Source organism: Paraburkholderia sp. CNPSo 3274, from assembly GCF_024206475.1.
Taxonomy (GTDB): domain Bacteria; phylum Pseudomonadota; class Gammaproteobacteria; order Burkholderiales; family Burkholderiaceae; genus Paraburkholderia.
Map to the genome: position 1 here is coordinate 1 of NZ_JAMBPR010000002.1, position 56,044 is coordinate 56,044.

55 protein-coding genes and 3 pseudogenes are annotated in these 56,044 nt (G+C 61.2%); 27 read left to right on the forward strand and 31 right to left on the reverse strand.

Annotation, left to right across the window (positions count from 1 at the left end; genetic code table 11):
* Nucleotides 1-199: 199 nt before the first annotated feature.
* Nucleotides 200-430 carry a hypothetical protein gene (locus tag M3I54_RS01110; protein ID WP_254332334.1) on the reverse strand — a complete coding sequence of 77 codons (231 nt, stop codon included), beginning with the start codon at nt 428-430 and terminating at the stop codon, nt 200-202.
* 323 nt (nt 431-753) lie between these two features.
* Between M3I54_RS01110 and M3I54_RS01115 the strand changes: the two genes are divergently transcribed.
* The 3 genes from M3I54_RS01115 to M3I54_RS44745 all read left to right on the forward strand — a co-directional run bounded on the left by M3I54_RS01115 (nt 754) and on the right by M3I54_RS44745 (nt 3,990).
* Nucleotides 754-2,700: a bifunctional diguanylate cyclase/phosphodiesterase gene (locus tag M3I54_RS01115; RefSeq protein ID WP_254332335.1), complete on the forward strand. Its 1,947-nt coding sequence runs from the start codon at nt 754-756 to the stop codon at nt 2,698-2,700.
* 87 nt (nt 2,701-2,787) lie between these two features.
* Nucleotides 2,788-3,102, forward strand: a complete 315-nt coding sequence (locus M3I54_RS01120; protein ID WP_254332336.1) for a hypothetical protein — start codon at nt 2,788-2,790, stop codon at nt 3,100-3,102.
* A 765-nt stretch (nt 3,103-3,867) separates the two neighbouring features.
* Entirely contained in the window at nt 3,868-3,990 is a 123-nt protein-coding gene (locus M3I54_RS44745) for a hypothetical protein (RefSeq protein WP_302058791.1), read from the forward strand.
* Nucleotides 3,991-3,998: 8 nt separating this feature from the next.
* Here the strand turns inward: M3I54_RS44745 and M3I54_RS45080 are convergent, their stop codons facing one another.
* Entirely contained in the window at nt 3,999-4,373 is a 375-nt protein-coding gene (locus tag M3I54_RS45080) for a DUF2158 domain-containing protein (protein ID WP_309249583.1), read from the reverse strand.
* Nucleotides 4,374-4,379: 6 nt separating this feature from the next.
* Nucleotides 4,380-5,129: a hypothetical protein gene (locus tag M3I54_RS01130; protein WP_254332338.1), complete on the reverse strand. Its 750-nt coding sequence runs from the start codon at nt 5,127-5,129 to the stop codon at nt 4,380-4,382.
* Between M3I54_RS01130 and M3I54_RS01135 the strand changes: the two genes are divergently transcribed.
* Genes M3I54_RS01135 through M3I54_RS01145 form a run of 3 tightly spaced genes read left to right on the forward strand, consistent with a single transcriptional unit; the run spans nt 5,106 to nt 6,735 of the window.
* Complete coding sequence (locus M3I54_RS01135) at nt 5,106-5,462, forward strand: hypothetical protein (protein ID WP_254332341.1); 357 nt, start codon at nt 5,106-5,108, stop codon at nt 5,460-5,462. The two genes, M3I54_RS01130 and M3I54_RS01135, sit on opposite strands and share 24 nt — an antisense overlap.
* Nucleotides 5,417-6,352 (forward strand): metallophosphoesterase, encoded by a 936-nt coding sequence (locus M3I54_RS01140; RefSeq protein ID WP_254332343.1) that lies wholly within the window; start codon nt 5,417-5,419, stop codon nt 6,350-6,352. The genes M3I54_RS01135 and M3I54_RS01140 overlap by 46 nt, the downstream gene beginning before the upstream one ends.
* Nucleotides 6,353-6,387: 35 nt before the next feature.
* Entirely contained in the window at nt 6,388-6,735 is a 348-nt protein-coding gene (locus tag M3I54_RS01145) for a cupredoxin family copper-binding protein (protein WP_375542079.1), read from the forward strand.
* Nucleotides 6,736-6,845: 110 nt separating this feature from the next.
* Here the strand turns inward: M3I54_RS01145 and M3I54_RS01150 are convergent, their stop codons facing one another.
* The 3 genes from M3I54_RS01150 to M3I54_RS01160 all read right to left on the reverse strand — a co-directional run bounded on the left by M3I54_RS01150 (nt 6,846) and on the right by M3I54_RS01160 (nt 11,064).
* Nucleotides 6,846-10,166 (reverse strand): hypothetical protein, encoded by a 3,321-nt coding sequence (locus M3I54_RS01150; RefSeq protein ID WP_254332345.1) that lies wholly within the window; start codon nt 10,164-10,166, stop codon nt 6,846-6,848.
* Between the two features lie 187 nt (nt 10,167-10,353).
* A complete protein-coding gene (locus M3I54_RS01155) occupies nt 10,354-10,545 on the reverse strand; it encodes a hypothetical protein (RefSeq protein ID WP_254332347.1) in 192 nt (63 codons plus the stop codon).
* Nucleotides 10,546-10,758: 213 nt separating this feature from the next.
* On the reverse strand, nt 10,759-11,064 hold the full coding sequence (locus M3I54_RS01160) for a hypothetical protein (RefSeq protein ID WP_254332349.1): 306 nt from the start codon (nt 11,062-11,064) through the stop codon (nt 10,759-10,761).
* A gap of 299 nt (nt 11,065-11,363) precedes the next feature.
* Between M3I54_RS01160 and M3I54_RS01165 the strand changes: the two genes are divergently transcribed.
* Together M3I54_RS01165 and M3I54_RS01170 are read left to right on the forward strand one after the other, a co-directional pair.
* Nucleotides 11,364-12,824, forward strand: coding sequence for an amino acid permease (locus M3I54_RS01165; protein WP_254332351.1), 1,461 nt, complete (start codon nt 11,364-11,366; stop codon nt 12,822-12,824).
* Nucleotides 12,825-12,843: 19 nt separating this feature from the next.
* The gene (locus M3I54_RS01170; RefSeq protein ID WP_254332353.1) at nt 12,844-13,596 is read left to right on the forward strand and encodes a hypothetical protein; all 753 of its coding nucleotides are present in this window, start codon (nt 12,844-12,846) and stop codon (nt 13,594-13,596) included.
* Nucleotides 13,597-13,690: 94 nt separating this feature from the next.
* Here M3I54_RS01170 and M3I54_RS01175 read toward each other — a convergent pair whose 3' ends face one another.
* The 3 genes from M3I54_RS01175 to ligD form a co-directional block, all read right to left on the reverse strand.
* Nucleotides 13,691-14,497 carry a tetratricopeptide repeat protein gene (locus M3I54_RS01175; protein WP_302058797.1) on the reverse strand — a complete coding sequence of 269 codons (807 nt, stop codon included), beginning with the start codon at nt 14,495-14,497 and terminating at the stop codon, nt 13,691-13,693.
* Between the two features lie 29 nt (nt 14,498-14,526).
* The gene (locus tag M3I54_RS01180) at nt 14,527-15,453 is read right to left on the reverse strand and encodes a Ku protein (protein ID WP_254332357.1); all 927 of its coding nucleotides are present in this window, start codon (nt 15,451-15,453) and stop codon (nt 14,527-14,529) included.
* A gap of 76 nt (nt 15,454-15,529) precedes the next feature.
* Nucleotides 15,530-18,046, reverse strand: coding sequence for a DNA ligase D (ligD, locus tag M3I54_RS01185; protein ID WP_254332359.1), 2,517 nt, complete (start codon nt 18,044-18,046; stop codon nt 15,530-15,532).
* A 457-nt stretch (nt 18,047-18,503) separates the two neighbouring features.
* Here ligD and M3I54_RS01190 point away from each other — a divergent pair, with 457 nt between their 5' ends.
* The gene (locus tag M3I54_RS01190; RefSeq protein WP_309249584.1) at nt 18,504-19,043 is read left to right on the forward strand and encodes an MFS transporter; all 540 of its coding nucleotides are present in this window, start codon (nt 18,504-18,506) and stop codon (nt 19,041-19,043) included.
* Nucleotides 19,044-19,425: 382 nt separating this feature from the next.
* On the opposite strand, the gene M3I54_RS45300 is transcribed toward M3I54_RS01190, so the two are convergent.
* From M3I54_RS45300 to M3I54_RS01230, 10 genes and pseudogenes are all read right to left on the reverse strand, one after another.
* Complete coding sequence (locus tag M3I54_RS45300) at nt 19,426-19,872, reverse strand: aconitase family protein (protein WP_375542080.1); 447 nt, start codon at nt 19,870-19,872, stop codon at nt 19,426-19,428.
* 49 nt (nt 19,873-19,921) lie between these two features.
* Nucleotides 19,922-20,131 (reverse strand): hypothetical protein, encoded by a 210-nt coding sequence (locus tag M3I54_RS01195; RefSeq protein WP_254332363.1) that lies wholly within the window; start codon nt 20,129-20,131, stop codon nt 19,922-19,924.
* A gap of 238 nt (nt 20,132-20,369) precedes the next feature.
* The gene (locus tag M3I54_RS01200; protein WP_254332366.1) at nt 20,370-21,356 is read right to left on the reverse strand and encodes a class I SAM-dependent methyltransferase; all 987 of its coding nucleotides are present in this window, start codon (nt 21,354-21,356) and stop codon (nt 20,370-20,372) included.
* Between the two features lie 104 nt (nt 21,357-21,460).
* Complete coding sequence (locus M3I54_RS01205) at nt 21,461-22,294, reverse strand: alpha/beta fold hydrolase (RefSeq protein WP_254332368.1); 834 nt, start codon at nt 22,292-22,294, stop codon at nt 21,461-21,463.
* A 2-nt stretch (nt 22,295-22,296) separates the two neighbouring features.
* Nucleotides 22,297-23,901: a class I adenylate-forming enzyme family protein gene (locus M3I54_RS01210; RefSeq protein WP_254332370.1), complete on the reverse strand. Its 1,605-nt coding sequence runs from the start codon at nt 23,899-23,901 to the stop codon at nt 22,297-22,299.
* 252 nt (nt 23,902-24,153) lie between these two features.
* Nucleotides 24,154-24,276, reverse strand: a complete 123-nt coding sequence (locus M3I54_RS45305) for a BBE domain-containing protein (RefSeq protein ID WP_375542082.1) — start codon at nt 24,274-24,276, stop codon at nt 24,154-24,156.
* Nucleotides 24,269-24,739 (reverse strand): annotated as a pseudogene (locus M3I54_RS01215) (FAD-dependent oxidoreductase); the annotation flags it as partial. The pseudogene M3I54_RS01215 and the gene M3I54_RS45305, both read right to left, overlap by 8 nt.
* A 197-nt stretch (nt 24,740-24,936) precedes the next feature.
* On the reverse strand, nt 24,937-25,683 hold the full coding sequence (locus M3I54_RS01220) for an SDR family NAD(P)-dependent oxidoreductase (RefSeq protein WP_254332374.1): 747 nt from the start codon (nt 25,681-25,683) through the stop codon (nt 24,937-24,939).
* 295 nt (nt 25,684-25,978) lie between these two features.
* Nucleotides 25,979-26,719, reverse strand: a complete 741-nt coding sequence (locus M3I54_RS01225) for an SDR family NAD(P)-dependent oxidoreductase (protein ID WP_254332377.1) — start codon at nt 26,717-26,719, stop codon at nt 25,979-25,981.
* A gap of 229 nt (nt 26,720-26,948) precedes the next feature.
* Nucleotides 26,949-27,170, reverse strand: coding sequence for a hypothetical protein (locus tag M3I54_RS01230; protein ID WP_254332379.1), 222 nt, complete (start codon nt 27,168-27,170; stop codon nt 26,949-26,951).
* Between the two features lie 74 nt (nt 27,171-27,244).
* Here M3I54_RS01230 and M3I54_RS01235 point away from each other — a divergent pair.
* A pseudogene (locus M3I54_RS01235) lies at nt 27,245-27,319 on the forward strand (integrase); the annotation flags it as partial.
* A gap of 28 nt (nt 27,320-27,347) precedes the next feature.
* Here the strand turns inward: M3I54_RS01235 and M3I54_RS01240 are convergent.
* Nucleotides 27,348-28,265 carry a LysR family transcriptional regulator gene (locus M3I54_RS01240; protein WP_254332381.1) on the reverse strand — a complete coding sequence of 306 codons (918 nt, stop codon included), beginning with the start codon at nt 28,263-28,265 and terminating at the stop codon, nt 27,348-27,350.
* A gap of 114 nt (nt 28,266-28,379) precedes the next feature.
* Between M3I54_RS01240 and M3I54_RS01245 the strand changes: the two genes are divergently transcribed.
* The 5 genes and pseudogenes from M3I54_RS01245 (at nt 28,380) to M3I54_RS01270 (ending at nt 33,021) form a co-directional block, all read left to right on the forward strand.
* The gene (locus tag M3I54_RS01245) at nt 28,380-29,399 is read left to right on the forward strand and encodes a zinc-binding dehydrogenase (RefSeq protein ID WP_254332383.1); all 1,020 of its coding nucleotides are present in this window, start codon (nt 28,380-28,382) and stop codon (nt 29,397-29,399) included.
* 150 nt (nt 29,400-29,549) lie between these two features.
* On the forward strand, nt 29,550-30,125 hold the full coding sequence (locus tag M3I54_RS01250) for a TetR/AcrR family transcriptional regulator (RefSeq protein ID WP_254332384.1): 576 nt from the start codon (nt 29,550-29,552) through the stop codon (nt 30,123-30,125).
* A 6-nt stretch (nt 30,126-30,131) separates the two neighbouring features.
* On the forward strand, nt 30,132-31,115 hold the full coding sequence (locus tag M3I54_RS01255; protein WP_254332385.1) for an NAD(P)-dependent oxidoreductase: 984 nt from the start codon (nt 30,132-30,134) through the stop codon (nt 31,113-31,115).
* A 594-nt stretch (nt 31,116-31,709) separates the two neighbouring features.
* Nucleotides 31,710-31,856 (forward strand): annotated as a pseudogene (locus M3I54_RS01260) (SDR family NAD(P)-dependent oxidoreductase); the annotation flags it as partial.
* Between the two features lie 217 nt (nt 31,857-32,073).
* On the forward strand, nt 32,074-33,021 hold the full coding sequence (locus M3I54_RS01270; RefSeq protein ID WP_254332386.1) for a pseudouridine-5'-phosphate glycosidase: 948 nt from the start codon (nt 32,074-32,076) through the stop codon (nt 33,019-33,021).
* A 257-nt stretch (nt 33,022-33,278) separates the two neighbouring features.
* Here the strand turns inward: M3I54_RS01270 and M3I54_RS01275 are convergent, their stop codons facing one another.
* Nucleotides 33,279-33,872, reverse strand: coding sequence for a hypothetical protein (locus M3I54_RS01275; RefSeq protein ID WP_254332387.1), 594 nt, complete (start codon nt 33,870-33,872; stop codon nt 33,279-33,281).
* A 552-nt stretch (nt 33,873-34,424) separates the two neighbouring features.
* Here M3I54_RS01275 and M3I54_RS01280 point away from each other — a divergent pair.
* Nucleotides 34,425-35,174 (forward strand): creatininase family protein, encoded by a 750-nt coding sequence (locus tag M3I54_RS01280; protein WP_254332388.1) that lies wholly within the window; start codon nt 34,425-34,427, stop codon nt 35,172-35,174.
* Nucleotides 35,175-35,302: 128 nt separating this feature from the next.
* Nucleotides 35,303-35,767, forward strand: coding sequence for a RidA family protein (locus M3I54_RS01285; RefSeq protein WP_254332390.1), 465 nt, complete (start codon nt 35,303-35,305; stop codon nt 35,765-35,767).
* Nucleotides 35,768-36,409: 642 nt separating this feature from the next.
* Here M3I54_RS01285 and M3I54_RS01290 read toward each other — a convergent pair.
* Nucleotides 36,410-37,351, reverse strand: coding sequence for a LysR family transcriptional regulator (locus tag M3I54_RS01290; protein ID WP_254332392.1), 942 nt, complete (start codon nt 37,349-37,351; stop codon nt 36,410-36,412).
* Between the two features lie 124 nt (nt 37,352-37,475).
* On the opposite strand from M3I54_RS01290, the gene M3I54_RS01295 reads away from it, so the two are divergent.
* The 9 genes from M3I54_RS01295 (at nt 37,476) to M3I54_RS01335 (ending at nt 46,649) form a co-directional block, all read left to right on the forward strand.
* On the forward strand, nt 37,476-38,678 hold the full coding sequence (locus tag M3I54_RS01295; RefSeq protein ID WP_254332394.1) for an FAD-dependent monooxygenase: 1,203 nt from the start codon (nt 37,476-37,478) through the stop codon (nt 38,676-38,678).
* Nucleotides 38,679-38,721: 43 nt separating this feature from the next.
* The gene (locus M3I54_RS01300; RefSeq protein WP_254332396.1) at nt 38,722-39,792 is read left to right on the forward strand and encodes a cupin domain-containing protein; all 1,071 of its coding nucleotides are present in this window, start codon (nt 38,722-38,724) and stop codon (nt 39,790-39,792) included.
* 26 nt (nt 39,793-39,818) lie between these two features.
* Nucleotides 39,819-40,676, forward strand: coding sequence for a fumarylacetoacetate hydrolase family protein (locus M3I54_RS01305; RefSeq protein ID WP_254332398.1), 858 nt, complete (start codon nt 39,819-39,821; stop codon nt 40,674-40,676).
* Nucleotides 40,677-40,792: 116 nt separating this feature from the next.
* A complete protein-coding gene (locus tag M3I54_RS01310; RefSeq protein ID WP_254332400.1) occupies nt 40,793-41,455 on the forward strand; it encodes a hypothetical protein in 663 nt (220 codons plus the stop codon).
* Nucleotides 41,455-42,861, forward strand: coding sequence for a 3-isopropylmalate dehydratase large subunit (gene leuC / locus M3I54_RS01315; protein WP_254332402.1), 1,407 nt, complete (start codon nt 41,455-41,457; stop codon nt 42,859-42,861). The genes M3I54_RS01310 and leuC overlap by 1 nt, the downstream gene beginning before the upstream one ends.
* Nucleotides 42,861-43,505 carry a 3-isopropylmalate dehydratase small subunit gene (leuD, locus tag M3I54_RS01320; protein ID WP_254332404.1) on the forward strand — a complete coding sequence of 215 codons (645 nt, stop codon included), beginning with the start codon at nt 42,861-42,863 and terminating at the stop codon, nt 43,503-43,505. The genes leuC and leuD overlap by 1 nt, the downstream gene beginning before the upstream one ends.
* A gap of 235 nt (nt 43,506-43,740) precedes the next feature.
* Nucleotides 43,741-45,102, forward strand: a complete 1,362-nt coding sequence (locus tag M3I54_RS01325) for an MFS transporter (RefSeq protein WP_254332406.1) — start codon at nt 43,741-43,743, stop codon at nt 45,100-45,102.
* A gap of 44 nt (nt 45,103-45,146) precedes the next feature.
* Nucleotides 45,147-46,283, forward strand: a complete 1,137-nt coding sequence (locus tag M3I54_RS01330; protein WP_254332408.1) for a porin — start codon at nt 45,147-45,149, stop codon at nt 46,281-46,283.
* Nucleotides 46,284-46,415: 132 nt separating this feature from the next.
* Nucleotides 46,416-46,649: a nuclear transport factor 2 family protein gene (locus M3I54_RS01335; RefSeq protein ID WP_254332410.1), complete on the forward strand. Its 234-nt coding sequence runs from the start codon at nt 46,416-46,418 to the stop codon at nt 46,647-46,649.
* A gap of 437 nt (nt 46,650-47,086) precedes the next feature.
* Here M3I54_RS01335 and M3I54_RS01340 read toward each other — a convergent pair whose 3' ends face one another.
* The 8 genes from M3I54_RS01340 to M3I54_RS01375 all read right to left on the reverse strand — a co-directional run bounded on the left by M3I54_RS01340 (nt 47,087) and on the right by M3I54_RS01375 (nt 53,720).
* Nucleotides 47,087-48,334, reverse strand: coding sequence for an MFS transporter (locus M3I54_RS01340; protein WP_254332412.1), 1,248 nt, complete (start codon nt 48,332-48,334; stop codon nt 47,087-47,089).
* A 16-nt stretch (nt 48,335-48,350) separates the two neighbouring features.
* Entirely contained in the window at nt 48,351-49,100 is a 750-nt protein-coding gene (locus M3I54_RS01345; protein WP_254332414.1) for an SDR family oxidoreductase, read from the reverse strand.
* Between the two features lie 53 nt (nt 49,101-49,153).
* Nucleotides 49,154-49,999, reverse strand: a complete 846-nt coding sequence (locus M3I54_RS01350; RefSeq protein ID WP_254332415.1) for an alpha/beta fold hydrolase — start codon at nt 49,997-49,999, stop codon at nt 49,154-49,156.
* Between the two features lie 222 nt (nt 50,000-50,221).
* The gene (locus M3I54_RS01355) at nt 50,222-50,623 is read right to left on the reverse strand and encodes a nuclear transport factor 2 family protein (protein ID WP_254332417.1); all 402 of its coding nucleotides are present in this window, start codon (nt 50,621-50,623) and stop codon (nt 50,222-50,224) included.
* An 18-nt stretch (nt 50,624-50,641) separates the two neighbouring features.
* A complete protein-coding gene (locus tag M3I54_RS01360; RefSeq protein ID WP_254332419.1) occupies nt 50,642-50,818 on the reverse strand; it encodes a DUF3237 family protein in 177 nt (58 codons plus the stop codon).
* A gap of 243 nt (nt 50,819-51,061) precedes the next feature.
* Complete coding sequence (locus M3I54_RS01365) at nt 51,062-51,646, reverse strand: SDR family NAD(P)-dependent oxidoreductase (RefSeq protein WP_254332421.1); 585 nt, start codon at nt 51,644-51,646, stop codon at nt 51,062-51,064.
* 64 nt (nt 51,647-51,710) lie between these two features.
* Nucleotides 51,711-52,910 (reverse strand): MFS transporter, encoded by a 1,200-nt coding sequence (locus M3I54_RS01370; RefSeq protein ID WP_254332422.1) that lies wholly within the window; start codon nt 52,908-52,910, stop codon nt 51,711-51,713.
* Between the two features lie 63 nt (nt 52,911-52,973).
* Complete coding sequence (locus tag M3I54_RS01375; protein WP_254332423.1) at nt 52,974-53,720, reverse strand: SDR family NAD(P)-dependent oxidoreductase; 747 nt, start codon at nt 53,718-53,720, stop codon at nt 52,974-52,976.
* Nucleotides 53,721-53,876: 156 nt separating this feature from the next.
* On the opposite strand from M3I54_RS01375, the gene M3I54_RS01380 reads away from it, so the two are divergent.
* On the forward strand, nt 53,877-54,758 hold the full coding sequence (locus M3I54_RS01380) for a LysR family transcriptional regulator (protein ID WP_254332424.1): 882 nt from the start codon (nt 53,877-53,879) through the stop codon (nt 54,756-54,758).
* Nucleotides 54,759-55,432: 674 nt separating this feature from the next.
* On the opposite strand, the gene M3I54_RS01385 is transcribed toward M3I54_RS01380, so the two are convergent.
* Entirely contained in the window at nt 55,433-55,573 is a 141-nt protein-coding gene (locus M3I54_RS01385; protein WP_169739126.1) for a hypothetical protein, read from the reverse strand.
* Nucleotides 55,574-56,044: the final 471 nt, after the last annotated feature.

The following is a 56,044-nucleotide window of genomic DNA, read 5'->3' on the forward strand; positions in this document are numbered from 1 at the left end:
GGGGGTGGGTTCGGCGCCATGTGCTGGCTGGGTCGTGAGCAACGCCACGCCGAGACATGACGACAACGCGAGCGTAAGTGTCGTTTTCACACGCAACCTCGTGAACTCGTCAACGGTTGTTCCGAGGCGCGCATACCGCGTTCCCGCATGTGGAGGCTACGAACGGCCGCCCGGCGCCGGCCAACGGGTATGGCGAGCCTTAAAAGCCGCCGGAGTCCTTGCCGAGCATATCGATATCGATCTCGAGGGCGCGGCAGACGTCGCGCACGAACGCATCCATGGCAGCCGTGCACTCGGGGCTCCCCGCCGGGAAGTCCTCCGGGTTCTTCTTGCCTTGCGCACGGCGGATGGCGCGAATGCTCGCCTCGAGCGCGCGCGCCTCTGCCCAGATGGGAGGTTTGTCGGGATAGTCAGAATGTTTGCGCGCCATGGCCGGTATTTCGGCAACGGCTACGCGAACTTTAGGCCGGCGCAATGAGCAGGCAGGACGCAAATGCAACCACTGGATAGACACGAATCCCCATCACCGAGATTTCGCCCCTCTAACTGAGGACGCCAAACGTTTGCGCGTTGAAGAAGCGAAAGACGCGAACGCAGGCAGGCACGTTGAAAGCCTGATGAAAAACTGGGGACCGCGATGACGACGATGAAAAGCACGCGCGTTTCCTCCAGAAATAATGCGAGCGGTCGTAAACGGAGGAATTACATTTCGTTCCCGGCAGTCGCAACGGGACGGCATCGACTCGCAAGACAATGTTCAACGTTCTGGCCCAGTATTGGGGAACGATTCGGCGCACTTTCATGGCCGGAAACAGCGCGGCACTGAAGCTGGCCCAGCTGCGCGTGATGATCTATCAGCTTCCCATGATGTATGGGCTGCTGGTCGTCAACACGTGGGGCATGGTGCTCCCCCACGAGAACGAGATTCCCGCCTGGCAGGGAATCATCTGTCCGCTCCTGCTCACGGGATTTTGCATCGTTCGCGTCCTCTCCTGGTTGCGGCTCTCCAGGATCCGTGTCAGTGCGGAAGATGCGGTGACGATCCTGCGCAATTCCGGCAGGCTCGCCTGGGTCTTCTCCATCTCGTTCACGGTATGGTCGCTGTCCCTGTTGTCTCATGGCGGCGCGGCATTCAAGCTTCATGTCGCCTTTTACATGGCCATCACGGTCATCGGCGTCATCTGCTGCCTGATGAACGTCGTCAAGGCAGCTTTCACCGTCACCGCCATTGTCAACGGCGCACTCGTCGTTACGTTCCTGAGTTCGGGAAATGGTGTATTCCAGGCGATCGCAATCGATACATCACTGGTTTCGCTGGCGATGCTGGTCGTTGCATTCACGCAATTCAAGAACTTCTCGGATCTCGTGGCAACGCAAGGCGAAAACAAACGCCTCGCGAATATCGACAGTCTCACGAATCTCCCCAACCGGCGAGCCTTTTTCGCTTCGCTCGACAAGCATTTCGATGCCGCCATGGCATCGGGCGGCCGGCTCGCAGTGGGCCTCGTCGATCTCGACGGTTTCAAGTCCGTCAACGACATTCACGGCCACTCCCTGGGCGACCACGTGCTCGCCGAAGTCGCGTCGCGCTTCGCCAGCGCGGCGCGCGGCACGATCACCCTTGCAAGGCTGGGCGGTGACGAATTCGGCGTCATTGTCACGGACGACTGCACGGACGCCGGCCTCTCGCAACTCGGCCGCACTATCTGCGATGTTTTTCATTGCCCCGTACTTGTCGGCGAGATTTCCGTTCGGCTCGGGGCGACGATCGGCTTCTCCACCTATCCGCACATTTCACGAAACAAGGCGGATTTGTTCGAAACAGCGGACTATGCGCTTTACGAAGGCAAGCGCCGCTCGCGCGGCTCGGTGACCATCTTTTCGGAGACGCACCGCAACGCAATCATTCGCGAGTCGCAGATTGCCCAGGCGCTACGCGCCCCCGATCTCGCGAGCGAGCTTTACCTCGCCTTCCAGCCGATCTACTCGCTCGACCGCCAGCGCACCGTCGGTTTCGAAGCCCTGGCGCGCTGGCGAAGCGCGTTGCTTGGCACAGTCCCGCCCGGTGAATTCATTCCTGCGGCGGAGCGCAACGGGGTCATCAACGGCTTGACCCTCGCGCTGTTTACCAAGGCCCTCGCCTGCGCGAAGCAATGGCCAGCGCATATCGGCTTGTCCTTCAACCTCTCCGCACATGATTTCGCCAGTGAGTCCGCGGTGAAAGAGTTGGCGCAGTGCATTCTCGGCAGCGGCATCGACCCGGCCCGGCTTGACTTCGAGATCACCGAAACCGCGATGGCCAAGGACTTCGACCAGGTCCAGAAAGCGGCCAAAGTGCTCCGCGCGCTGGGCTGCGGTTTGTCGGTCGACGATTTCGGCACTGGCTATTCGAGCCTCTCTTACCTGTGCAAACTTCCGCTCACGCGTCTGAAAATCGACAGGATGTTCGTGAGCGGTCTCAAGGCGCGCACGACGGCCTTCACCGTGGTTCGCACGCTGCTCAATCTCAGTCGGCAGATGTCGCTCGACTGCATAGTCGAAGGTGTGGAAACGGCGGCCGAACTCCAAACGGTCACGGCGCTCGGGGCAACGCTCATTCAGGGCTACTACTGTTCCCGCCCGATGGAGGCGTCGGCGGTGGCGGCTTTTCTGGAGCGGGAAAGCGAGGGTGAAGCGGTGTCACACAGAGCGAAGGAATGACGAGTAGTCCGCATACCAGAATGGCCGCTGAACTGGTTGTGCCGCTGCGCCCGGCTTACGATGTGCCGAACAGTCACGGAGCCCATCATGAAGCGCTTTCATATCGCACTGGCCGTTTCGAACCTCGACGCCTCGATCGCGGACTATAGCCAGCGGCTCGGACAGCCACCGTCAGCCGTCGTGCCGGGCCAGTACGCGATGTGGCGCACCGACCTCCTTAACTTTTCGATCAACGAAAAGCCGGCGCAAGCGGGAATGTTGCGCCATGTCGGATTCGAAGACGACGCGGTAACAGGCTATTCGAGCAGTGTCGATGTGAACGGTCTCGAATGGGAGTTGTTTTCGGCTGCCGAGCAGGACGCGCGCATCGTCAGCGCTTATGGGGTTCCAGTAAAGTCATGACGCGTGCGCATCTCTCAGCCCGTTAAAGCGCCCAGACAACGGCCACACGAACGCGCCTGGCCCAGTCGCAAGCGCCCGGCACTCACGGTCGCCTCATTGCCGCAATCGCACCGGCAAACCCACATGCCATCGCCGGCATAGCGATCCGTCGTGAGCTGGCCGAAGACCTCGCCGCCCTTCAGCGCAGGCGAGCCCGGCCGGGACCGCCACACGCGACGCTGCTCACGGCAGCCGCAATCCCGCGTCTGGCCGCCCTCCACCGCATCCAGCGCGGCCGTGACGTGGGCGCCGCACCGGCACCGCCAGAGCCACACGCCAGCGCCGCGATATTGAAGCGCGACGAGATCGCCGAAGGCGCGGCCAGAAACGTCGCGATGCGGCGGAAAGGGCCATTCAGGCGGCAAGGGGGGACGAATACGCGGGTTCACGACTGGTAAATGGGATTCAGCGTTCTACTCTCAAGGGTATCCGGCCGTCTTCGATATGCGGGTGCGTGGCCCGGCAAAGAGGGGCGGATCATTCCGCGCGGTCGGTGGGTCACCGCCTCGTTACGGGTTATGCGAGTATTTTGGCATCTCACGCCACGAATGATAAATCGTGAACGTAATGGCCGCTGGCGGTGGACGCCGTTGTGCCCGGTCAGGCCCCGGCTATGGGCCTCCTCGGGGTAACGCAGGCAGACAGATAGGCGGTCTGATCTGATCAGCCCGGAGCAACATGATACTTACCTTACCAATCTTTCCAATCGCTTTCTTCGCGATCATCGTGGCCATGCACCGCGGCGTGACCCGCAAGGCAGACGCGAAGCTCCGCGAGCAATTCGATGCGCAAGGCGCGGGCGATGAGGTGTCGCGCCAATTGATGCGCAATGCGGATTACAGCGTCTGAGTTTCCGGCTACGCTGAAGCGAACTGAACCGCATCGGTACTGAACACGGCCCGCACCAGCTTCGTCGACTCGGGCGACTCGAACCATGCGCAGGACAGCTGCGGACCGAACGCCGTAGGCACGACCTGGTTCACTGTCATTAACGGCCCGCCTGAACACAGGCGCACCGTCCTGCCTTTAAATCGCGCAGCGACCGAACTCAACGTCTCGGAATGCAAATCCCTGTGGATTGCACAAACTGCGGTCATGTCTCCTCCCGGATGCTCGCGACTCGCTGGCGAAACGTCCCCCGCTTTCGACAACGTCTGGAACTCGTATATTCGCCCTTGTCCGCGTGCGCTGAATATAAAGATTTCGACTTCATATCGGAACAAACTCGCCATCGAAAGTCATTCCTGGACATCCTGCTCGCGCGACGGACTGCGGGCCGGCAAACGGGCGCTCACCGAATATCTCCGCTGCCTCCGGCGCTCCAGCGCGTTGCGCAACTGGCCGAGGATCAGCGTGCTGGCAATCAGGGCGAGGTAGAGCGTGACGAGACTGTGACGAGCGCCGTTGAGGGCGGATTGATGGACGACGAGCGCGGCATCGACAGGCGGAAGCAGGTGACTCGCCCCCTCGACGGCTCGCGTCATGCGGATGAAGCCCGCTGCGGAAAGCAGCGGCAACTGGACGACAAGGATCAGCAGCGCCAGCCGCATCCGACGCGCCCACGCATAGTGGCGCAACCGGAACCACAGCCCGAGGCATCCGTGTATCCAGCCAGGCGCTAGCAGCGCGAGTTGCAGTCCCTGCGTGCCGCTCGTGAGCAGCACGACAATGACCCGCTCGTAGTTGGGTTCGAAGCCATAGAGCGAGGACGCAAGCCGGGTCGTCACGGCATGGCGGATCAGCAGGAGCGGCAGGCTGAGCCCTGCCCACAGGCGGATCCATTCCGCGGGCGGGAGCGCCCAGTGGCGCCGCCCGTATATCGTGCGCAACGCCAACACGAAATGCACCGATGCGGCGCCATACAGCGCGATCGTTCCAGGCGTGCTGCGCCAAAGCCGCAGCGCGAGCACGAGACCGCGTCCGGCGAGCTCGAGCGACCAGATCCCGAGCGCGTGATTGACCAGATGCAGAAAGAGATACGTCAGCATCACGAGGCCCGACGTGAGTTGAAGCCGGCGCAAAAAGAATTGAACGTTGTTTCTCGCTTCGCTGGCGCGGCGACGGGTTATGCCGACGATGTTCATTTTTTGTTTCCGCCATTTCGTGTGCCACGCCTGCAATACCGCGAACCCACGCCGGTTATTCCCGCGCCCGGCTACCGGGAAAAAATCGGGAATAAAACGGCGGCTCTCGCGGTATTGCACCTGAAGCCCGCCCTGGAGGCGCTCCATATTGCACCGGCGGTCGACTTCCTGAACCCAGTCGAGAGGACATCATGTCGTCAGATCTTCCTTCCCAACCGTCACGCCGCAGCGCCCTGAAATGCCTCGCCTTCGGTGGCGCGGGCACCGTGTTCGTTCTGGCCGGAGGCGTCCTCACGCCCGTGGAGCTGGCGCTGGCAGCGAGCACCAAAGAAAACGCCGGCATTCCGCTCTTTCTGCAGATCAGCGACTCGCATATCGGCTTCAACAAGGAAGCCAATCCCGATGTCGCGGGCACGCTCAAACAGACCATTGACTATGTCAACGCGATGCCAGTCAAACCCGCCCTGGCGATCCACACGGGCGATATCACCCATCTCTCCAAACCTGAAGAATTCGATCTGGCGGCGCAATTGCTGTCAGGTCTCGACATTACGGAGTTGCACACCACGCCCGGCGAACACGATGTGACAGATGGACCACAAGGCGAATACTTCAAGCGTTTCGGCAAGGCATCGGACAATCGGGGCTATTACAGCTTCGACCACAATGGCGTGCATTTCATCGCGCTCGTCAACGTCATGCATTTCAAGCCAAACGGGCTGGGAAACCTGGGCGAGGACCAACTCGCCTGGCTGGAAAACGATCTGAAGGGCCGCACGTCGAGCACGCCGATCGTCGTGTTTACGCACATGCCGATGTGGACGATTTACGAACCATGGGGCTGGGGTACCGGCGATGCGGGCCAGGCAATGGATTATCTAAGGCGCTTCGGCTCGGTGACCGTGCTCAATGGCCATATTCATCAAATCGTTTCCAAGGTGGAGGGCAATATCACGTTCCACACGGCACGCTCGACCGCCTATCCGCAACCGACGGCCGGCGATGGCCCCGGACCTGGACCGCTCAAGGTGGCAAGCGATCAGCTACCGAAGATGCTTGGCGTAACCAGTATCCGAATCACGCGCCATCCCCTCGCGGCGACGCTTTCCGACACGTCCCTCGCCTGACCTTGCGTCTCGCTCATTCAACAAGGATCCGAGCCATGCTCTTCATGCACTATCGTCGCGCGTTCAGCCTCTTCTACGGGATCGGGATGCTCATGGCAGGGGCGTCCATTGGTTTGCCTGCCGCGCAGGCACAGGAGCCCAATCAGATCATCATCAAGAATTTCATGTTTTCGCCGATGTCTCTCACGGTGAAGGCGGGCACCACGGTGACCTGGAAAAATATGGACGGCGAACCGCATACCGTCGTCAACGATGCGGGTATATTCCATTCCGCCGCGCTCGACCAGGACGACACGTACCAGTTCAAGTTCGACAAGCCGGGGGTTTACAAGGTGTTCTGCGGCATCCACCCGTATATGAAGGCCACCATCACGGTGCAGTAGAAATCGGCGCTCATGCCGCGCCCGCGCTCACCACGTGGCTCGCCACCTCGCGCCGCTCCCCGCGCGCACGTGTCAAGACGTTATTGAGGGATGAGCGCCGGCATCGACGGCTACTTGTGCTCTTTGCCCCGCGGGAAAATGTTCACGATGACGACTTCGCGCGCCGATTCGTCGTGGCATTCATGTCCGCCGCCGTGGAGCACGGGAATATTGCCATCGGGCGTGGGCGGCACGGTATAGGGATTGCCGCCGAGCGCCCAGACCTTTTCAATCAGGAGTGCGAGATAGTAAATCATGGTGGGATACCAGGGACTGTTCGGATCGAGATGCTCGACACGCCAGCTCATGATCGACAATAGCTGCAGCTGGTAGAGCAGCATATCCTCCTGCGTCGAAACGGGAATGCCGATCTGAAACGCGCCAATGGGCTCCCGCCACTGCCCCGCCTCCTCGCGCGCCGCCGCCACCTGCTTCGGGTCCGGCTGCGTAAGGACAATGGCGTGGTCGCCCGCCGAATCGAACACGGAAAGGTCGGTCACCAGCGTTCGGCCATCTTCGAGGCTGAAAACGCCACGCGGCACGCTCTCAGCCGCGTGGCCTTTCTTCGTGCCTTTTGATGCCTTGGAGTCCTTACCCGCGAGCAGTCGCTGCGCCTCTTCCAGTGTGATCTTTTCGCCCCGCGGCGCGGGCACCTCCGTCTCGCGCTCACGGTTGGTGATCTGCTGAACCGACAGGTCGAACCGCTGCCCCTTGCGTATCCCGAGCGGCAGTTGGACCGAAAGGACGCCGGTCTGGCGACTCAGGCTCTTCGGGATCGGCACATAGCGATCGCCGCCGGCGGGTATCCGGATGGTATGCGCATCGATCGCACGGATTTCGTGTCGCGCGTAGAAGCGATCCGCCAGATCGATCACATCCTGAGCATTCCAGCTCGGTATATGGAGGTTGAGCAAGGTGCCGTCCGGGATCGTCCGCGACCACGCGAGGAGCAACTCATCGGGCGGGAAAGCGGACGATATCGCGTTCGGCGTCGCCTCGATTTCGAACGTATGCATGGCGACACGAGAGGCGGAAAGCCCCGGATTCGCGACGGTGCTGATCGCCAGATTGCGTTGCGAAATCTTGTCCGACTTCGAGGGCGTGGCGCCATTCACAATCGGTGCGCCGGCGTAGATGACCTCGGTGACGACACATTGATGCTCGCCCATCACGAGCGACGGCAAGGGCTCCAGCGGACCCGTCGATCCCGGTGTCGCGCTGAGGTAGGGATCGGTCAGATTGTTATCGATCAGCGCTCCGTAATATTGGTAGCCGACACTGGCCTGAATCCCCTTTGAATTGTCGGGGTCGGTCTGGCTGGCAGGTGGTTCTACGCGTAGTGCCGAAAAGTACGGGAACGACAGCCATTGCGTGCCGCCGTCCTGCGTGCCCGGAAGATCAATGGGCGTTGCCCCCGAGGTCTGGAGGTATCCCCCGGTCGGGTTGCCGCTGGCGTCGAGCTGATAGGTCAGCGCAGCCGTGGTTTGAGAAACGAACGTCCTGAAGAATATTTGAACCGGATTGGCATCGGCGCCCGCGCTGCTCAGCCGCACGCGCGCGAGCGCGAAGTTGTAGACAGGTTTCGGCGGACTGCTCGTGGTCACCGCCGCTACGCTGAGTACGGAGCCTGCCTCGGTAGAAGGCAGCGCCGAGAACTGGGAGGTGTTGATGTTGGCCACGACGCTTCGCAGGAACGTCAGCGCATCTGAACGGCTGGCGTTGACGGGCAAGGACGCATTCAGGAAGCTTTCTCCGGCAACGACGTGAAACACTTTGATATCCGAACTAAGCCAGTACGTGGCGTTGCCGTCCGCGAGATCGAGCATGAAAGGATTCGCGCCTTTGACAAGCTCGAGCCACCCTGAGTCGGTAAGCGGCGCGCTCGCCGCACTCGTCGTCAACGAGGCGCCGACCGGCACGGTCTCGACCGTGCCGGCAAAGCCAAACGCGTTGCCAGTGAAGTTCACCGCGTATGTAAACGTGAAGCGCTGCAGACGGTCGGCCAGGGTGGGATCGTCGCTTGCAACGGCGGTCGCGACGATGCCGATCGGTGCGCCGCCCGTGACGGTCACCGCCGGCGCCCACTGCGCGAGCTGCGAAGCCGTAGGCGTTAGAGTCGTGATGCCGCCGACGGGAAACTGATTGGGTTTCAGGCCATCGACTGTCACAAAAATGGCCGCCGGGAAGCTCGGCGTCGCGCCAACCTCGTCCTGGCTGAAGGTGCTGCGCTCGAGGATGAGACCAATAGCCGGTGTCGGGCGCGCAAGCCAATTGGTAATGTTGACGTAAACGGCCTGGATATCGGAGAACGCCGCAGCATTGGTTTGCAGGCCCTCGCCCTTTGCGGCTTCGCCACCGACCATTTGATCGAGCTGCGGCGTATTGATGCTGCTAGCCCCGGTTAGATTGATGTCGAGATAATGATGAAAGGTCGAGCCGGTAACGATCCGTCCGACTCCGACCTCTCGCCCGTCGTATGCGCTGAGCGTGTTGACCGTCGCATTGACGGCTAATGTCTTATCGAGCGGAACGGGAACGCCGCTGCCGACGTCGTAACTGGCTTGCGCAGTCGAGTTGCCGGTCGCAATGACCGTCGGCATCTCAGGCGGGGCGGAGCCGATCTGGCGAAACTCCCGCGCAGAGGTATCGCCGTAAGGAGACAACTGCGTATAGTCGAAACCGGTCACTGCGCCCAGAGCGTTACCCTCGTGCATATGATCCGGATAGGACGTGACAACCTGTCCGTTGTTCATCAGGATCGGATGAGCCGGTGACGACGTCGCTGTTATGATTTGTGGCTTCGCGTCCGATTGATTCTCAAAGTAGGCGTAGGGATCGACAGTCGCATTGCCCATGGAGTCCGTCTGGGGATAGCTTGCGTTCGGATTCCTGACGGTCGTATCTGCGCGTCCGCCGATGGCCGGGTAATTAAAGGGCGCGTTTGCCGGTACCGCGGGGTTGCTCGGGTCGTTCTTGCCGTACCAGGAACGCATGATCCGAACGCGTGGAATCTGGCCACACATATCCGAACCCAGGCTGTAGTGATCGCCGACCGCAAAGACGCCACCGCCCTGCTCCATGAACGCGGCAATTGCGTTCAGTTCTGCCACGGAGATAGGGCCTTTCGAGCCTTCTGGCACGAGTGGATCGTCGTTATACCCCCCGTCTCCGATCATCCAGATGACGTCGAAGTCGAGAAGGTCGATGCCGGGATCGCTGAAAACGAAATTTTGATGGTCGGCATTGGGGTCGGCTTCGCGGTTCGCCTTTGTGACCAGGAAGCCAGCGCCCTGAAGCGTGCTCACCAGCGTTGCGAACGTGAAATCAGGCGCGACCGTATTGCTTTGATACTGAAATTCGCCGTCGATAACGATCAAGACATTGATGGCCATCTCACACCCCCTTCCAGCCCCGTGCTGCTTCGACGGACAAAGAAGTCGCGACGTCCTGCTGCGTCGACAGCACGACGTTCCATTACGTTTGAGATTGGAAAAATGACCTTTGCGAATTCGTCTGGGTTTTCGCTTTGTTATAGACACGGCACCGACGCAAGTCAATACGCGTCAATGATCCACGCAGTCAGTCGCCGGGAGCCGCCGTGGACATCGACAATGCGGCGATGATACGCAGCGTCGTCGCGCGTGTTGCACGCTTGCTTGCGCCACGCGCTTGTTTGACGAGTGCATTCGCCGCCGCAACCGCCGCCTGATAGCGTAAGCGCATTCCACTCGCACCTAAAATCAGTAGCATTCCTATAGTTTTATTCTTCATCGCAGAATCTCCTAACCTTGGCGAACATGGCAGAAGCGGAGTCTCGCGCTGTGTCCTTTGAAGAACGGCGGCCCCGAGAGATGCAAGGCTTGCACGCGGATTGGCCAGCATTGCGTACGCACGCTGGACCAACACGCGGAAGTAGGTAGGCGTGGCTGAAGTCGAATGTTTACAGTTGACGTACGCTGGACGTGCTAGCGCGGGCATCACAGGTCAGCGTTTCGCGATATCGTCGCCGGGCGAGTCCTTGTGAATGACCTCGACGTCGACGGTCCGGCCGTCGTCGCCGAACTCGCGCGCCTGCCGCCGCAGCGCGCGGATCCTCCACCAGAGATAACCGACAACAATCGCGCCCACCGCGAACAGCACGGCAAGCAGTACCACCGACAGCATCGCTGCCACCACCAGCACGATTGTGCTCACGACGACGGCCGACAACCGGCCGAACCATCCATACTCGCCGATCCGGATCCCTTTCTCGTATGTCGCGCGCCGCGGCGACGGTTTGTCGTTGCCCATCCCTCTTCTCCCTGCCGCCGTCCGGCTGAACTGCTCGCGCGAGCATGGACTTTGCCTGTGGACGGCGGACCATCAATGACGCCGACGAATCCCGCTACATGCGTGGCGCATTTGCATGATCACACATCCTGGCGATGAACGTGAAGCGTTCCGAAACATCTCTGCCCACGCAAGCCTGTCGTCGTCGTTCGGTTAGCTGAAAACTTACCCTTCGCCAAATCGCGCCTGTGTCTATTCTAAAGAAGTAAGGCAAGCCGAATCGAGTCGTTTCCAGTCACAGTCGAATGGGACAACCTATCATGGCTGACACGAGCTACACGGCGCGCAAGTCCGTCGCCGACATAGTAGGAAGCGCCGATGCCGAAGGCGGTCGCGCTCTGTCGAAGACCCTGGGGGCGCCCAGCATCACGGCGATGGGAATCGGCGCCATTATCGGCGCGGGTATTTTCGTCCTCACTGGCACGGCGGCGGCACAATTTGCCGGACCGGGCATCATCCTGTCCTTCGTGCTGGGCGGAATTGCGTGTGCGTTTGTCGGCCTTTGCTACTCGGAACTGGCCGCCATGCTCCCCGTTTGCGGCAGCACTTACACGTACACCTATGCGACGCTTGGCGAAGTGTTTGCATGGATCATCGGCTGGGACCTGATTCTCGAGTACGCCATGGGTGCCGCGACGGTTGCAGTCGGTTGGTCAGGGTATATCATGAGCCTGTTGCGTAACGTCGGAATCAACATCCCGCCTACGCTCGCTGCCGCACCTGGCACAACGGTTCAGCTGGCTGACGGCACAACCGCCACCGGCACCATCAATCTCCCCGCCGTGCTGATCATCGCGATCCTCACGATGATGCTGGTGCTCGGTACGCGGGAGTCGGCACGCATCAACAACGTGATGGTCGCAATCAAGCTGACGGTCGTGGTGGCCTTCATCGCCATCGGCGCGTTCTTCGTGCATCCCGCCAACTGGCATCCATTCGTCCCTCCCAACACCGGTGCGTTCGGCAGCTTCGGGGCGAGCGGCATTCTGCGTGGCTCCGCTGTCGTGTTCTTTGCCTTCATCGGCTTTGATGCGGTATCGACCGCCGCTCAGGAAGCGAAACGGCCACAACGCGACATGCCCATCGGGATACTCGGCTCGCTGGTCATCTGCACCTTGCTCTATATTCTGGTGGCCGCCGTTCTCACCGGACTCGTTCCATACGCAGAACTGAACGTACCCGACCCGATCGCCAAGGGCGTCGACGCCATCGGTTTCACCTGGTTCTCCGTGCTGATCAAGATCGGCGCGCTAACCGGGCTGACCACCGTGATACTCGTGCTGCTTTATGGGCAGAGCCGTATCTTCTTCACGATGTCGGAGGATAGGCTGCTTCCCCATCTGTTCTCCACCGTCCATCCGCGCCTGCACACCCCGCATCGAAGCCAGATCATGATCGGCACGGTCGTCGCCATCGTGGCGGCCCTCACGCCGATCGGCGTACTAGGCGAGATGGTCAGCATCGGAACACTGTTCGCGTTCGTGCTCGTGTGTGGCGCAGTCATGTACCTGCGGCGCAGCGACTCCGACGCGAGCCGCCCATTCCGCGCGCCCGGCGTGCCGGTGGTCCCCATTCTCGGAATCGCGTTTTGCGTGTTGCTGATGGCGGGACTGCCGCTCATTACCTGGGTACGGCTGATCGTCTGGCTGCTGATCGGCATGCTGATCTACATGTCTTATGGCAGGCATCATTCGCGACTGCGTCATCCGGAGCGTGAATGACGGAAACGGCGGGCCAACCATGAACCCTCACCACGCGTGTTTCGTTCGCCCGGCGCGGGCTGCAATTTGCGTGGCGACCGTCGCGACGCTTGCGGCTTGCGGCGGAAACTCATGCATCGGCCTCGGCGGTTGCGGCGGCACAACCGTGACACCAAACGTCACCATCTCCGGCACGGCCGCCACCGGCACGGCGATCGCCAGCGCGACGGTCGGCCTCAGTTGCGCTCAGGGATCGGGGTCCACCCTGTCCGACGGCGGTGGGCACTACACGATCACGGTCAATGTCACGCTTCCCTGCATCCTCACCGTAAGCTCCGGTGGCGTGAGCCTGCATTCTCTGGCCTTTGCCGAGGGCACCTTCAATACGACTCCAGAGACCGAGCTGATGCTTGTCTACCTCGCGTCACAACTCGCCACGAGCGAGAATGGTTTGATAGCGGGCTTCCCGACCAACTCGCAGTACCAGCAGGTACTGGGAAACCCGGCTGACGTGCAGGCTGCACAATCCGCAGTCGTCTCGAATCTACAGCAGCACTATGCGGTCACGCTGACGGTACCGGCATTTCTAACGACATCCTTTACGGTTGGCCAGGCAGGTGTCGATAGCGATCTAGGCACGCTGGCGGCAGCAGGAGCGATTGACGCCAATGGCATGCCCGATCCGGCCGCCGTTTCGCTACTGTCCGCGGCGGGCACCGCCCATCCGCTCACCGGGACGTCCACCCCTTCCTCCGGCACTGGCGGTACTGGCAGCGGCAGCGGAACCATGTGACGTGGACTTTCAAATGTCGGACCGGTGTCGTACCTCTGCGCCCAAAGGAAGTTTAGAACCGCGTGCGAATGCCCACCGTTGCGACAACCTGATTTTAGGTAGTCAGCCTGCGATACGCGCTCAAATGCCGAACCAGGCCCTGCGGGTCGCCACGTCTTTCGAGCAGCATTGCCAGATTGTGGTGGGCATCCGCGTACGACGGGTCGAGTTCGAGGCAGCGTCTATAACTTCGCTCAGCGTCTTCGAAGCGGCCTAGCTCTTCGAACGCAATCGCGCGATTGAAGTGCAACACGGCATCGTCGGGGAAGTGAGTCAAAGCCTCGTCGAACAGTTGAAGCGCGTCTTCGCAACGCGCTTCGAGTTCACACAGCAGAGCGCCGAGGTCCACGTAGGCAGCATAAAATGGCTGCGGCGATAGCTCTATGGCCTTCTTGTATGCCCGTTCAGCACCGTTCACATCGGATGCTCTCAGCTGCTCGCCGAGGTCGTACCACTCCTCCGCCTGGTGCGCCAGATTCTTCTGCGCGGGAGCCGAATCGAGAAAGACGACATCCCCCTTGATTTCCGCGACTTCGAAATCCAGGAGGAACTGGCCTGTAGCGGCATCCCATTGCGAAGGGCCGGTTCGCACCGCCACATCGTTGCCGACCGCCGATACGCGAATCCCCGTAAGCGGCAACTCGCCGGGCAACTCGTCTCTCAGCCGTGAGAGGGCCATGATGATTTTGCGCGGTGGAATGCGTGCGTCGCGCAACTGCAACGCCGTACGCAGCAGCACGACATCCTGAAACGTGAACCGGTATGCGTTTCTGGGTCCCCGTGACGGCTTCACGAATCCTGCAGCAATGAGGCCTGATACCACCCTCCGGGAAACGCCCAGTATGGCCTGCAATTCGCGCATCGAAATCTCGCGCGCGGCGACTTGTGGCGTCACTTGCGTGCCCGGACCTTTGCAGGAGCTTCAGCGGGTGCCTTGGCGGCACGCGCCGGCGGCTTGCGCGTTTTGGGCGCTACAGGAAGCTCGGTAACGGGCTCCGCGCTCTTGCTACGTTTCGGCGCAGGAGCAGCTTTCGCTTTTGCGCTTCCCTTCAAACTCGCGCGCAACGCATCCATCAGGTCGATAACCTGTCCGCCGCCGGCCAGTTCTTCGTCAGGCTCGTGAACGACGACCTGCTTGCCTGCAATCTTTTCGTCGATGGCTGCAAGGATGCGCTTCTTCTCTTCGTCTTCGTACGCCGTTGGATCGTAATTGTCTTCAGCACCCTGCTCGATAATCTGCAGCGCGAGTTTCATCTCGGTATCGGATACGTCGACACGTTCGACATGGAGGTCAGCCAGCGAGCGAACCTCGTCGGCGTAGAGCAATTGCTGAAAGACGAGCCCATCTTCTTCGGGGCGCACCTGCACGATTCGCGTCCGTCCTTTTGACGCCCATTTCGCCAGGGCGCAGCGGCCGCTCTGTGCGAGCGCCTGCTGCAACAAGCTGTACGGCTTCCCGCCTCGCTTGTCGGGCGCAATGTAATAGGCCTTGTCGTAGAAAACCGGGTTAATCGCCTCTTCCGGGATAAAGGCCATGATTTCGACGACATGGCTGGCAGCGTCTTCCAGCGCTTTTAGCTCGTCGCCGGTGAAGACCACGAAGCGGTCCTTTTCGAATTCGTAGCCCTTGTTCATGCTCGAGCGCTCGACAACATCGCCCGTCTTCTCAGAGACGTATTGCTGCTTCACGCGCGAGCCGTCGGGCGCAAGCATGTGAAATCGAACGTCAGACGAACTCTCGGTCGCGGTATACAGCTTCACCGGTATCGAAACGAGCCCGAAGGACAGCGTCAGGGAAGCGATTGAGCGGGCTGGCATGGACTTCTCCTCGCGGATTTGCACGTTCAGCACGTCGCTTACGCAAAGCTCGTGCCGCCGCCGACCAGCGGTGGTTTCATTTTAGGAGCTTTATCGCCGATGCCAACGACTGCGCCGCCGACCAGTAATCTGCCCACGGGTCCTGCTGGTGGAAGCTGAGGTACTCGCGGGCCGTTTGTACTGTCCACTGCGCCCCGCTCTTGAGGTCATTCAACTGTTCCCAGGAGACCGGCATCGAGACACCCATCCCGGGTCGCGCCCGCGCGGAAAATGCTGCAGCGGTGGTCTGCGCCTTTCCGTTGCGCAGGTAGTCGACATAGACCTTTCCGACCCGGTTTGAAGCCCCGGAAGTTGCCGAAAAGCGCTCGGGAAGCGTCTTCGCCAGATGCCGCACGAATGCCTGAGAGAACGACTTGACCGGATCGTAGCCCAGCCGCGGAGCAAGCGGCACGACGACGTGCAAGCCCTTTCCGCCGCTCGTCTTCAGCCAGGCTTCCAGACCCAGTTCCGACAACAGCGTTTGAACAAGGAGCGCCGCTTCCTGAACGCGTCCCCATTTCACGCCCTCGCCTGGGTCCAGGTCGAATATGACCCTGTCAGGCTTGTCGAGTCGTCGAACGGTCGAATTCCAGGTGTGAAACTCGACGGTGTTCATTTGTGCCGCCGACAGCAGCGCGTCGACGGAGTCAACTGTGAGCAGAGGCGGATGATTTGGCCACAGACTTCGGTCATGCGCCGTCAGCCCCGGCATGCCCGTTCTCTCAGCGTGCTTCTGAAAGAACTGCTCTCCGGCGATGCCGGCTGGCGCGCGGACCATCGCGACTGGCCGGGCCTTCAGGTGAGGCAGTATCCGCTCCGCGATGCTCGCGTAATAGCGAACCAGGTCCGCCTTCGTAATACCGGTCGATGTGTCGACGACGCGCTCCGGATGCGTGATTTTCAGCTTTGGCTGAGGGTCTGGCGCCTGTGTTTTCCCACCCTCCCGGACAACGCCGGTTGGCGGTTTGTCGACTCGCAGGCCTATGAACGAGGCCTGCCGGATGACGCCATCGCCAGTCCAGTCCGCGAAAGCGACCTCTGCGACTAGCTCAGGGCGAACCCACCGCTCGCTGCCGGCCGAACGCCGCGACCACCGGCGCGGCCTCGCGACGTCGACATCAAATGGCGCCGCATCCACTTCAAGAGGCGCCAGCCGCGCCCACAGGTCCCGCGCGGTCCTGGCGTCCCAGCCGGTACCGACGCTTCCGGCGTCATGGAGCTTCCCGTCCACGTAGTAGCCAAGCAGCAGGCTGCCGACTTCCCCGTCTTTGCCGCCTCGGCCTGTGAAGCCGCAGATGACCAGTTCCTGCCGGAGTCGGGACTTCGCCTTGAGCCACGTCTGGGTCCGCCCCGATTCATAGGGCGCATCGCGGCGCTTGAGCATGAGGCCTTCAAGGCCGAGGCCCGAGGCGGCCTCGAACAGCTGGGCAGGCGACGCCTCGAAGTCCTGACTAAATCGAATGTGCTCGCCGGCATTTTCAACAAGCTGCGCGAGAAGCGCGCGCCTCGCCCACAGGGGCACCTTCCTGAGGTCTTTTCCGTTGAGGTACATCAGGTCAAACAGGAAATAGACGATGTCCAGATTCGCCTTGCCGTCTATTGCATCTTGCAGCGCAGCGAAATTGGGAAGGCCATTTTTGAGGACAGTGATTTCACCATCCAGCCACGCACTGATGAGCGGAAGCTCTTCGACCTCCGAGGTAAGCGCGGGGAACCTGGCTGTCCAGTCACGGCCGCTTCGTGTGATAAGTCGCACTTTTCCTTTTGCGACACGCGACAGCATGCGATAGCCGTCGAGCTTGGCCTCGCTTATCCAGTCGCCGCTTGCAGGAAGTGAAGCCGCAAGGGTCGCGAGTTGCGGCTCGAGTCTGGCGGGCAACGGAGCGGACACCGCCACAGAAAGGTCTATTTCAGACAACGCACTCCGCGCCGGCCTCGCCCCCCTCGGCTCACGCTCTTCAATGAGCCCGAGCGGCTTTGCCGTGACGCTATCGGGAAGCGCCTTGATGACATCGTATTGCGCGAGCGACTGCGCCCACGCATCGCGCTTTTTGAACAACATCCACTGGTCTTGCTTGTCGCCGGGCTTCGATATGCGCACCAGTTCCCAGAGTCCGGCAAGCTTTTCACCGTGGAGCCGGAATACCAGCTTCCCGGCCTTCATTCCCTCTTGCGGATCGCCGACAGGTTCCCACGTGCCGCGGTCCCACACGATCACTGTGCCGGCGCCGTATTGTCTGGGTGGAATCGTGCCCTCGAAGCCTCCGTATTCGACAGGATGGTCTTCCACGTGGATGGCGATCCGTTTCTCCTTCGGGTCGTAGCACGGGCCTTTTGGTACGGCCCAGGACAGAAGCACGCCGTCGAACTCGAGCCGGAAGTCGTAGTGCAGTCGGCTTGCCCAGTGCTTCTGCACGACAAAGCTCAAATGTCCGTGGTCAGCGAACTGGCTGGCAGCCGACGGCGCCGGCTCAGGCGTGACGCGGAAATCCCGCCTTTTACGATAGGGGGAAAGGGGCGGAGATGGCGGATCGCGGTCACGGGTTGAGGCCATGACGATAGTCTAGGAAGAACTATCGCCTGGTGCGTCGCAGCCGCCCGGCCGGTCGCCATTCACCAGACCGCGCGCCGCGAACTTCAGTCGAGCCCGCCCTGGCACAAATACTTGATGCTGAGGTGATCTCGGCGACGGCGTCGCCCCCGATCTGTCGGCGGTAATCGACTGGCATTTCGGATCGCCTTGATCCGCGACCTTCCACTGCCAGTACACCCGGCTAGTGTCATTGGCGATGCCGTTGCCCTCACCCCGCCTGGCGCACCGCGTCGCGCCCTGCCTGCGCCTTTCGCGCCGCGGCATTGCGTGCTTCGAGGGGCGGGTAGTCGCTCCCCCTATGTTGGGGGGGACGTGACACGCAATCGCCTGCAATTTACGGATTCGGCCGACAGGTGCTCACGCGTGCAGACGGCATTGCGCGCAAGCCCTGACGGCAGCGACGACCTCATGGCACCTGGTGACGAACGAAACGCGGGGGTGTTCCAGCCGCATAGGCAGCGTCAAACTCAAATCAGGAGACTTCCATGTACCCAACTTCACGCACGATCGATGTCGTGCGGTTTATCGACGACCAGCGCATCGGCCGGTATCAGGCCGATTCGAGAAAAACACCGTGGTCGCGACCTCGGTTGCATTGGGCGCAGCGACGCTCTGGCTCCTCGGTCAGCACAAGGGCAGTCTTGAGATCCTCACGCCATGCGTGTTCTTTGCGGGTGCGTGTCTGAACGGCGCCACCGTCTCGATGGCCGCGCTCGGGGCATCCACGTATCCGACGAGCGGTCGCACGACCGGCATTTCGTGGATGAATGGCGTAGGCCGCTTCGGCGGAATGCTTGGACCGCTGATTGGCGGATTGATACTCAGGCATGATCTCGCGGTCGGCACGATGTTCGCGCTGCTCGCCGTTCCAGCCCTGATCCAGGCTGCGGCGCTGTGGCTCAAACGTTCGGTCCAGGCCCGATTCACCCGGCTCGAATACCCCGGCAGCACTATCTGAGCCACGCCGGCTCTCGCGAGTCGCGCTACCCATGCCGCAAAACGCGGATGAGACAAATGCCGCCCGACGGCGGCTCATTTGTCGAGCAGGTACAGCGCTCGCATCCTGCGCCCTGCCTTCCAAAACGAGCGAGGCAGGCGTCCGGCCAGGCATCGGCATGGGTGCCGAGTCGTGTCATTGATACTCATGCATGCATCCTTAAAGGGAGGGAAATCAGGTTGCGGATTGCGTTCAGCCGGTCACATGTTCGGATAGTTCGGGCCGCCACCGCCTTCGGGCGTGACCCCAACGATGTTCTACGTGGGGTCCTTTGCGCCAGAGGGACACATCGTTTCCACCCGGACGTAACGCCAATCGTTCTGCCGGCAATGGCCGAAGCGCGTTATGCGCGGGAGCCCCCCGGCGCGCCGCCGAGCCACTTGTCCACGAGCCGCCGCAACGACTTCTCCGCAGTCTTCATGACACCCTCCCTACGTGCATCGCAATGCCCTATCTCATCGTGAAGAATCCTGTCCGGCGACCCCGCTGGATTGGCGCATGGATACCGGACTTTGCAAGTGACAAAGGTATCGCCACACGCACGATCACCCCCCGCCGCTGAAGTCGATACGAACCGTACGCGGCACGCGAAGCGCAATACGCTCGGAGAATACGCTTCGAGCATGTTCTGATGAATGCCGAGCGCAAGCGTACCGAAGGTGCCCAACTGGCTGATATGCGGGTCGAAGTGCACGACTAGCGCGCCGGGAACGGCATAACCCACTTCGGCGGCAACCTGGTGTCCAATGCCTTTTTTTCGAAAAGCGCAACGTGGTTTTCGGATGTCCACTCACGAGTCTGGCGATGGAAGACCTCCTCTTCCGCCGAGATGGCGGGAATCATGTGATCGATAAAGACTCCGAACCTTTCTGGTTCGGCGACTGATCGATTCCAAGGTCTCGTTTGATCTGCCTGAAGTACACGTTCGTGTAACCAGGGAAATCGTACACGAGCAAGAAGTCGGGTTTGGCCATAAACTCGTCGCTCGCCGCAATCGAATTCAGACCTGCTGCGCGGGCCAGGATTTTTTCGGTGATGGTGAAGCCCATTGTCTTTCCTCTGGTTGGCTGGATTCGCTCGATTCGCGAATGTCGGTACATGGATTATGTGGACCGATCACCAGAGGTTGAAGCGCAAAGTACGAATAGTAGCTAGCAGCGTGACGGCTAGATCACGCAAGGTCCCCGCTGGTGCGGAGCCGACGACGATATGACAATGCAGCTGGCAATCGCCATCGAGAATCCACTATCAGAGGCTTTTCGGTCAAAGCGCTAACAAGGCGCGGAATTAGCGCTTGATCGCGCGCGTCATTAGATAGTGCTGCCGCACCATGTTGTCTTCCAGATGGCTGGCGATGCAGCCATCCAGTTCGGCGCGGAAGGCCGCCAGCCTGGTCGCGTCATCCTGCAAGGTCTGCACCAGTTTTACCATAGGCACAAATGTCTCTTCCGCACCGCTTCGGTAGTGCTGCGGGCTTAACGCCGGGAAGCATAATACGCCGCGGTCGAACACGATGTCAGCGACTGTTTCGCCCAGCCGCTGGCGGACGATACTCGGCTCGCCCCATTGCAACGGGGACGCAACGCCCGGGGGCGGCGGCTGGTATTTACCAACCAGTGCAGCCATTTGGCCGACAAAGTGTTCCGGTGGCCAGGTTGAAAACGCGATGGTGCCGCCCGGTTTTAGTACGCGCAGCATTTCCGCAATCGCCACTTCTGGCCGTGGCGCGAACATATGGCCGAATTGGCTTAGCACTACGTCGAAGCTTGCATTGTCATAGGGCATTGCCTCGACATCGCCTTCCCGGAAATCGATCTCGACGTCGGCCAGTGCGGCATTCTTCTTCGCACGCTCAATCAGTGCCCGCGCCAGATCCAGGCCACAAGCCCGGGCGCCGAGACGCGCCGCAGTCAGCGCGATCACACCGGTGCCGCAACCGACGTCGAGTACCGACTGCTGTGGACGCACGAGCGCATGGCGGATCAATTCAGCCGCCGGCATCGTCGAAATCGCTTCCAACGGCGCAAACAGTGCCCAGGCTTCGCGCTGTACCGCCTTCAGTTCGGCAAAGGGATCGTCCGGCACGGGAACCTCCATAGGGAAACGGTGAACACTATCGGGGAGAAGATCGTTGGTATTTTTCCCTTCAAGGTAGTTCGTGGCGGAGAAGACTGCAAATCGCCTGAACCAAGGTGGCGACGTGTGGTAATTCGACTGGAACAAGCCGACCGGCCCCGCACCGATCACTGGGCTCTCGCGGGCGTAGCGAATCATTTCGCGTAATTGCCGTGAGAACCTCGCGTTGCCCGTCCGCTTTAATCGGCTCAACGGTCGGTCCAACGTCGCCGGCGATTTCATACGGCCTTCTATAGGACTGCTCAGTCCGGGCGATGCAGCATGCCCGTTTGCTGCGTCAGCCATCGCAACAGCGTGTCGGTGACGAATGCCGGATTTTCCAGATTCGAAATGTGACCGGCTTCAGGTATGAGCACATGCTGGCAACCAATGATCTCGGCCATACGCACGGTTTCGGCCGGCGTGCGGGCAACGTCGTGTGCTCCGCACAGCAACAGGGTACGGCCGCCATCAAGTGCCGCAAGATCGGAGACCGAGTCAGGCCGCTCAAAGATCATTCGCCCCAGCGGAACTATCGATTCTCGCAATTGCGACGCTGAGAAGTTTTCCAGCGCGCGCCTGAATGACATCGGTAGTTCGGCGTCAGGATCGGCGCCGCTCCGGAAAAATAGCTGGACGATCGCATCAAGCATCGGCGACGGAATGCTGCCAAGCGCCTCGATCGTGTCAAGCATCTGGAAATACTGCGTGCGGTTTGCGTGCGGCTCGGCCCCGAGGTCGGTATCCATCATGATCAGCGTATGGACTCGCGACGGATCGCGCAACGCAAGCTCCGCGCCCCACATGCCGCCGATAGACAGGCCAACGACGGCGCATTGCTGGATGGCAAGCGCATCCAGCAGGCGACTCGCGTGCCTGGCGAGATCACCCAGGGCACGCGTGCCTTCAGGAAGACTGGCGGATCGGCCATGGCCCCAGAGATCGGGGGCGATCACCTGAAACGAGCGCGATAGTACCTCGATTTGCGGCTCCCACATGGACGAGTCCCACAAGTAGCTGTGCCCGAGCAGAACCGGGAAACCCGTACCCCGGATCTGGTAGTGCAGGGTTCGGCCTTCGATTTCGATAAATGGCATGACTATTCTCCAACTGGAAGAAATCGGACGATGTTGCTGCCGACGCCGTTGCGCGGCTCACGCGAATGCTGCTCGCCGATTGCTTTCAGCCTGGCCCGATCCACTTTGCCTAACGAATTGCGCGGCAACTTGTCGACGACGATGAGCCGCTCCGGCATCTTGTAGCTCGCCACCCTGGTGGACAGGTCGAGCAATACTTCCTCGACCTGCGTCGCGGCTTCGGTCAGTTCAACAAAGCCGATTACGCGCTGACCGAGGACGGCATCCGGCACACCGACTATCGCTGCCTCGCGCACGCCGCGATGAACAAGAAATGCGTCCTCAACTTCGACCGGCGAGATATTCGACCCGCCACGGACGATCAGGTTTTTCTTTCTGGCGACGTACCAGAAATCGCCGGCTTCGTCCTGTCTCAGCACATCGCCCGTGGCCCACCAGCCATCCTTGCGTGCGTCGTCGATGTGTCCGGGCCCATGCCAGTAGCCGACGAACATGTTCGGACCGCGCAGCAATAGCTCGCCCGCTTCGCCGCGCTTGACGGTGTTGCCTTCTGGGTCGACGAGGCGGACCCGGTTCATGTCGACCGCACGGCACACCGGCCCGATATCGAATCCGTAGGTGAACGTGCCCACGCTTTCGCTCATCCCAAGCACGTTGCGCACCCTGACGCCGAACACCCGCAAGAACTCCTCCTGCAGACTTCGCGGTGTCGTGTCGCCTATGACGAGGCAGGTGCCCAGTGACGTGACGTTGCGTGGCTGCGCAATCTGCTCGGCGATCGCCCCCGAATACATGAACGGCAACCATATCAGCATGGTGCAACGGTGCCGCTCTATCAGGTCAAGCGCGGCCGCCGGCTCGAATCGGTCCATCAGGACGCAGATGCCATTTGTAGCTAGCGTCGCCAGCACAGTAACGAGCCCTCCCCCATGCATCATGGGCGTGGCAACAAGCGCGACGTCGTACGGCCTCGACGCGACGGCCTGGCATGCTTGCGTCATCGCGCACACTGTGCGCTGGGTGTGGGTGACGAACTTCGGTTCCCCCGTAGTGCCGGACGTTGACAGCAGAAGCGCAGGTTCATCGACGCGCGCCGGCGCGAGCCGCACCTCGTCTTCCTGGTGCTCAATCAACTCGCTCCATACCTTTGCGCCCGTGCCCTGGGACGAGCCGTCGACAAGAAAGCGCCTGTGGGCATCGAGAATCGAACCATCCACACCCGCAATTGCGCTGTATAGATCACTCTGACCCAGATACAAAGAAACCTGCAGCCGTCGCAATTGCGGCTCGAGTTCCGCGCGTGTGAGCCGGTTATTCAGCGGCACCGCGATTACGCCTGTCAACATGCACGCGTAATACGCGATGACGGTTTCCGGTTTGTTCGTCAGGTGCAGTGCGACGCGATCGCCTGGTTTCAGACCTTGTGCGCTCAAGCCTTGTGAAAGCCTTCTGACGTCCCGTGCCAGACGACCGTAGGTCCATATGTCATCGCCGGCGATCAGCGCAATCGCATCAGGGCGGGCTGCGGCAGACTCGAACAGGAGCTCGTGCACCGTAAGGAGTCGCGGCGTCTGCACGGGTTGCGGGCGTGTTTCTGGACAAGACATGGTGGTTGCTCCAAAGGGGCGTTTGGCCCTCGATGACAGGGCTATCGTGACAACACTCGACGCTCGCTATCTATTCCGGCGCTTGCGCTGCGGCCGCGCCGCGAACGAGATCATCTGCGGGGGGGCGGACAGTTTGATAATCTCGAGGAATGCTGAGCAGTTTAGCGAACGCGCTCGCTGTGCGATTGGCTGCTCAACGCTGGACGAGGGGTTTGCCATCTGACTGCTCCTGAAAGGACGTCATCATAGGCATCACGCGGCCCGTGAAAAAGCTGGGAGCGGAATGGCATGGAGGACGCCTCTCGAGTCGAAGCGGGTTTTGATCCGGGACAGCCTCAACGCATTGGGGCCGTAGGCGTGGGCTATCCGGTCCATAGCCGCCTCCGAGCGTGAGGCCGGCCATGCTCACCGCCCCGTCGTTGCCGATCACCGCGGCAAGACCTCGCTCGCCCGCAGCGCGATTGAGCTGAGCGCTCGTCACGCCCGCGCCGATCGTCGCTTCGCTGCGCCCGGTGTCGATCTCAATGGTCCGCAAGTCGCAAAGGTCTAGCAGCAGACTGCCGTCGCGCATAGACCGACCGGTCCAGTCCTGCCCGCCGTTGTAGACGGCGAGCGGAGCGTCAAAGCCGCTCGCGGCGCGCATCACACTTGAGACCTGAGCAACGGTGCTGCATCGGACCAGCATTTTCGGACGGGGATCCAATGCGCCGTTCCAATGCGCAATTTTCCCGCCAACTGCGGGCATCATCAGCACCTGGCAGCCGGCCTCGATGAGCCTGCCCTTCAACGCCGCCCAGTCTGTCTGATCGATGTTTGCGATTACGTTTTCGCCGTCCATTCCACTCACTCCATCAGTACGAGACCGCGTTGCCTGAACTTCCAGCCGGGATCAGCAGGCCCCATCTCCGCAAACGAGCGGGCTGCCACCATCGACGGGAGTGACTTGTCCGGTCACGAAATCCCAGGTGGCGGATTGCGTCTGGAGGCGAACGGCCAGCACGTTGAGTCCGAGCCGGCCGGCACCTGTTTTCGGGATCAGCGCATGCCGCCGCTGGCAATAATGTGTTCGCCCGTCAAGCATCGTGCGTCGTCCGATGCAAGAAAGACTGCAATCGACGCGATGTCATCCGGTTGGCCCAGACGGCCGAGCGGCGTCTGGCTAAGGACCCACTGTTCAACCTCAGGCGTGACCCACCCTGCTGTGCGCAAACCCTCGGTCATCACCACGCCTGGATTAATGGCGTTCACGCGAATCTTGCGTGGACCAAGTTCGCGCGCAAGCACGCCCGTGATTGCATCGACGGCACTTTTCGTACCGGTATAAACGGCCGTCATCGGCGGCGTGATGCGGCTCACGTACGAACCGATGTTGATGATGCACGCCCCCTCCTGGAGGTGCTCCACGGCGGCTTGCGTCGCGAGCAGAACGCCAAACACGTTCGTGTTGAATTGCCTGTGGAAGTGCTCTTCGGTCACTTCTTCGATCGGCAACATCTCGAAGATACCGGCATTGTTGACGAGGATGTCGAGGCGTCCATAGGTTTCGACCGCCGCATTGACGATGCCTCGCGCGTCCGCTGCCTTTGACACATCGCCACCGACGGCAACGGCCTTGCCGTTCGCCGCGGTAATTGCCGCAACCACGGCATCCGCGCCCGCCCTGCTGCTTGCATAGTTGACGACTACGCAGGCACCCTCTGCTGCAAGTGCCTTGGCGATAGCGGCTCCAATACCCTTGGACGCGCCCGTGACAACGGCCACCTTACCTGAAAGCTTACTCATGATCTCTTCCTCAACGTAACGCGTACCAATGGACCCAACATCAGGGCATGACTGACCGCTTTCTCCGATCTGGTGAACGGCTCAGGCGAGCGCGGTTATGCGGTGCTGTGTGCTGGAGACCAGCAAAGGCTGGGTCCCCTTGCGGCAGCGCGTCTCGTCCGAACGGAAATTCCAGGACCGGCGATTCGAGTTGAACGGCAGTGCCTGGCCGACGACTGCCTGATGCGGTCGGCGGTAGCCGACCCATTGCGGACGTTGCGCGAGCAAGTCCAACCGGAGATGGCAGTCGTGCCCCTCAAGCGTTGGTGCCGCCGTCGACGGTGAGGCTTGCGCCGGTGATGTAGCTGGCCTCGGGGCCGGCGACGAACGCCACCATCGCGGCGACGTCGTCGACGTGGCCGAACCGCTTCAGCGCGGTGATCGCGATCTGCGGCGGCGCCCAGTCGCCGGCCGCGGGGTTGTTATCGGTGTCGATCGGCCCCGGCTGGATGTTGTTGACCGTGATGCCGCGGGGGGCGACCTCGCGAGACAGGCTCTGGGTGAACATCTTCACAGCGCCCTTGGTCGCGGCGTAGGTCGCCAGGACCGGCATCATGTTCCGCTCGCCGACGCAGGAGCCGATCGTGACGATGCGGCCGCCCGCCTTCAGGTGCTTGAGCGCGGCCTGGGTGGCGGCCAACACGCCGCGCAGATTAATGTTGATCACGAGGTCCATCTCCTCAAGCGTGGTCTCCTCGAACGGCTTGGGGATGAGTGTGCCGGCGTTGTTCACCAGGATGTCGAGCCCGCCGAAGATGGAGACGGTCTGTTCGACCGCGGCCGTGACGGCCTTCGCATCGGCGGCGTCCGCCTCGATCGCGATCGCCTCGCCTCCGGCGCTTTCGATCTCCTTCACCACCCGGGCGGCGGCGTCCGCTCCCTTGATGTAGGTGATCGCCACCCAGGCGCCTTCGGCGGCCAACCGCCTGGCGATCGCGGCGCCAATGCCGCGCGAACCGCCGGTGACGAGGGCAGTCTTGCTGGTCAGTTTTGCCATGGGACACTCTCCTAAAAAACTAGCTTCCGTGACTCTATGCACGTGTGCATCCATGCCCTGAGACCTCGTGCATAACCGGTCTCTAACGGAGAACAGTCGGATTGGACAATCTATTCCGTATTTGCCGCGATCAGGACGATGGTTACTGTCCCTGTCTATCTGGCACCGTATTATGTTGAAGCTAGTCGAGTCTTTTTCTGGCACTCCATAGAGGCTTCAGCGTTTCACGCTACGACGCCTCAAAATGAGGGAAATCATTTGGATTCCTGAGCGCATCGGGTTGACTCAAGGTAAAAATCAAACCAGCCATTAACGCCTGACACTGCCCTGCTGGATCGGAGATCGTCAGCTTGCGTAGACCCAAACGCAAGCTGGAAACTTCCGTTTGCTGATGAATGACGGATGTAGCGTATTGGCTGCCTGCGGGAATGATAATCAGCAGGCGTTTCATAAGGCTCATTCCCGAAGAGAATCGATCGCGGGATAAACGTGACCGGACTACACGTTGAGCTCGACGAATGGTGATGGATTGCGTCCATCGGCCTCGACGACATGGCGTACGGCACGCACACCATGCGCCGCGCGAAGGCTTCATTGATTTAAAATGGCCGATGAGCGGACGCTTCCGCTATGGTTTGAAGTCGTCCAATCGCTTGCCCCTGAAGGCGCTAACGACGAAATCGACAAAAACACGTGTCTTGGCCGAAATGAGCGTTCGCGATGCGTAGTAGAGCGAAATTGTGCCGGCATCCGCGTACCAGTCCGGCAGCAGCCGAATCAGATCTCCGCGCTCCAGGTCGGGCAGCACATCAACCAGCGCGATCAACGACATGCCCAGGCCAAGACGCGTGGCCTCGCGCATCGCCGCAGGATCATTCACGACGATGGTTTCCGTGAGCGTACCCGGCACCTCGATACCGTTCGCATTCCGGAACATCCAGCGGCGAATTCGCCCCGTTTGCGGTGAGCGCATGGCGATGCCGTTGTAAGCAGCGAGTCCCGAAGGATCGGCCGGCAGCGACCGGCCGGACATATAGGCCGGCGAGGCCACGGCGACGATATGCACCGGGGCCAGCGCGCGTGATACGAGACCGGGGGCGAGATTGAAGGCACCCCCGATGGCGGCGTCGTAGTTCTCGGCGATCAGGTCCACGGGCCGGTTCTCGAAGTGCCATTCCGGCTTGATTCGCGGGTACCTTGCAAGGAAAGGCGGCAGCAAAGGCAGAATATGCGCGACGCCAAACGCTGGACTCAAGCTGACTTTCAAGACGCCTGACGGCTCGCTGCTGTGGGCTGCGGCCTCGGCAATGGCGGCCTGGAGCGCATCGAGATTACCGTCGATCGAAACCAGGAACCGCTCGCCGGCTTCCGTGAGCGTGAGTTTGCGGGTCGATCGTTGAAACAACCGTACCCCCAGGTTGCGTTCGAGCATCGCCACGTTTCGGCTGACCGCCGCGGCGGTCAGCCCCAGCCTGCGTCCCGCCTCTGAAAAGCTGCCGCCTTCCGCCGCCCGTACGAAGGATTCGAGGTTTGCCAACGTTTCCATATGGGTCGACGATCTTCAACGATTGCTTGAAGCGGAAACAAAAGAATACCCACTAATCGCGGCGCAACAAAGGGCCTATCTTCGCTCCACACCCTCTCAACCTGGAGTGAAAGCATGAAAGGCATCGTTCTCACCGCGTTCGGCGACCCGGCGAAAGTCCTCGAACTGAGGACCCTTCCCGATCCGACGCCGCCGGGACCCGGTGAGGTCGTGGTCCGCGTGACCAGACGCAGCATCCATCCCGGCAACCTGGCGATGGTCCGCGGGCGCTTCAACATCCCGCTTCCGGCAGACGGCTTCGTGGTGCCGGGAGGCGATGGCGTAGGCGTCGTCGAAGCCGTGGGCGAAGCTGTGGGCCCCGCACAGGGCGTGAAGCCGGGTGCACGAGTGATCTTCAATCCCAGCCCGGGCGCCTGGGCAGAGCGTCTCAAGACGCGCGTCGAACTGGTGACGGCCATCCCCGACGACCTGTCGGACGCCATCGCTGCCCAGTTGCTCCCGAACACGGTGATCGCCCTCATGCTGCTGCGTGCCGCAAAGCAGGCCGTGCCGGACGCAGGGTGCGAGACGCCGATCTTGCTGACCGCTGCCGGGTCCTCCGTTGCGCGCATCTTCGCGGTTGCCGCCCGCAGGCGTGGCTTGAAGGTCGTAAGCGCGGTACGCAGCAAACACGGCGCGAACGCCCTGTCCGCGCGGTTTCCGGATTTGACCGTGGTTTCGACGGCCGATACGGACTGGGCCGACCAGGTCCGCCGGGCCGCAGGAGGGCGGCCGCTTCAGGTCGTCGTGGATCCGGTAGGGGGCGCGATGGTGAGCGATCTTGTCCGGCTGCTCGGCGACGGCGGGGCCCTGCTGTTTTACGGCGGACTCGCGCCGGAGCCCATTGCACTCCCGTCCGTCCAGCTGGCGCATCACGAGATCATGTTCAAGGGCGTGTCGAGCGCGCGATGGCTGCAGACCACGTCGGCCGGGCAGCGCCGCGAGGATGTGGCGGAGGCGATCGAGATCGGCCTCGCGGCGCCCGAACAATTCGAGGTGGAGGGCGACTACGATCTGTCCCGGTTCATCGACGCGATCGCGCACATCGAGCGGACGGATCGCAGCGGGGCGGTCCTGATCAGCTCTGATTCGTGAGGTGGAATTGCTGGAATCGACTGAATGAGCACAAGCATCCATTAGCACGACCACCGCACCGCAGGCGATCGCCTGTTACCGGCCTCGACTCCGGCCGCACAGGCTATATCGCCGCTATACAGTCGCCTATATCGGTGCTATATTGGTGGTATGGATACACGGACCACCCTGCTTGCTGCGGCGCTGAAGGTTCTCGAAGAAGAAGGCGAGGCGCAGTTTTCGACGCGCGCGGTCTGCTCCCTCGCCGGAGTCACCGCGCCGACGCTTTATCACCACTACGGCAGCGCCGACGGTCTGCTAAGTGCCGCGATGGCGGAGGCGTTCGCGCAGTTTCTGGAAGGCAAAAATGCAGCCGCGCAATCGCCTGATCCCGTGAGCGTCCTGCGCGATGGCTGGGACGATTACGTGCGCTTCGCGGCGGCACGGCCCAGACTCTATGCAGCGATGTTGGGACGTGTTCTGCAGGGGGCGCAGATACCGGCTGCCCAGCAAGCTTTCGCGCTCCTCATCGAGCGCATTTCTGCCATCGCCGCCGAGGGGCGGCTCGCGCTCGCGGTGGAAGTCGCGGCGGATGTGATGTGGGCGTCGGCTAACGCGGCTTCCCTGCTCTATGTCACGGCGCAACTGCGCCATGCGGCGGCCCCCATGTCCACCGTTCTCGAGGACATCCGCGAGAACGCCATGCGCGCGATTCTAACGACGGACACAACGGATACGAAAAGTTGATCGACCATGAACATCCTTGTCACTGGAGGCTCCGGTCTTCTCGGCAGTCGCTTGCTCCCCGCACTCGCAGCGGCAGGCCATCAGGTCTTTGCGCTTGCGCGCTCGGCGTCGTCCCGTGAAAGGGTGCAGGAACTGGGCGCTCAGCCTGTCGATGGCGATCTGGAAAACCGCGCGCCGCTGGTACTGCCCGCGCTTGATGCCGTAGTTCATGCGGCGGCCATGTTTCGCTTCTCCGGACCGCGCGCGCCGTTCTTTCGCGCCAATGTGGATGGCACCGCCAGATTGCTGGCAGCGGCAGAGCAAGCTGGCGTGGCGAGTTTCGTTCATGTCAGCGCGGCAGGCGTCATCATGGACGAATCCGGTTCGCCCATCCGTCATGCAGAGGAGAGCGCTCCTACCTTTGCGCAGCACTTTTCGGCTTATCTGGCGAGCAAGGCGCAGGCCGAGCAGATCGTGCTGGCTGCCAACAAGCCGGGTTTTCGCACCATCGCATTGCGCCCGCCGGCACTCTGGGGGCCGGGTGATCCGTTCAGCCGCGCGCTTCCCCGTGCGATCAAGTCAGGCCAGTTCGCTTTCATCGACCGTGGCGACTATGCGTTCTCCACTTGCCACGTGGATAACGTCGTCGAAGCCGTCCAGTGCGCGCTGACACGCGGCGAAGGTGGTCGCGCCTTTTTCATCACTGATCAGCAGACGCAAACGTTCCGCGAGTTCATCGCTTCAATTGCAGGCGTGCAGGGTCTTTCCGTCACGGAACTACGTTCGATGCCTTATTGGCTGGCCTCAGCCTCAGGGCGCTTGATGGATGCCGTCTGGGCCATTCTGCGGAAAAACAGCGACCCACCCCTGTCGCGTTCAATGGTGCGCATGATCGGGCGGGAATTCAGTGTGAGCGATGCTGCCGCACGCCGCGAGCTGGGCTATGTCGGAATGACCTCGCGTGACGATGGCTTGCGCAGCTATGAGGTCGCGCATTCTCCTGGAGCGTGATCCTCGCCAAAATGCTCGCTGAAAATCCCACACACGCTCTGTTATCCGACTCGCCTCGTGATTTGCATTTACAGGTCGTTCGCGGCAGTTCCTGTGATGGTGTAACGGCTGGCATACGGGGGCGGCTACGAAAGTTCGGTATTGGCGCGGGCTCGCCCGGCTGAAGGCGCAACATTCGTCGCGGCCCTTCGGACAGGAATGGTTATTCGACTTTACGCGCTCTCTTCGGGAATGAGCCTTATGAAAGACCTTCTGATTGTCATTCCCGCAGGCAGCCAATACGCTACATCCGTCATTCATCAGCAGACGGAAGTCATACTTCAGGAACCCAAACTATTTTACAAATTTTGATGCCTCGTTTCGTGAAACGCCAAAGCATCTCTGGAATGGCAGAAATCGACTCGACTACCTTCAATATAATAGGGTTTCAGGTGGAACAGAGCACCGACTAGCCATCGTCCTGATCGCGGGGAAAAACGGAATAAATTGTCCTATCCGACTGTTCTCTGTTAGAGACGCACTATCTACGAGCCTGCCGGGCGTGGATGCAAACGTGCATAGAGTCACGGAATCTATCTTTTCAAGAGAGCGAATATGCAAGCCGGTGCAAAAGTAGCCCTCGTCACTGGAGGGAACCGTGGAATCGGGTTCGAAACTGTAAGGCAACTCGCCGATGAAGGTCTAATGGTGCTGCTCGCAGCCCGGGATCTGGAGGAAGCGGAACAGGCTGCAGCAAGCCTCAAAGCGGAAGGTTTGACGACGGTCTCTCCGGTCAAGCTGGTATGCTCGCCGGACCAGTTCTTCTGGCTGCGTCCGTTCGCGGGCGTCTCAGGTAAGCACGGGCATACCGCGCCGTGCGAACCTGTACCCCATCGGCGCATCGACCCATCCTGGTCCCGGGCTCGGCGGCGGTTCGGGTTGGATGGTAGCGAACCTGCTCAGTTGACGAGGCATCGACATGGTTACGGACCTTGCACGCTCGTGGTTGACCTGCAGCGCTCCTGTGGCTGCCGCACAGGCCGCCGGCCGCCCGCTCGTGGCGCTGGAATCGAGCATCATTGCCCACGGCATGCCCTACCCGGAGAACGTTCGCACTGCGCACGAAGTGGAGTCCTTGATCCGTGACGCGGGTGCTGAGCCCGCGACTATCGCACTGATCGGTGGGCGAATCCACATCGGCCTTTCGAATGACGAACTGGAACTGATCGGCCGCTCGGACCGGGTACATAAGGTCAGCCGCCGTGACCTGCCGGCCACTCTGGCCAGCGGCGGGCTCGGCGCCACGACTGTGGCTGGCACGATGATATGTGCCGCGTTGGCCGGCATTGAGGTCTTCGTCACCGGAGGCATTGGCGGCGTACACCGGGGTGCGCCGGAGACCTTTGACATCTCGGCCGACCTGCAGGAACTGGCGAAGACCTCGGTGGCGGTAATCTGTGCCGGTGCGAAGTCCATCCTGGACATCGGGCTCACACTGGAATACCTGGAAACCCACGGCGTGCCGGTACTCAGTTGCGAACAGGACAATTTCGCGGCGTACTACACGCGTGACAGCGGCTTTCGCGCGGACCTCAGGCTGGACGACCCGGCGGCGCAGGCGCGGTTCATCCGCACCAAGTGGGACCTCGGCCTCGAGGGCGGTGTGGTGTTGAGCACTCCGGTGCCGGTAGCGGCAGCGATGACGTTCGAAGAGATCGACGCGCTGACTCAGCAGGCGCTCGACGAGGCCACTGCGAAGGGAATCACGGGTAAGGCCGTGACCCCCTTCCTGCTGGAGCGCATCACGGCGTTGACAGATGGACGCAGCCTGGCGACAAACATCGCGATCGTGAAACACAATGCCGAGGTCGGGGTACGGCTGGCGCTGGCGTTGGCACACGTAGAGCGCGGGACAAGCGCGGCCTAGCCACCGGACAGCCTCCACAGCCGTGTATAGGCAAACGTGTCGTCGAACGGCGTCGCTCCAAAGTGACTGCTAGCTTCCTTCGCGATTGTCAGGACCAACTCTCCAAACCGGCGAATTTGGCTATGGCAGGCCAGAACAACGGGCGCGGGTTGCGCGCGCACGCGTCGATCCACGGCATCGGCAACCGATCCGCCTCGCACACCGGCTGCCTCCGATTGTGCACGCTTGATTTCGCGATGCAGAACAGCGGTGCCGGGTCAGGCAGGCACTGTCATGATCTTGGGCGGTAGACCGCGCAAGATCGGCCGTCCAGCATCGTCGGTAATCAATAGGTATTGGTATGTCGCTGCGGCATGGTGCGGCGAATAGTAGTAGCCTTGACGGCCATGCTGATTGCGCGTCGTCATGCGGCCGGCATTTTGCGCCGTTAGGTCATATTCACGATAGCTCCCGCCGATTGCCGTCGTCGGGTTGGTTTGATGGCGTCCTCGGTCGTGCCCCGGAGCCGGATCGCCGTTGTTGATCAGATTGATCACCGCGGCCCTATGTGCCTGCGGAATCGTCAAAAGGCTGATATAGCCGGGGTTGGTTTTGCCTCTCCACGCCGTCTTAAGTGGCTCCAGCGCAAGATGTGCTGCCCGCAACTCGGCGATCACCTTGGCCAGGAAGTCGGTTGTCGAGATGAAGGACATATGCTCCGCGTTGATCGCACGGATGACATGGCTGACGCAAAAATCATCGAGTTCTCGGCGAGACTGTTGCGGCAGGCGTTTATCTTCTAGACGTTCGTAGGATGCAATTTCCTTCGCCTTGGCGACGGGAATGATTGACCCGCTAATACGTATTGTCATGAAAGTCCCCACGAGTGCTGTCGAACTCAAAGTATCTGTCGCGACCAGGTATCAGGTGCTAATCACAACAGTTTGCTAGCCGATTTATTCCGTTCCGCATGTGGGTGCACATAGCCTGATGGCATTCGGCGCGTATCTCGCGCTCAATTCGTTTCGTCTCGACAGCACAACTGGGTCGTCGAACAGCCTATCGCGCGCGACCGGGCGTTCGCACGCAGCGAACCTCGCACGGATTAACGAGTCGCTGAAGGCTGCAGGTTGGGAGTTACGTATCGTCTGTGCGAGTTTCCAGCCGGCGCTGCGGATCGTCAGGCCGCGGATTCCGTTGCATCGCTTGAAATGTGCCCGCACAACCTCACGCTCGCGCATTGGTGGCGGATTGAACTGATCAGGGCCAGAATGCAAGCCAGATAGCATCGGCGTTGCTCACAAGGCAACAACTCGTGCACATAGTTGCTCTTGTTCAATACACCCAATGCCGCCACCATCCTCAAACCCGATACCGTTTGCGTATCGCATGTGAGCCGAAAGTGGCTCGATCGAGGAGGTCTCATGCTGTTACACCTTTCAACCTGGGCCGAGATAGCGCAATACCTGCAGCGCAGCCGCGTCGTTGTCGTCCCGATCGGCTCAAACGAACAGCACGGTCCCACGGGCCTGCTGGGCACGGACTGGCTGTGTCCCGAGATCATCGCGCATGAGGCCGAGAAGAACGCCGATATTCTCGTCGCCCCGACGTTCAACATCGGCATGGCGCAACACCATCTCGCCTTCGCGGGCACCATCTCGCTTCGCCCGTCCACCTTCATTGCCGCGATCGGCGACTGGGTGCGCTCACTGGCCGGTCATGGTTTCACGCGCATCCTGTTCCTCAATGGCCATGGCGGCAACATCGCGTCGATCGAGGCAGCCTTCTCCGAGACCTACGCTGACGCCAGCTTCGCGCGGCAACGCGCCGGCTTCGCGCTGAAACTGTGCAATTGGTGGGATCTCGAAGGCGTCGGGGAACTGGCGCGCACCCAGTTTCCCGAAGGTCACGGCTCGCACGCCACGCCGTCGGAAATCGCCATCACACAATGGGCGCTTCCGGATTCAATCAAGCATGCCGATTTCGCCCCACCCATCGCGCCATCTGGCCCGATCCGCGACGCATTCGATTTCCGGGCCCGCTTTCCCGACGGACGCGTGGGCTCGGACCCCGGTCTCGCGACACCGGCCAAGGGCGGCGAACTAGTGAAGCTCGCGGCGCAAAGCCTCGTGCGCGAACTCGTTGCGTTCAGCAGCGAGCCTGTGCCGGCCTGACGCGCCGCGTGTTGCCGCCGACTGCAGACCCTGCCCGCCCGAACTCGCGCGAGCGCTTCGCCGAAGCCGCCAACCAGCGCCCGGCGGGGACCGCAACACACCGTCCATCACACTCCATCGAGTACGACATGTCTGAACGAGATCCTTACGCCGTGCTGAAAGCACTTGACATCACCTTGCCGGTCGCCGGCGCCCCCGCGGCCGCGTACGTCATGTGCGCGCAGAGCGGCAACATCGTCTATCTTTCAGGCCATCTCGCGAAGCAAGACGGCAAGCCGTGGGTCGGCAAACTCGGCGATACGATGAGCACGGACGAAGGCCGTGCCGCCGCGCGCGCGGTCGCAATCGATTTGCTGGGCACACTTCACGCGCATCTCGGGCATCTGAAGCGGCTCAAGCGCATCGTCAAGGTGACGAGTCTCGTCAATTCGACGCCGGACTACACGGAGCAGCACCTCGTCACAAACGGCGGATCCGACCTGTTTCTGGAGGTGTTCGGTCAGAGCGGCAGGCACGCGCGCTCCGCCTTCGGCGTTGCGCAGATTCCGCTCGGTGCGTGCCTGGAGATCGAACTCGTCGCCGAGGTCGACTGAGCATCGCTGCTCTTTGTCAAGGAGCGGCCTCTGCATCTCCCGGCCGTTCACGAAGTCCAGACAGATAGCGCAGCCCTGGTGGGAGACCGCACAGACGCGCGCCGAACGAAAAGCATCCTGGACGCGCTTCCAGCCCCCCATCAGCGCGTCCGTGCGTAGTGCGTTGGATACGATGCGGTGAAATTCGCCGCGTGCTTTCTTATGAATTCCTAAACACCAAACGAATGCATAGGAGTACCAATACACTGCGAACGATCATTATATTTATGTTTACATGATGCCTGGCCGATTGCGTTGACGTCGCATGCACAGGCAGCCGAGGTGTGAAGCTGCCGACCTGGCTTTCTTGAAGGCGCTCACGGCCCGCCCCATTGGAGGCGGTCGCGAGGTAGCCCACTTGCTTGCCGACGGTCGGCCGGCGAACCGCCGGCATTGGCCACAACCAGCCCACCACGCCAGCGAGCCAACAGTCACTCGACCGTCCGGTTTTGGCCTTTAAAGCGGACGCCACCTGGTCCGGCTGACAATCGGCGGCTCTGTTCTTCTGCGACGGCTTGTTGTCCGCTTCGGACGTTTGACCAATATCCACGAAGTTTTCCTGGAGCTGGTCTGCCACGTCATATGCTGGAAGCACATGTACACTCATTTTGGTAACGGCTGTTGATTCGCAGGACTGTCCAGATCCTGGAACAACTCATGCACCAGAGCTCGCAACCAACGCACCGCAGCGTCGTCGTGAAAACGCTTGTGCCAGTGTTGACGAAGTCGGAATGTCGGCGAATCGAACGGCAGAGCGTGCACTGCGACACCTCGAGCATTCCGGAATAACTCGCCTGTTTCCCGCGGCACGATGGCGATGAGATCCGACTGCGAGACAATCTCGAGCAGGCTCAGGAAGCGGGAAACCTGTAGCGGCACGTTGCGCACGATTTTCTTTTCCACCATGTGTCGCAGGATGATCTCTTGACTCCGGCCCGGAGTGGCCACGTCGACATGCGGGGCCTGCAGGAATCGGGTCATCGTCAGCTTGCCCTTCACATGGCGATTGTCCTTCGCCGCGATCGCAACAAAGTGACTCGTGAAAAGCCCTTGCTGATAAAAGTCTGCGCCGACGAGGTCGGGATAGTACCCAACAGCAAGGTCGACATCGCCAGACTCCAGCTGTTGCTCCAGGGCCGACGGTGTCAGTGAAAAGACCCGAAGCTGCAAATGTCGCCCGTGGCTCCGTAGTGCGCGCATCAACGGTGGCGCAAAGAAGCTTTCGCCCACATCGCTCGTAGCGATCCGGAATTCCCGATTCGAACTCGCTGGGTCGAACATCGCCGGGCTGAGCAAGCCGGACTGGATGCGTTGCAGGACGTCACGCACGGTGTCCACCATGCCTAGCGCCCGCGGTGTCGGCTGCATGCCCGACTTGACGCGCACAAACAGCGGATCGTCAAAGGCCGCACGCATCTTTAGCAATGCATAGCTCATCGCAGGCTGGCTCAGCCCAAGCTCGCGCCCGGCAACCGTCACATTGCGGTGCCGGAACATCGCATCGAAGACAACCAGCAGGTTCAGATCTAGATGACCAAAATCCATAATTTGGATTGCGACTATTGAAGTTGCCTGATTGACGAATAATGGTCAGAAATCGATCATTCTGTCAACGGATCATGGCGGCGCACCAGATCCCAAGTCAATCGCAGAAAAACTGGAGACAAGCGTGGCGAACGCAAACCTTCCCCTCATCGTGGTCGGCGGCGGCCTCGGCGGACTGAGCCTTGCCCTGGCGCTGGGCCAGAACGGGCGCCGGGTGCATGTCCTCGAGCAGGCAGCCCAGATCTCGCCGATCGGCTATGGCATTCAACTCGGACCGAACGTTTTCAAGGCCTTTGACCGACTGGGGCTTTCGGAAACGGTTAAAGCCTCCGCGGATTTCCCGGTCTCTCTGTCCATGCCGGACGCGGACAGCGGTCAAACCCTTGTGCAGGTGCCTTTGACCTCGGAAAAATTCTATCGACGGTTCAAGAATCCATACATCGTCATCCACCGGGCTGACATTCACAACATCCTGCTGGAAGCCTGTCGTCGCACACCGGGCGTTGAACTGATCGTCAACGCTACAGCAGTGAACTTCGAAGACCGCGGCAGCGACGGTGTACGCGTCACTTGCGCGGACGGGCGAACTTTCGAGGGTGCCGCGCTGATCGGTGCCGATGGCATCAAGAGCAAGGTACGGGAATATGTTGCCGCCGAGGAGCCTGCTCGATCGGTCGGCTATGTCGCGCACCGCACCATGATCGACATGAAAGATGTTCCCGCTGATCTGCCTCATCAGCAGGACGTCGTGCTATGGGCCGGGCCTGGTTATCACGTCGTGCACTATCCGCTTCGAAACCGGACCATTTTTAACATCGTGGCAGTCTTCAAGGATCCTGCTCCCGGCCACGGTGATCTGCGGATCACGCACGAGGAAGACGTCAAGCATGTGTACGCCAATGCACACCCTGCTCTAAAGAAGCTCCTGTCGATGATGGATCTCGAACGCCGCTGGGTTCTGGCCGACCGGGATCCGATCCGGCAATGGACTCGCGGGCGCATGACGTTGCTGGGAGACGCGGTGCATCCGACGCTCCAGTCATTGGCACAGGGTGCGGGCATGGCAATCGAGGATGCAGTGTGCCTGGCCGACCTGCTGCACGGGATGGACTACGACTACGAGCGCGCGTTCCGCGAGTATCCGCGGCGGCGTCTCGTCCGCAGCGCACGCGTTCAGCTTGGCTCGCGCGAGCTCTGGGAGTTCTATCACGTCGAGGGCATCGCCCGCGAAGTGCGAGACGCAGGATTGAAAGATCGCGGCGAGGACGACTACTACGACTGCCTTGAATGGATCTGGAAGGGCGACCCATCCCTCGTCGAGGCCTGACGGTCGCGTGTTTGCTGTCTCAATTTCCACGGATAAGGAACACATGATGAGCGCACAACCGAAAGTCGCTGTGCGGGAAAATCCTGCAAGCAATGCCGTCTCGTTTCGCGAGCAACTGGCAGATCTTAACGTCGCCCCATTGTGGGACGTACTGACAGGGCTTGTGCCAGCAGAGCCGCGCCCGAAAGCCACGCCTCATGCCTGGCGGTGGGCTGTCATGCGTGATCGGCTGATCGAGTCCGGTACCGTCGTGAGCGCCGAAGAAGCGGAGCGACGCGTTCTGATGCTGGAGAACCCCGGTTTGGGCGGTTTGCCGAATGCCACCGATACGATCTACGCGGGCTTGCAACTGATTCTTCCTGGCGAAATCGCACGCGCACATCGCCACACCCAGTCTGCATTGCGTTTTGTGCTTGAAGGCGTCGGAGGCTATACGTCTGTCGACGGCGTTCGCACCGAGATGCTTCGCGGCGATTTTATCGTGACGCCTGCGTGGACCTGGCACGACCACGGCAATGATGGCGCCGGCCCGGTGATGTGGCTTGACGGACTGGATGTCCCGCTCGTGACATTTCTGCGCGCCGGATTCCGGGAGGAGTACGAAACTGCCACGCAATTTCCTCGCAAAGGAGACTCCGATCAGGTGCTCGTGCGGTACGCCGACGCGCTGCTGCCGCTGGAGAGCAAGGATACGGGGTCGACCTCCCCGATATTCAATTACCCGTATGCCCGGACCCGGGAAGTCCTCGATGAGCTTGCACGCAATTCGGACATCGATGCGTGCCACGGTGTCAATGTTCGCTACGCCAATCCGCTGACCGGTGGTTGGGCAATGCCGACCATTGCTGCCTCGATGCGCCTCATCCCGCGCGGCTATACCACCGAATTCTTCCAGTCGGTGGAAGGCACGGTCCTCGTCGGCGTCGAAGGCTCCCCTTCGGTCGAGATTGAAGGTGTCGGCAGCTTCGACATCTCGGACAACGATGTATTCGTGGTGCCCGGCTGGAGCCGCTGGCGCATGAGCGCCGATGCGAGCGACGACGCAGTGCTGTTCGTCTATTCCGATCGACCGGTCTACGAAAAGCTCGGCCTTTACCGCGAAAAGCGCGGTTGACCCCCACCTTGACGCAGGATTAAGCCATGAAGATTTGCCGCTTTAACGATAACTGTATCGGAGTCATCCGCGGCGATGCGGTCCACGACATCACGCCCCTGTTCAAGTCGCTCGGCGAACCCGGCTGGCCGTATCCGTCTTACGACTGGATCATCGGGAATTTTCCCCGCGTCCAGGTACAAATCGAGCCGTTCCTGGCTCGTGCGACGACCCTCGCCCTGTCGGAGGTGACGCTTCAAGCCCCCGTTGCGAACCCGGGCAAGATTATCGGTGCGCCGATCAACTACCGTGATCACATCGACGAGGCCAATGCCGACCAAGAGATAGCTAACGGCAAGACGTTCACGACGCTTGAACAGTTCGGTCTGTTTATCAAGGCGCCGACCGCGCTGAACGGCCCGGACGGCATTGTCGAGTTTCCGTTTCCGGAGCGCCGCACTGACCACGAGGTCGAACTGGGCGTGATCATCGGCAAACAGGCGAAGCGGGTACCGCGCGAGCGCGCTCTCGAGTACGTCTTCGGTTACTGCGTCGCGCTGGACATGACTGTGCGCGGCCCCGAATTCGCGGGATTCCGCAAGTCGGCCGACACGTTCGCGGTCATCGGGCCGTGGATCACGACTGCCGACGAGATTGCGGACCCGAACGCGCTCGATCTCGAACTGACGGTCAATGGCGAGCCGCGCCAGAAGTCCAATACCAGGTACCTGATCTACAACGTTCAGCACCTGATTGAATATGCGTCGGCGATGTACACGCTGCAGCCAGGCGATGTGATCATGACCGGAACCCCGGCAGGCGTTGGCCCTGTGAAGCCGGGGGATGTGATCAATGCTCGCGTGGCGAGCCTGGGCGAACTGACGGTGCGGATGGCACAGTCATGAAGGACAAGCCGACTCACCAGCCGAGCGAACCCACGGCGGATGCAATGCCGCTTTGTGGGCGTCAAGGTGCTCGAACTCGGCTCGCTGATCGCGGGGCCAACCTCGCAAACCTTCGCATGACGCCGACGCAGTCGCTGGCCCAGTTCGCCGATATTGTCGCAATGACGGCGGGTCGCGCACACGTCAACATGTCCCTGTCGACCGCGTTTGGCTGCCCGTTTGAAGGCGAGGTCCCCGACGCTGTGGTCCTGGATCTGCTGGAGCGTTTCGAGCAGATCGGCGTGAGACGCGTGACGCTGTGCGACACGACTGGCATGGTCAACCCGGCTCAAGTGAAGCGTCTGTGCCACGAAGTCAAGACAGCGTGGCCCGAACTGACGCTCACACTCCATTTCCATGACACCCGCTCGATGGGTCTGGCAAACGCGCGGGCTGCGCTGGAAGCCGGGGTCGACTGCTTCGACGCCTCGCTCGGTGGGCTCGGCGACTGCCCGTTTGCGCCAGGAGCCAGTGGCAATGTCTGCACCGAGGACCTGGTCCATATGTTCGAGGCGATGGGCTACGACACTGGCGTCGATCTTGACTCGATGCTTACGCTTTCCCGGCGTTTGCCGGAGATCGTTGGCCACGAAGTGCCCGGGCAGGTCGCCAAGGCCGGTCCGTGGACCCGTCGCTATCCGGCGCCCGAAAGTGTGGGCGAACAGGCTGCCGCATATCGCCTCGCTGGCTCATGCGGTGGCACTGTCGAATCTAACGCTACGGGTCAAGGGAGTGCGTGATGGGAACGACTCTGGTCGAGAAACTTTGGCAACGCCATGTCGTGCACGAAGCGGTAGACGGGCCGGCATTGTTGTACGTCGATCGTCACCTGGTTTATGAGGTAACCAGCCCACAGGCGTTCGAAGGCCTGAGGTTGAGTGGGCGCAAGCCGTGGCGCGCGCAGACAGTACTCGCCACCGCGGACCACAATGTGCCGACGACCGCGCGTTCCCAGGGAATCGCGGATCCGCTTTCGCGCATCCAGGTGGAACAGCTGAGCCGCAACTGCAAGGAGTTCGGCATCACCGAGTTCGGCCTGACAGATACGCGCCAGGGGATCATCCATGTGATAGGTCCCGAGCAAGGCGCTACGCTGCCTGGTATGACAGTAGTCGCGGGAGATTCGCATACGAGTACGCACGGTGCATTTGGCGCGTTGGCATTCGGTGTCGGCACGTCGGAGGTGGAGCACGTGCTTGCCACTCAATGCCTTTCGGTTGGACGGATGACGCCGATGCTGGTGCGTGTCGATGGTGAATTGCCATCAGGCGTCACGGCAAAAGACCTGATACTGCACATCATTGGCGTGATAGGCACTTCCGGCGGCACGGGCTACGCCATCGAGTTTGGCGGCAATACCATCAGGGCGCTGTCGATGGAGGGGCGGATGACGTTGTGCAACATGGCGATCGAGGCCGGTGCACGCGTTGGTCTGATTGCTGTGGACCAGAAGACGATCGACTACCTCAAAGGGCGGCCCTTCGCTCCGCGCGGTGAGCAATGGGATCAGGCGGTCGCGTACTGGTGCACCCTGGTTAGTGATGAAGACGCGAAATTCGACAGGACAGTCCAGATCGATGCGGCTGACGTGAAGCCCATGGTGACCTGGGGCACTTCGCCGGAAATGGTGCAGCCCATCGACGGGCAGGTACCCGATCCCGCGCTCGAGCCGGATCCCGTGAAACGCGCCGGCATGCAAGCCGCACTCGCGTACATGGGACTCGAGCCGGGTACCGCCATCGAGTCAATCCGGCCCGCCAAGATATTCATCGGCTCGTGCACCAACGCCCGCATCGAAGATCTGCGCGCGGCGGCGGCCGTGCTTAAGGGGCGGCGCATTGCGCCGACGATCAAACTGGCGCTGGCCGTTCCAGGCTCGGGGCTTGTGAAGGCGCAGGCCGAAGCCGAAGGACTCGACCGCGTGTTCACTGACGCGGGTTTCGAGTGGCGCGAGCCGGGCTGCTCCATGTGCCTCGGCATGAACGAGGACAGACTCTCGCCAGGCGAGCGTTGCGCTTCGACCTCGAATCGTAACTTCGAAGGCCGGCAAGGCTCGGGTGGACGAAGTCATCTCGTCAGTCCTGCCATGGCGGCGGCCGCAGCTATAGCCGGCCATTTCACCGATGTTCACCTGGAGTCGCACTGATGCAGCCCTTCACCACGCTGGATGGCCTCGTTGTGCCGCTTGACCGGGCCAATGTTGATACCGACGCGATCATCCCGAAGCAGTTCATGAAGTCGATCCGGCGTACCGGCTTCGGTGAGAACCTGTTCGACGAGTGGCGTTATCTCGATCGCGGCGAGCCGGGACAGGACTGCTCTGTGCGGCCACGCAACCCGGATTTCGTCTTGAACGAGGCACGCTATCAAGGGGCTTCGATCCTGCTGACGCGTGCCAACTTCGGCTGTGGCTCAAGCCGCGAGCACGCTCCCTGGGCGTTGCACGACTACGGTATTCGCGTGCTGATTGCACCGAGCTTTGCGGACATCTTCTACGGCAATTGCCTCAAGAACGGCATGCTGCCGATTATCCTGCCGGACCTGGAGGTGCAGTGCTTGTTTGAGCAGGTTACGGTGGTCCCGGGTCACCGACTCAGCGTCGACCTCCATACTCAGACCATTACCGGCCCTGACGGCTGGGTGATCGACTTCAAGGTCGATCCGTCTCGCAGGCACTGTCTTCTCAACGGCCTGGATGACATTTCCTTGACCCTTGAACGGCAGGCTGATATCCGCCGCTATGAGGACTCCCGTCGTACGCTCGAACCCTGGATTTTCGACGCAAGCTGAAAGAGTGATCAGGATCATATCAAGGAGAATCAAAACAATATTAAGTATACCGAAGTAAGTGAGCGTAGCTGCCAGAAGACCGCTCGAAGAAACGAGTCGGCAGCATCGACTCTTAAAAGGATGACCGAGAAACGCCTTAGCCTATCGACAGACTAACCATACTGGAAGTCCGACTGCGCTACGCAACGTGTCTCATACATCGCTGCGAAGCGCGCAGCCATACTGGAGGAAGACAATGAAGCAGGATCTCAAAGAGGCTATTAACGAGAGCCCGATGAGCTCGTTCCAGAAATTCGTGTTAGCCGTCTGCATTGCACTGAATATGCTGGACGGCTTCGATGTGCTTGCAGTCGCATTTTCCGCACCGCACCTTGCAGCAGACTGGCATCTGAGTGGGAAGGAACTCGGAACATTGCTCAGCGCAGGGCTGTTTGGTATGGCAGCAGGGGGGCTTTTCATTGCCCCCTTCGCTGACCGCATCGGCCGACGGTTACTGGTATTGCTTTGTCTGTTCGCGATCGCGGCAGGAATGCTGGCATCTGCATTCGCCCAAACCCTGGACCAGCTTGTCGCCCTGCGTGTAATCACGGGACTTGGGATCGGGGGCATGCTCGCTAGCATTTCCGTTATCGCTGCAGAGTACGCGTCGAACAAATGGCGAAGCGGCGCAATCAGCATGCTGTCGACTGGCTACACACTCGGCGCGACGATCGGCGGCGCTATAACCGGCCTGCTGTTGACGCATTACAGTTGGAGAAGCGCATTTCTGTTCGGCGGAGTCTGCACGTTGCTGATTATTCCCCTTGCGCTCTACGGGCTCCCGGAATCGCTAGATTTCCTCATCGCGAAACGCCCCAAGGCAGCGCTGTCCAGGGTCAATGCAATCCTCAAGCGCATGAAGCGCGATACCGTCAATGAACTGCCGGACGCGGATCGCATTGCACAAGTGACGCACGCCCCGATGGCCGGGGTGGTGGTGCCGTCCCCCCTTATGGTTCTGCGCACCGTCCTCATCTGGATTGCGTTCGTATGTGTAATGGCCGGCTTCTATTTCGTAATGAGCTGGACGCCGAAGCTTCTGGTACAGGCTGGTATGTCCGCTTCGCAAGGAGTAACGGGCGGCGTGCTACTGAACGTGGGCGGAATTGTCGGCTGCACGCTGTTCAGCCTGGTTTCCGGCCGGGTGAAACTCAACACCCTTCTTACGTCATTTCTGGTCGGCAGCACCGTGTTGTTGGTGGTTTTCGGCGCGAATGCTTCACGACTTCAGTTCGCGATGCCTGCTGCAATTGTATTGGGCGCAGCGATTTCGGCATGCGTGGGTGGCCTCTACGCATTGACGCCCCTTCTTTACTCACCGACGGCCCGCGCAACAGGTGTGGGTTGGGCCGTCGGAATGGGACGTCTGGGTGCAATGGTGGCACCCGTGCTGGTAGGCGTGTTGATGGACAAGGGTTGGCAGGCTTCAAATCTGTATTACCTGTTTGCGGTCCCATTCCTGTTCGCGGTGCTACCAGTCAATGTGATCGCTTACACAATTAGAAATCGGGACGCTGGCGTCACGATGACGCTGTCGAAGCAGCATGAGATTTTATAAAAAAAAGCGTAATTGCCCATAAATATATTTGTTATGGAGACAAAATGAAGAAACTTAGCCCGCTCGTAGCTATTGCTGTTTGTGCATTATCTGGTGCAGCAAAGGCTCAAAGCTCTGTGACGCTATACGGCATCATCGACACCGGTCTCGAGTACGTCTCACATGTAGGCGCGAAGGGCGATGGACTCGTTAGAATGCCCTCCATCACTGGTTCGGTGCCCTCACGCTGGGGTATTAGGGGTAGCGAAGACCTGGGCGCGGGGCTCAAAGCGATCTTCACGCTGGAAAGCGGGTTTAACGTCCGAGGCGGCGATATGGGTCAGGGAGGACGTCTTTTCGGACGCCAGGCCTGGTTGGGTCTGAGTTCGAACTACGGCGCGCTGACGTTCGGGCGTCAGTACACGATGACCTATGTGGCGCTGCTCGAAAATGACGTCATGGGGCCGGCGATCTACAGTCTCGGTTCGTTGGACAACTATATTCCGAATGCGCGGAGCGATAATACCGTTGCATACAAGGGAAAATTTGGCGGCGTTACCCTCGGTGGGACCTATTCGTTCGGCCGGGATTCGGCGGGAACCGGGAACTCGCCTGGACAGGGTACGTGTGCCGGATCCGTGCCTGGCGACTTTCAACAGTGTCACCAGTGGTCCGTAATGGCCAAATACGACGCGCAGAATTTTGGCGCAGTCGCGACCTACGACCAGCAACGGGGCGGAACAAACGCGGCGGCAAATTTCTTCGACGGCGTTGCGCCGACAAAGATTACCAGCAGCGGTGATAAGGACACACGCGTTTTGCTCAACGCATACGTCAAGTTCTCCGGTGCAACCATCTCGGGTGGGTGGCTTGGCCGCTGGGTTGAGCCTGCCGCACAGACCGTATCTAGCGTGAGGTCCAACCTTTTCTATCTCGGAGCCGGCTACCAGGTGACGCCTTTTTTCATCGTCGATGGAACAGTCTATCGAATTATCAATCGCGTTCACGACACGCGGGCAACGCTCAGTACAGTGCGCGCTACTTATCTGCTTTCGAAACGGACGGCAGTCTACGGACAACTGGGTTACATCACCAATAGTCCTCGGGCTAGCTACACGCTCAGCTCGGGCGGGGCAGGGTCAACTCCCTCCGCCGGTGCGAATCAGACGGGCGCGATGATCGGCATTCGCGAACTCTTCTGACGCATTTTCACGTCTTTGTACACGAAACGACACCCTGCTCCCGGCATGCAGCGGCATGTCGAGGGCCGGGCCGACGGAATCGACACAATCGAAAGACGCAGGATCAGCTTGCGCGAGAGCGAGGAAATCTTCATGGATAACATCCAGACAGCCACGATTCAGAGTGAGATCGTTGGTCTTGAGGACACACGTTGCCATGCACTCGTCGAAGCGGATATCGAAACGCTTGACGAACTTGTTTCGGACGACGTCGTGCATGTACACGGAAACGGCAAGGTGGACGACAAGATCACCTACATGAAAATGATGCGCAAGCAGGTTCGCTTTCTTAAGGCGGAGCGCGATCGTCTCGACGTTCGGGTATAGGGTGATATGGCAGTGGCAACGGGGCCGCTGCGGCAGTCGATCGAAATGGCTGGTACAGGACAGCGCATCGACATGCACATCATGACGACGTAGGTCTGGCGGCGAAATGGCGGCTTGTGGAGGCAGATCAGCTTTCAGGCAACCAATCTGTAGGCGGGAGGATGGTCGTGTCCTTCTGATGGCGTGACGCGCTGCAGCGTTCGGGCATGCCTCCCACGATTTTTCGAACAGATCCAACAGACGGTCACTAAAACGACGCGTTCGTTCCGGCAATGGTCGTGTGGTCGTACCGCGGGAACATTGCGGCCTGGCCATTCAAATATCGTTCGGACCATCAAATTGATCATCCGGTCGATATCGTTTCTCATTGTTTCTCTTCTTCCTGGGATCGACTGACTCCTGGCAGATTTGGCGTTACAGTCGGGCATCAACGCCAGTCAACGTTCCGCGGTGCGACGCAGCCCGACCGCGAGTCCGAGCGTGGCGAAACTCAAGGCAGCGATGACGCCTGCGCCCAGATACACGGCGACGCCCAGTCCGTGAACCGTTGCGACGCGTCCCAGAATCGGCGCGAGTATGCCAACGGCCAGATAACCCAGAAGATACAGAGCCGACAGGGTGCCACCTCGTCGTTCGACGGGTGTTGCGCCGTTGATGACGTCGAGGGCGCTCAGGAACAGCAGACTATAGCCGGCACCCGTCATGGCTGTCGCGGAGAGGAACAGTGCCATCCCGTGGAAGGCGGTTGCAACCGCAAGCAATCCCATGCCAGCGGCAGACGCCGCTGCGCCCACAATCATTGCAGTCCGGGCCGACAGAGATTTGCCCAGCAAACTCACAACGCCGGACGTGATGGCGAAGACCGCGAGGATCGAGCCGTTGACGAGCGTGTTCGGGGATCGGACCAGGTCGTGCGCGATCTGTCCGCCGAGCGACAGGATCATGACACCGTGGGTATAGGCGGTGATCATGGCAAACGCAGCGACCATGAAGGCCTTGCGGGCGCTCTGGGGCACGGACGGCAAACTGGGCGTCCAGCCGCCTGCGGCGTCCTGCTCTGCCTGCAGGGGCAGGAACCACGTGACAGTGAACAAGGCTGCGATCAGGAGAGCCAGCAACCAGAAAGCCAGATGCAGGGGCCAGGGCGCGTATTGCGTCAGTGCGCCGCCGACGATGAGCGCCGCCGCGAAGCCGGCGGCCTGGGCGGCCGTGGCAACCACGGAAGCACGGCGTGGCGCCCCGCCCTCGTTGAATTCGACCATCGCCGCCGTCGACGGTCCGGCGGTCAGGCCGATGCCGACGCCCATGAATGCCCGGGCCACAAAAAGCCATGAGACATCGTGGGCGAGCGCAAGTGTCAGCGCGCCGAGGAACGAGGCGCCCAGACCGAGCAACATTGTCGCCCGCCAGCCGATCTGGTCGGACAGGCCGCCGAACAGGATCAGCACGCTGACAACCACGATCGGGTAGACCGCGAAGATTTCGGCCGTGGTCGTCTGGGTGAGATGCCATTCGCTTGCGTAGAGCCGGTACGTCATGGCCGGCGCCGCGCTGGTCCAGAGGGTATGCGCGACCACGCCGGCCGAGACCCAGAAGCTGGCCCGGCGTCCGCGCGCGACATGCTTATATCGACGGGTGCTCCCGCGTTGATTCGCGGGAACGGCCGGGCAGGCTGCGTGGGTCATGGCCGTCTCCGGACTATCAGAGCTTCGAGCCGCCATCGACACGCAGCGTGTCGCCCGTCACCCAGCGCGCAGCGTCGGATGCGAGGAACAGGGCCGCGCCCGCGATGTCGTCGGGCTGCGCGACACGCTTGAGGGCCTGCATGCCAAGCGTGTAGTCCCGCCCCGCTTCGGTTTTGGCGAAATTCGACATGTCGGTCTCGACGACGCCCGGCGCGATTGCGTTTACGCGGATGCCACGCTCGCCAAGCGATGCGGCGAAGTGCTTGACCAGGGTGTCGATAGCACCCTTGGTCGCGGCGTACGCCGACAGGTTGCCCACCGAAGCGCGGGCTGCAAGCGAGGACAGCAGGACCACGCTGCTGCCCTCGCCCAGCACAGGCAGCAGTTGCTGGACGAGGAAGTATGGGGCGCGCACGTTGACGGCGAACAGGCGGTCGAAGTCGTCGACCGTCGTTTCCGCGATGGACGCGGCCTTCGAGATGCCAGCGTTCGCAACGAAAATGTCGAGTCGGTCACCGACCAGCGTACGTACCTGACGGGCCAGTTCGTGAGGGCCGTTTGCGGCGCTCAGATCTGCCGCGACCTTGTCGGCAGATCCGCCGGCCGCGCGGATGGTCTCGACCACGGAATTCGCAGCCTTTTCGTCGCTGCCGAAATGCACGAGCACGCGCGCGCCCGCTGCTGCCAGGGCCAGTGCGGTTGCACGGCCGATGCCGCGCGAAGCGCCCGTAACGAGGGCGGTCTTGCCTTTTAGATTAGTAGTCACGATTAATATTCCTTGAATGAAATGGTGAAAGTGCGGTGATAACGACTAACGGCTCAGGAAAGGAATCTGGAAACGTCTTCCACGAACCGCTCCGGGTATTGATAGAGCGAGCCGTGATTGGCGTCCGGATAGATGATCAGTTGGGCATTGGGGATGTGCTTGCGCAGAATCAGCGAATTGACCGTGTAAATGATGACGTCGTTGTCACCATTGACGACCAGAGTCGGCTGGCTGAGTGCCGACAGGTAGGCATACGGGTTGTCTTGCGGCGCGCCCCATTTCGCGAGTGCCGCGAGCTGGGCCGGTGCCACGGCTTCGTTGGCCGCCGGATCACGGTTTTCGGTGCGGCGCCGGAAGCGTTCGAGGAACGCCCGTCCGGCTGCCTGGCTCGTCCCGGTCGGCGAGAAATGCACGCTCAGCCAGAGATGGTCCGGCTCGGCATAGGTTGCACCGAAGATGTCCTGGGCTTCGGGCGTCAGCGAGGCCATGCCTTCTCCGCTGCGCGGGCCCGTTCCGACAAGGATCAGGCGGCGAACCAGCGTGGGCTCCGCAATGGCGAGCGTCTGGGCGATCAGACCACCCATCGAGAAACCCAGCACATCGACCTGCTCAAGGCCGAGCGCACGGATGAACGCGGCAGCATTGGCGGCCATTTCCTCGATCGATTCGGGGACGCTGCCCGAGGTGCTCGAAATACCAGCGTTGTTGAACAGGATGACCTCACGGCCCGCGGCGAGGCCGTCGGTCACCGCGGGATCCCAGTGATCCATGGTGCCGGTGAAGTGGATGTTCATGACGAGCGGAACGCCTTCGGGACTGCCGAAGCGGCGATAGGCGAAGCGGATGCCGTTTGCTTCAACGTACTGTGTCGGCGCGGAGTGGTGGTTCAGGTGGGCCATGATCGTGATCCTTTCAGATGAGTTGATCGGTTCAATTCCGGTATGTCTGAAATGCATGGGGTGCTGCTTTTCCAATCCAGTCACTTGCCTGAGGATCTCGTGTGGCGGTGTCTGTTGATGGGTAATGTACGTGTTGGGCGGCAACAGGAAAAAGACTTTGTAGGCACGCGGCCATGCCTGACGGGTATGGGGCGTGCATGGCTGACGGTTGCCCTGCGCGGATCAGGACGGGAAACGTTCGCCGAACATGGGCAGGCCGCTGACCGACTGCACCGCGCTGGCCTCGTCCTGGAGCACGTCCCAGTGCTCGGCCAGCCTGCCGTTCTCGAAACGCACGATGTCGGCGGCAATCCATGCGGCTGGCCTGCCGTTCCCGGAAAACCTGCCGTGCGCGATCACGTAGTCGCCCTCGGCCACCACGAGCTGGTTTTCGTAGCGCAAGGTGTCGGGCAGCGTACGGATCAGGTCGAACAAGCCTTCACGACCGGGCGCAATGTGCGCGCTGTGCTGGATATAGGCATCCGACCAGAAGCGCTCGGCGGCAGCGTAGTCGCGCTGGTTGAAGAGCGTATCGAAGGCTTCGAGTAGCAGAGCCTTGTTCTGTGCGGGGGTGGTCGTGGTCATTTTGTTCTCCAGTGAGTATCAGAGCACTTCGAATACGCTGTACACGGGGCCATACGTGAAGCGGTGGCGGAGGCCGACAGCCAGAATGCCGTTCAGCCATTCGTAGCGTCCGGCCGGCGCGTCGAACACGGGGTTGATGCGCAAGTAGTTGCTTGCGGGGTCGACGACTTCCCCATGTTCCAGGCGCTGGATCACGTCGGCCGGACCATGCCGCCGTCCAGCACGGTGCCGGTGAGCCGGTCGCCCTGGAATGTGCCGGACTCGACGATGCCGGGGCGGCGCAAGGTGCCTCGCGTCTGACCGACCGTCACGATCGGTCAGACGCCCAGACGGACCACGAACAGTGGACGGGTCCGGACTTCTTTCATGACCGGGGGTAGATCGTCAAATTGCGGCGTATGGCTTGAGGACATGTTGTTCTCCTGTCATCCGACAGCTTCAGGCGGTCCTGCCGCCATTGACGCGCAGGACTTCGCCGGTCATATAGCTGGCCTTGCCCGATCCGACGAAGACGATGGCTTCGGCGATTTCCTCGGGCGTTCCAGCGCGCTTGAGCGGAACGCTCGACAGCATGGCGGCCTTGCGCTCGCTGGAGCCGGTCAGCCGGGTGAGCATCTCCGTGTCGATGGGGCCGGGCGCGACGGCATTCACGCGCACGCCCGACGCGGCCGCTTCCAGTGCCGCAGACTTCGTGAGGCCTTCAACCGCGTGCTTGCTGGCCGCGTAAAGGGACATGCCGGCCGCGCCACGCAGACCCATCGTCGACGACACGTTGACGATGCTGCCGCGCTGCTGCGCGCTCATCACGCGCAGCTCGTGCTTCATCGCGAGCAGGGTGCCGAGCACGTTAGCGTCGAAAACGGCCGCGTAGCGCTCGCCTCGCGCAGCGTGCGCCTCGCGGGTATCCGCGATCACCTTGCCGCCGGCCTTGACGACGATTCTCGATGGGTGGCGCTCGATTGTGATCGGATGCTCGGGGCCCGGAAACCTGACGGGCTTGTCGTTCGAATGCATGGTGGACATGATCAACTCCTTGTCGGAACAGCGGAGGGCGGCGAGCCGCCCGCTTGCGGCCCGCGAGATGCTTTCATGAGGTCGCGGCCTCTTCCGTGCTGCGCGAGCGCTCCCCTGCCAGCGTGAGCGTGAGGATCGAGAGGACTGCCAGTCCAGCGCCGAGCAACATCGTATTGAGGAGGCCGAACCCGTCGACGACCCGGCCACCGGCGAATGAACCCAAGGCAATTGATATCTGAAAATTGGCGACGAAGAGCGCCATGCCGCCTTCGCGTATTTCACGCGTTGCCTGCGCCATCCACATCTGCAGCGCGACGGGCAGCGCGCCGTACGCCGCTCCCCAAGCGGCGAGCGCCACCAGCACCCACGGCCGGCTGGTGCCGAGCGAGGGCAGCACGGCGAGCGACAACGCGATAAACAGGATGCTCGCGATCAGGGTCGTCTTGACGTTACGCTGCGCAGCCGAGCCGCCGATGAAATTGCCGGCCAGACCGATGAGCGTGTAACCGAGAAGCAGCGACGAAATGACCGTGCCGCCAAAGCCCGACACCGTCGCGAGAAACGGCGTGATATAGGTATAGGCAGCAAACTGTCCGCACAGGGCCAGCGTCATCGCGATCAGCCCAACGCGGGCCGGTCGCGTACCGAAGATTCCGAGCAGGTTGCGCGCACCGATTCGCTGTTCGACGTGCAGCGACGGCAACGCGAGCCATTGCGCCAGCAACGCGGCAACGGACAACACGAGTGCGGCACCGAACGCGGCGCGCCAGCCGGCCAGTTCGCCCAGCAGCGCGCCGGCCGGCCCGCCAATCAGCATGCCGAGCGACACGCCCGCGAAGATCAGCGATGTGGCCCGGCCAACATGCTGCTCCTGCACGAGTCGCGCGCCGAGACCCACGCTGATCGCCCAGAATCCGCCGATGCCAAATCCGAACAGTGCGCGGGCGACGATGAGAATCCCGAAATTCGGCGCCAGCATGGCGGTCAGATTCGAGACCACGAGCAGCAGTCCCAGGCCCAGCAGTACGCGACGACGGTCGAAACTCCCGACCGCCACGGTCAGGAATGGCGCGGCGATGGCGGCCAGCAGCCCGGGCGCCGTCACCATGATGCCTGCGGTGCCGTCGGTGACACCCAGCCCCTGGCTGATATAGCGCAACAGTCCGACGGGGAGAAATTCGGTGGTGCAGAAGACGGTAGCGCTCAATGCAATCGAAAGAACTGCGAGCCAGGCGGGTGCGCGCGGGGGCTGAACTGAGGTGGTTTGCGTCATGATGTGTTCCGGTTTTCGTGAATCGTTAAGGATGTATGGCAGGCACGGCCGTAATCGACGCGTTCAGAGCTTTGAGCCGCCATCCACACGGATCGTCGTCCCCGTGGTCCATCTGGCCTGGTCGGACGCGAGAAAGGTGATCGCAGCGGCGATGTCCTCGGGTTCCGCAAGCTGTTTGAAGGCCTGCAGGCTGAGTGTCATGTCGCGGCCCTTCTCACTGCGGGTAAAGGTCGACATGTCGGTCTGCACCACGCCTGGCGCGACCGCATTCACGCGGATGCCGCGCGGTCCAAGGTCCGCCGCGAAGTGGCGCACGAGGATATCGATAGCGCCTTTCGTGGCGGCATACGCTGACAGCTCGCCCACCGCAGCACGGGCCGCAAGCGACGATAGCAGCGCGACGTTGCTGCCCCTGCACATGATCGGCAGCAGTTGCTGGATGAGAAAATACGGAGCGCGAACGTTGATTGCGAAAAGTTCGTCGAAGTCCTCGACGCCCGTTTCCTCAAGCGTGGCGGCCTTCGCGATGCCTGCATTGGCAACGAGGATGTCGAGCCGTTCTCCGACGATTCTCCGCACCTGGCGCGCGAGCCTGTGCGGCGCGTCGGACTCGGCCAGATCGGCCTGAATGGCACGCGCACGGCTGCCCGCCGCAGTGATCTGGGCAACGACAACCTCAGCATCATGTCCGCGGTGGCCATAGTGGACGATGACCTGTGCGCCGGCCTGCGCGAGCGCAAGCGCGGCGGCGCGTCCGATACCGCGCGAAGCGCCCGTCACGAGCGCGGTCTTTCCTGCGAGGGTCTTCATGACCGGCTCCTTCCAGCAGCTTGCTAACGTTGAGGCGAGAGACGGTTTCGTCTTCTGCTGGAGTCGAACGATAGTTGGCCCTTGCCCGGCTGAAAAAGACTTTGTAAGCTGGTCACCATACCTGGCAGGCATGGCCAACCATAAAGGACTGCGCGCATGGAGCTGCGACATCTGCGGTATTTCGTTGCTGTGGCAGAAGAAGGCAGCCTGACCGTCGCCGCGGAGCGGCGCCTTTTCACGTCCCAGCCGTCCCTGAGCCGGCAGATCCGGGATCTCGAATACGAGGTCGGTGCACAGCTGTTTCTGCGCAGCGCGCGCGGCATCGAGCTGACCGATTCCGGCAAGGCATTTCTCGACCATGCGCGCCTCGCCCTGGCCCAGGTCGACGCGGCGTGCGAGGCCGCGCGGCGTGCGGGCCGGCCGTCAAAGCCGACGTTCGCCTTGGGCTTCCTGAGCGGGCAGGAAGTGACCTGGCTTGGTGAAGCGACGCGTGTGCTCGCGGCCGACCTGCAGACCCTGGAGATGACGGTGTCGAGCGAACACTCCCCGGATCTGGCCGAAGGATTGTCGACGGGTCGGCTGGATGTCGCGTTCATGCGCGCCGAAGCCAACCGGCCCGACCTCGAGTACGTGACGGTTGCGCGCGAACCTTTCGTCGTCCTGATGCCGAGCGACCATCATCTGGCGGATCTCGAGGAAATTGACGTGCATGAACTGGCGGGTGAGCTGTTCATCAGCGGCTCGGACGTGGCCGGCCCGATGCGTCGCGCAATCGAGAACTACCTGGCGGCGAACGACGTCGTCATCGAGCCGGCACATCGTGTCCACAACCTCACGATGGCAATGTCACTGATCGCTTCGACGAGGGGGGTTGCGCTGCTGCCTGCCTATGCCGAGAAACTGCTACCCTGGTCGGTGACAAGCCGGCCGCTCAAGGGCGAACCGCCGAGAATCGAGCTTGTGGTCGGCTATAACCGGAACAACCGCTCCGCGATCCTGTCGACGTTTCTGTCGCGCATCGACCAGATCAAGCAATAAGTTGCGCAACGCGGTGGTGCGCTAAAAACTGTGGCCCGCGCCGGATGCGGTCCTGCACACGTTGAAACGCGAGGAGCTACAGCCTGTTGTCCGACGAACAGCGATCGGTGCTGAACCGGTTGAGCCTTTTCGCGGGGACTTTCATCTTGGCATCCGCGCAGGAAATGGCGAGTTGCGCAGCGCTTGCGCCGCACGCAGTTGTCACGGCCTTTGATGCAGCTCGTCGACAAGTCGCTTGTTTCGGTGGCCTCGGGTAGTGGCAACGTCCGGTATCGGCTGCTCGAATCAACTCGCGCATACGCGCGGGAGAAACTACGTGCGAGTAGTTCGATGAGCGAATCGTCGAGGCGGCACGAACGCTACTTCCTTGAGATTTTTCGTGCCGCCGAGCGGCAGACGGAGCTACGGGTCGACGTTGATTGGAAAGACGGCTACGTGCCGCATCTAGATGACCTTCGCGCCGCGATGCTGTGGTGTTGCAGTGCTGAAGGGGACATGACGCTTGCGGTCGAACTCACGGACGCCAGCAGTTCTAGAGCTGGGTGCAACCTCATCCATGGCGGCCACGCCGCACGCGCTCGTTGGCGGTTCGGTACTCCAAAGCAGTCGTATGATTTTGCGTACGCCCAACCGCAGTTCACTCCACAAGAATGGTGGGAAGCCCCCGCAGTTGCTCAGGACATGAGGGCTTTCAGGCGGCGCCAGAAGGCTGCGAACCGGTGCTGTTCCCGCGTTTGCAGCGAAAGTATCGCGTCGTACTGGACACGTGCTTCGTCGACGTGCGGCAGGTTCGACAGGAGGAGGCCGAAGTTCATGATTGTGCTCCGTGCGTCTGGCTTGACGCGTTATTGTGGAAAGCCAGTAGACACGGAAGACCGGGCGGATCATTGGCGCGGCGACAGAGGTCTACCTGCTTTCCTCACTTAAAAACAAAGGCAGAGGTGAGCGGCATATGGGATAACTGTCAGGGTCCGACATTTCGACTCCTTATCGGTGTTGATGCGCACGACTGACCGTGCGTGCTTGTTCACGCGCTCGGCGGCGAACGACTCGCACGAGCGCGAACGAGCGTCGCCGCGAGTTGAAGCTGCGACGCGTCGCCATACGGACGAACCCATTAGCAGCGTCCAGATGTCCCTCCGGTTTCAACCCTGTGTCAGGGTAAGCCATGCCGCGTAAACGTAGTGAAAAAATGAGGGCATCGCGTGGAAAAAATGCGATAGCGGCTGAATTAATACCTGAATATTGACGCCGCGTTCTGGGCAGAATCGTGCGACTGCACGCTG

Bases quoted from the DNA above. Each gene is read 5' to 3' on its own strand.
- M3I54_RS01110 (WP_254332334.1), bottom strand. From the start codon at position 430: ATGGCGCGCAAACATTCTGACTATCCCGACAAACCTCCCATCTGGGCA.
- M3I54_RS01115 (WP_254332335.1), top strand. From the start codon at position 754: ATGTTCAACGTTCTGGCCCAGTATTGGGGAACGATTCGGCGCACTTTC.
- M3I54_RS01120 (WP_254332336.1), top strand. From the start codon at position 2,788: ATGAAGCGCTTTCATATCGCACTGGCCGTTTCGAACCTCGACGCCTCG.
- M3I54_RS45080 (WP_309249583.1), bottom strand. From the start codon at position 4,373: ATGGCGAGTTTGTTCCGATATGAAGTCGAAATCTTTATATTCAGCGCA.
- M3I54_RS01135 (WP_254332341.1), top strand. From the start codon at position 5,106: ATGCAGAAAGAGATACGTCAGCATCACGAGGCCCGACGTGAGTTGAAG.
- M3I54_RS01130 (WP_254332338.1), bottom strand. From the start codon at position 5,129: ATGCTGACGTATCTCTTTCTGCATCTGGTCAATCACGCGCTCGGGATC.
- M3I54_RS01140 (WP_254332343.1), top strand. From the start codon at position 5,417: ATGTCGTCAGATCTTCCTTCCCAACCGTCACGCCGCAGCGCCCTGAAA.
- M3I54_RS01145 (WP_375542079.1), top strand. From the start codon at position 6,388: ATGCTCTTCATGCACTATCGTCGCGCGTTCAGCCTCTTCTACGGGATC.
- M3I54_RS01150 (WP_254332345.1), bottom strand. From the start codon at position 10,166: ATGGCCATCAATGTCTTGATCGTTATCGACGGCGAATTTCAGTATCAA.
- M3I54_RS01155 (WP_254332347.1), bottom strand. From the start codon at position 10,545: ATGAAGAATAAAACTATAGGAATGCTACTGATTTTAGGTGCGAGTGGA.
- M3I54_RS01160 (WP_254332349.1), bottom strand. From the start codon at position 11,064: ATGGGCAACGACAAACCGTCGCCGCGGCGCGCGACATACGAGAAAGGG.
- M3I54_RS01165 (WP_254332351.1), top strand. From the start codon at position 11,364: ATGGCTGACACGAGCTACACGGCGCGCAAGTCCGTCGCCGACATAGTA.
- M3I54_RS01170 (WP_254332353.1), top strand. From the start codon at position 12,844: ATGAACCCTCACCACGCGTGTTTCGTTCGCCCGGCGCGGGCTGCAATT.
- M3I54_RS01175 (WP_302058797.1), bottom strand. From the start codon at position 14,497: ATGCGCGAATTGCAGGCCATACTGGGCGTTTCCCGGAGGGTGGTATCA.
- M3I54_RS01180 (WP_254332357.1), bottom strand. From the start codon at position 15,453: ATGCCAGCCCGCTCAATCGCTTCCCTGACGCTGTCCTTCGGGCTCGTT.
- ligD (WP_254332359.1), bottom strand. From the start codon at position 18,046: ATGGCCTCAACCCGTGACCGCGATCCGCCATCTCCGCCCCTTTCCCCC.
- M3I54_RS01195 (WP_254332363.1), bottom strand. From the start codon at position 20,131: ATGGGCTTCACCATCACCGAAAAAATCCTGGCCCGCGCAGCAGGTCTG.
- M3I54_RS01200 (WP_254332366.1), bottom strand. From the start codon at position 21,356: ATGATTCGCTACGCCCGCGAGAGCCCAGTGATCGGTGCGGGGCCGGTC.
- M3I54_RS01205 (WP_254332368.1), bottom strand. From the start codon at position 22,294: ATGCCATTTATCGAAATCGAAGGCCGAACCCTGCACTACCAGATCCGG.
- M3I54_RS01210 (WP_254332370.1), bottom strand. From the start codon at position 23,901: ATGTCTTGTCCAGAAACACGCCCGCAACCCGTGCAGACGCCGCGACTC.
- M3I54_RS45305 (WP_375542082.1), bottom strand. From the start codon at position 24,276: ATGGACCGGATAGCCCACGCCTACGGCCCCAATGCGTTGAGGCTGTCC.
- M3I54_RS01220 (WP_254332374.1), bottom strand. From the start codon at position 25,683: ATGAGTAAGCTTTCAGGTAAGGTGGCCGTTGTCACGGGCGCGTCCAAG.
- M3I54_RS01225 (WP_254332377.1), bottom strand. From the start codon at position 26,719: ATGGCAAAACTGACCAGCAAGACTGCCCTCGTCACCGGCGGTTCGCGC.
- M3I54_RS01230 (WP_254332379.1), bottom strand. From the start codon at position 27,170: ATGAAACGCCTGCTGATTATCATTCCCGCAGGCAGCCAATACGCTACA.
- M3I54_RS01240 (WP_254332381.1), bottom strand. From the start codon at position 28,265: ATGGAAACGTTGGCAAACCTCGAATCCTTCGTACGGGCGGCGGAAGGC.
- M3I54_RS01245 (WP_254332383.1), top strand. From the start codon at position 28,380: ATGAAAGGCATCGTTCTCACCGCGTTCGGCGACCCGGCGAAAGTCCTC.
- M3I54_RS01250 (WP_254332384.1), top strand. From the start codon at position 29,550: ATGGATACACGGACCACCCTGCTTGCTGCGGCGCTGAAGGTTCTCGAA.
- M3I54_RS01255 (WP_254332385.1), top strand. From the start codon at position 30,132: ATGAACATCCTTGTCACTGGAGGCTCCGGTCTTCTCGGCAGTCGCTTG.
- M3I54_RS01270 (WP_254332386.1), top strand. From the start codon at position 32,074: ATGGTTACGGACCTTGCACGCTCGTGGTTGACCTGCAGCGCTCCTGTG.
- M3I54_RS01275 (WP_254332387.1), bottom strand. From the start codon at position 33,872: ATGACAATACGTATTAGCGGGTCAATCATTCCCGTCGCCAAGGCGAAG.
- M3I54_RS01280 (WP_254332388.1), top strand. From the start codon at position 34,425: ATGCTGTTACACCTTTCAACCTGGGCCGAGATAGCGCAATACCTGCAG.
- M3I54_RS01285 (WP_254332390.1), top strand. From the start codon at position 35,303: ATGTCTGAACGAGATCCTTACGCCGTGCTGAAAGCACTTGACATCACC.
- M3I54_RS01290 (WP_254332392.1), bottom strand. From the start codon at position 37,351: ATGGATTTTGGTCATCTAGATCTGAACCTGCTGGTTGTCTTCGATGCG.
- M3I54_RS01300 (WP_254332396.1), top strand. From the start codon at position 38,722: ATGATGAGCGCACAACCGAAAGTCGCTGTGCGGGAAAATCCTGCAAGC.
- M3I54_RS01305 (WP_254332398.1), top strand. From the start codon at position 39,819: ATGAAGATTTGCCGCTTTAACGATAACTGTATCGGAGTCATCCGCGGC.
- M3I54_RS01310 (WP_254332400.1), top strand. From the start codon at position 40,793: ATGACGCCGACGCAGTCGCTGGCCCAGTTCGCCGATATTGTCGCAATG.
- leuC (WP_254332402.1), top strand. From the start codon at position 41,455: ATGGGAACGACTCTGGTCGAGAAACTTTGGCAACGCCATGTCGTGCAC.
- leuD (WP_254332404.1), top strand. From the start codon at position 42,861: ATGCAGCCCTTCACCACGCTGGATGGCCTCGTTGTGCCGCTTGACCGG.
- M3I54_RS01325 (WP_254332406.1), top strand. From the start codon at position 43,741: ATGAAGCAGGATCTCAAAGAGGCTATTAACGAGAGCCCGATGAGCTCG.
- M3I54_RS01330 (WP_254332408.1), top strand. From the start codon at position 45,147: ATGAAGAAACTTAGCCCGCTCGTAGCTATTGCTGTTTGTGCATTATCT.
- M3I54_RS01335 (WP_254332410.1), top strand. From the start codon at position 46,416: ATGGATAACATCCAGACAGCCACGATTCAGAGTGAGATCGTTGGTCTT.
- M3I54_RS01340 (WP_254332412.1), bottom strand. From the start codon at position 48,334: ATGACCCACGCAGCCTGCCCGGCCGTTCCCGCGAATCAACGCGGGAGC.
- M3I54_RS01350 (WP_254332415.1), bottom strand. From the start codon at position 49,999: ATGGCCCACCTGAACCACCACTCCGCGCCGACACAGTACGTTGAAGCA.
- M3I54_RS01355 (WP_254332417.1), bottom strand. From the start codon at position 50,623: ATGACCACGACCACCCCCGCACAGAACAAGGCTCTGCTACTCGAAGCC.
- M3I54_RS01365 (WP_254332421.1), bottom strand. From the start codon at position 51,646: ATGTCCACCATGCATTCGAACGACAAGCCCGTCAGGTTTCCGGGCCCC.
- M3I54_RS01370 (WP_254332422.1), bottom strand. From the start codon at position 52,910: ATGACGCAAACCACCTCAGTTCAGCCCCCGCGCGCACCCGCCTGGCTC.
- M3I54_RS01375 (WP_254332423.1), bottom strand. From the start codon at position 53,720: ATGAAGACCCTCGCAGGAAAGACCGCGCTCGTGACGGGCGCTTCGCGC.
- M3I54_RS01380 (WP_254332424.1), top strand. From the start codon at position 53,877: ATGGAGCTGCGACATCTGCGGTATTTCGTTGCTGTGGCAGAAGAAGGC.
- M3I54_RS01385 (WP_169739126.1), bottom strand. From the start codon at position 55,573: ATGAACTTCGGCCTCCTCCTGTCGAACCTGCCGCACGTCGACGAAGCA.